Annotated in this window: 59 protein-coding genes and 1 riboswitch (1 of these 60 only partly in view); of the genes, 38 read left to right on the top strand and 21 right to left on the bottom strand. The window is 38.3% G+C overall.

The genetic code is table 11. The annotated features are described in order from the left end of the window. On the bottom strand, positions 1–1,246 hold the 5' portion of the coding sequence (locus ACFQZ9_RS26695) for a fatty acid--CoA ligase family protein (protein WP_498946410.1). It extends 317 nt beyond the left edge of the window; the window shows 1,246 of its 1,563 coding nt (coding positions 1–1,246); the start codon lies at positions 1,244–1,246; the stop codon falls past the left edge of the window. Positions 1,247–1,574: 328 nt separating this feature from the next. On the opposite strand from ACFQZ9_RS26695, the gene ACFQZ9_RS26690 reads away from it, so the two are divergent. Next, on the top strand, positions 1,575–2,849 hold the full coding sequence (locus ACFQZ9_RS26690) for a M48 family metallopeptidase (protein WP_498946408.1): 1,275 nt from the start codon (positions 1,575–1,577) through the stop codon (positions 2,847–2,849). A 90-nt stretch (positions 2,850–2,939) separates the two neighbouring features. Here ACFQZ9_RS26690 and ACFQZ9_RS26685 read toward each other — a convergent pair whose 3' ends face one another. Beyond that, a complete protein-coding gene (locus ACFQZ9_RS26685; protein ID WP_498946407.1) occupies positions 2,940–3,173 on the bottom strand; it encodes an IDEAL domain-containing protein in 234 nt (77 codons plus the stop codon). 191 nt (positions 3,174–3,364) lie between these two features. Here ACFQZ9_RS26685 and ACFQZ9_RS26680 point away from each other — a divergent pair, with 191 nt between their 5' ends. Continuing rightward, on the top strand, positions 3,365–3,934 hold the full coding sequence (locus ACFQZ9_RS26680; RefSeq protein WP_498946406.1) for a competence protein ComK: 570 nt from the start codon (positions 3,365–3,367) through the stop codon (positions 3,932–3,934). A gap of 13 nt (positions 3,935–3,947) precedes the next feature. Here ACFQZ9_RS26680 and ACFQZ9_RS26675 read toward each other — a convergent pair whose 3' ends face one another. Then, positions 3,948–4,313, bottom strand: a complete 366-nt coding sequence (locus ACFQZ9_RS26675) for a YhjD family protein (protein WP_026574473.1) — start codon at positions 4,311–4,313, stop codon at positions 3,948–3,950. 266 nt (positions 4,314–4,579) lie between these two features. On the opposite strand from ACFQZ9_RS26675, the gene ACFQZ9_RS26670 reads away from it, so the two are divergent. The 5 genes from ACFQZ9_RS26670 to addA all read left to right on the top strand — a co-directional run bounded on the left by ACFQZ9_RS26670 (position 4,580) and on the right by addA (position 14,164). Beyond that, positions 4,580–5,512 (top strand): LCP family protein, encoded by a 933-nt coding sequence (locus ACFQZ9_RS26670; RefSeq protein ID WP_198312446.1) that lies wholly within the window; start codon positions 4,580–4,582, stop codon positions 5,510–5,512. A gap of 32 nt (positions 5,513–5,544) precedes the next feature. Then, on the top strand, positions 5,545–6,201 hold the full coding sequence (locus tag ACFQZ9_RS26665; protein ID WP_498946405.1) for a TVP38/TMEM64 family protein: 657 nt from the start codon (positions 5,545–5,547) through the stop codon (positions 6,199–6,201). Beyond that, entirely contained in the window at positions 6,191–6,745 is a 555-nt protein-coding gene (gene lepB, locus ACFQZ9_RS26660; RefSeq protein ID WP_498946404.1) for a S26 family signal peptidase, read from the top strand. The genes ACFQZ9_RS26665 and lepB overlap by 11 nt, the downstream gene beginning before the upstream one ends. 154 nt (positions 6,746–6,899) lie before the next feature. After that, complete coding sequence (addB, locus tag ACFQZ9_RS26655; protein ID WP_498946403.1) at positions 6,900–10,382, top strand: helicase-exonuclease AddAB subunit AddB; 3,483 nt, start codon at positions 6,900–6,902, stop codon at positions 10,380–10,382. Next, positions 10,379–14,164: a helicase-exonuclease AddAB subunit AddA gene (gene addA, locus ACFQZ9_RS26650; RefSeq protein ID WP_498946402.1), complete on the top strand. Its 3,786-nt coding sequence runs from the start codon at positions 10,379–10,381 to the stop codon at positions 14,162–14,164. Before addB ends, addA begins: the two co-directional genes overlap by 4 nt. A gap of 43 nt (positions 14,165–14,207) precedes the next feature. Here the strand turns inward: addA and ACFQZ9_RS26645 are convergent, their stop codons facing one another. From ACFQZ9_RS26645 to ACFQZ9_RS26620, 6 genes are all read right to left on the bottom strand, one after another. Then, positions 14,208–14,426, bottom strand: a complete 219-nt coding sequence (locus ACFQZ9_RS26645; protein ID WP_198312440.1) for a spore germination protein — start codon at positions 14,424–14,426, stop codon at positions 14,208–14,210. A 45-nt stretch (positions 14,427–14,471) separates the two neighbouring features. Beyond that, the gene (locus ACFQZ9_RS26640) at positions 14,472–14,861 is read right to left on the bottom strand and encodes a spore germination protein GerPE (RefSeq protein WP_498946401.1); all 390 of its coding nucleotides are present in this window, start codon (positions 14,859–14,861) and stop codon (positions 14,472–14,474) included. Beyond that, complete coding sequence (locus tag ACFQZ9_RS26635; RefSeq protein ID WP_498946400.1) at positions 14,842–15,048, bottom strand: spore germination protein GerPD; 207 nt, start codon at positions 15,046–15,048, stop codon at positions 14,842–14,844. The genes ACFQZ9_RS26640 and ACFQZ9_RS26635 overlap by 20 nt, the downstream gene beginning before the upstream one ends. Beyond that, complete coding sequence (gerPC, locus tag ACFQZ9_RS26630; protein WP_498946399.1) at positions 15,045–15,662, bottom strand: spore germination protein GerPC; 618 nt, start codon at positions 15,660–15,662, stop codon at positions 15,045–15,047. Before gerPC ends, ACFQZ9_RS26635 begins: the two co-directional genes overlap by 4 nt. A gap of 93 nt (positions 15,663–15,755) precedes the next feature. Continuing rightward, positions 15,756–16,001, bottom strand: coding sequence for a spore germination protein GerPB (locus ACFQZ9_RS26625; protein ID WP_498946398.1), 246 nt, complete (start codon positions 15,999–16,001; stop codon positions 15,756–15,758). Positions 16,002–16,018: 17 nt separating this feature from the next. Next, the gene (locus ACFQZ9_RS26620) at positions 16,019–16,240 is read right to left on the bottom strand and encodes a spore germination protein (protein WP_026574484.1); all 222 of its coding nucleotides are present in this window, start codon (positions 16,238–16,240) and stop codon (positions 16,019–16,021) included. 188 nt (positions 16,241–16,428) lie between these two features. Between ACFQZ9_RS26620 and ACFQZ9_RS26615 the strand changes: the two genes are divergently transcribed. From ACFQZ9_RS26615 to ACFQZ9_RS26605, 3 genes are all read left to right on the top strand, one after another. Further along, on the top strand, positions 16,429–16,824 hold the full coding sequence (locus ACFQZ9_RS26615) for a globin domain-containing protein (protein ID WP_498946397.1): 396 nt from the start codon (positions 16,429–16,431) through the stop codon (positions 16,822–16,824). 245 nt (positions 16,825–17,069) lie between these two features. After that, a riboswitch (cyclic di-GMP riboswitch) is annotated at positions 17,070–17,155 on the top strand. Positions 17,156–17,283: 128 nt separating this feature from the next. Then, entirely contained in the window at positions 17,284–18,375 is a 1,092-nt protein-coding gene (locus ACFQZ9_RS26610; RefSeq protein WP_498946396.1) for a TadA family conjugal transfer-associated ATPase, read from the top strand. Positions 18,376–18,464: 89 nt separating this feature from the next. After that, a complete protein-coding gene (locus ACFQZ9_RS26605) occupies positions 18,465–18,824 on the top strand; it encodes a YisL family protein (RefSeq protein ID WP_198312433.1) in 360 nt (119 codons plus the stop codon). A 27-nt stretch (positions 18,825–18,851) separates the two neighbouring features. Here ACFQZ9_RS26605 and ACFQZ9_RS26600 read toward each other — a convergent pair whose 3' ends face one another. Continuing rightward, positions 18,852–19,415 (bottom strand): DUF2777 domain-containing protein, encoded by a 564-nt coding sequence (locus ACFQZ9_RS26600; protein WP_498946395.1) that lies wholly within the window; start codon positions 19,413–19,415, stop codon positions 18,852–18,854. 168 nt (positions 19,416–19,583) lie between these two features. Here ACFQZ9_RS26600 and asnB point away from each other — a divergent pair, with 168 nt between their 5' ends. After that, a complete protein-coding gene (asnB, locus tag ACFQZ9_RS26595) occupies positions 19,584–21,431 on the top strand; it encodes an asparagine synthetase B family protein (RefSeq protein ID WP_498946394.1) in 1,848 nt (615 codons plus the stop codon). 89 nt (positions 21,432–21,520) lie between these two features. Beyond that, positions 21,521–23,053, top strand: coding sequence for an alpha-amylase family glycosyl hydrolase (locus ACFQZ9_RS26590; protein ID WP_498946393.1), 1,533 nt, complete (start codon positions 21,521–21,523; stop codon positions 23,051–23,053). Positions 23,054–23,140: 87 nt separating this feature from the next. On the opposite strand, the gene ACFQZ9_RS26585 is transcribed toward ACFQZ9_RS26590, so the two are convergent. Both ACFQZ9_RS26585 and ACFQZ9_RS26580 read right to left on the bottom strand, forming a co-directional pair. Then, complete coding sequence (locus tag ACFQZ9_RS26585; RefSeq protein ID WP_498946392.1) at positions 23,141–24,010, bottom strand: Rossmann-fold NAD(P)-binding domain-containing protein; 870 nt, start codon at positions 24,008–24,010, stop codon at positions 23,141–23,143. A gap of 98 nt (positions 24,011–24,108) precedes the next feature. Continuing rightward, the gene (locus ACFQZ9_RS26580) at positions 24,109–24,600 is read right to left on the bottom strand and encodes a YajQ family cyclic di-GMP-binding protein (protein WP_198312428.1); all 492 of its coding nucleotides are present in this window, start codon (positions 24,598–24,600) and stop codon (positions 24,109–24,111) included. 120 nt (positions 24,601–24,720) lie between these two features. Here ACFQZ9_RS26580 and ACFQZ9_RS26575 point away from each other — a divergent pair, with 120 nt between their 5' ends. After that, positions 24,721–25,584: a CvfB family protein gene (locus ACFQZ9_RS26575; RefSeq protein WP_498946391.1), complete on the top strand. Its 864-nt coding sequence runs from the start codon at positions 24,721–24,723 to the stop codon at positions 25,582–25,584. Positions 25,585–25,654: 70 nt separating this feature from the next. Beyond that, positions 25,655–25,786, top strand: coding sequence for a DUF3941 domain-containing protein (locus ACFQZ9_RS26570; protein ID WP_081810752.1), 132 nt, complete (start codon positions 25,655–25,657; stop codon positions 25,784–25,786). Between the two features lie 1,232 nt (positions 25,787–27,018). On the opposite strand, the gene ACFQZ9_RS26565 is transcribed toward ACFQZ9_RS26570, so the two are convergent. Then, positions 27,019–27,876 (bottom strand): DegV family protein, encoded by an 858-nt coding sequence (locus tag ACFQZ9_RS26565; RefSeq protein ID WP_498946389.1) that lies wholly within the window; start codon positions 27,874–27,876, stop codon positions 27,019–27,021. Positions 27,877–28,004: 128 nt separating this feature from the next. Here ACFQZ9_RS26565 and ACFQZ9_RS26560 point away from each other — a divergent pair, with 128 nt between their 5' ends. Together ACFQZ9_RS26560 and ACFQZ9_RS26555 are read left to right on the top strand one after the other, a co-directional pair. Beyond that, a complete protein-coding gene (locus ACFQZ9_RS26560; protein ID WP_198312425.1) occupies positions 28,005–28,847 on the top strand; it encodes a YitT family protein in 843 nt (280 codons plus the stop codon). An 11-nt stretch (positions 28,848–28,858) separates the two neighbouring features. After that, positions 28,859–29,638 (top strand): BsuPI-related putative proteinase inhibitor, encoded by a 780-nt coding sequence (locus ACFQZ9_RS26555; protein ID WP_498946388.1) that lies wholly within the window; start codon positions 28,859–28,861, stop codon positions 29,636–29,638. Positions 29,639–29,675: 37 nt separating this feature from the next. Here the strand turns inward: ACFQZ9_RS26555 and ACFQZ9_RS26550 are convergent, their stop codons facing one another. The 3 genes from ACFQZ9_RS26550 to ACFQZ9_RS26540 all read right to left on the bottom strand — a co-directional run bounded on the left by ACFQZ9_RS26550 (position 29,676) and on the right by ACFQZ9_RS26540 (position 30,932). Further along, a complete protein-coding gene (locus ACFQZ9_RS26550) occupies positions 29,676–29,855 on the bottom strand; it encodes a DUF3813 domain-containing protein (RefSeq protein ID WP_026574504.1) in 180 nt (59 codons plus the stop codon). A gap of 2 nt (positions 29,856–29,857) precedes the next feature. Then, positions 29,858–30,010 (bottom strand): hypothetical protein, encoded by a 153-nt coding sequence (locus ACFQZ9_RS26545; protein WP_165976391.1) that lies wholly within the window; start codon positions 30,008–30,010, stop codon positions 29,858–29,860. A gap of 109 nt (positions 30,011–30,119) precedes the next feature. Then, positions 30,120–30,932 carry a Cof-type HAD-IIB family hydrolase gene (locus ACFQZ9_RS26540; protein ID WP_498946387.1) on the bottom strand — a complete coding sequence of 271 codons (813 nt, stop codon included), beginning with the start codon at positions 30,930–30,932 and terminating at the stop codon, positions 30,120–30,122. 234 nt (positions 30,933–31,166) lie between these two features. On the opposite strand from ACFQZ9_RS26540, the gene ACFQZ9_RS26535 reads away from it, so the two are divergent. From ACFQZ9_RS26535 to ACFQZ9_RS26525, 3 genes are all read left to right on the top strand, one after another. After that, on the top strand, positions 31,167–31,934 hold the full coding sequence (locus ACFQZ9_RS26535; protein ID WP_498946386.1) for an alpha/beta hydrolase family protein: 768 nt from the start codon (positions 31,167–31,169) through the stop codon (positions 31,932–31,934). A 31-nt stretch (positions 31,935–31,965) separates the two neighbouring features. After that, complete coding sequence (locus ACFQZ9_RS26530) at positions 31,966–32,274, top strand: metal-sulfur cluster assembly factor (protein ID WP_198312421.1); 309 nt, start codon at positions 31,966–31,968, stop codon at positions 32,272–32,274. 177 nt (positions 32,275–32,451) lie between these two features. Then, positions 32,452–33,576: a radical SAM/SPASM domain-containing protein gene (locus ACFQZ9_RS26525; protein WP_498946385.1), complete on the top strand. Its 1,125-nt coding sequence runs from the start codon at positions 32,452–32,454 to the stop codon at positions 33,574–33,576. A 67-nt stretch (positions 33,577–33,643) separates the two neighbouring features. On the opposite strand, the gene ACFQZ9_RS26520 is transcribed toward ACFQZ9_RS26525, so the two are convergent. Next, complete coding sequence (locus ACFQZ9_RS26520) at positions 33,644–34,342, bottom strand: Crp/Fnr family transcriptional regulator (RefSeq protein WP_198312419.1); 699 nt, start codon at positions 34,340–34,342, stop codon at positions 33,644–33,646. 303 nt (positions 34,343–34,645) lie between these two features. Between ACFQZ9_RS26520 and moaA the strand changes: the two genes are divergently transcribed. Continuing rightward, on the top strand, positions 34,646–35,662 hold the full coding sequence (gene moaA, locus ACFQZ9_RS26515; RefSeq protein ID WP_498946384.1) for a GTP 3',8-cyclase MoaA: 1,017 nt from the start codon (positions 34,646–34,648) through the stop codon (positions 35,660–35,662). Positions 35,663–35,705: 43 nt separating this feature from the next. Here moaA and ric read toward each other — a convergent pair whose 3' ends face one another. Further along, complete coding sequence (gene ric / locus ACFQZ9_RS26510; RefSeq protein ID WP_498946383.1) at positions 35,706–36,404, bottom strand: iron-sulfur cluster repair di-iron protein; 699 nt, start codon at positions 36,402–36,404, stop codon at positions 35,706–35,708. A gap of 233 nt (positions 36,405–36,637) precedes the next feature. On the opposite strand from ric, the gene ACFQZ9_RS26505 reads away from it, so the two are divergent. From ACFQZ9_RS26505 to ACFQZ9_RS26495, 3 genes are all read left to right on the top strand, one after another. Beyond that, positions 36,638–37,903, top strand: coding sequence for a molybdopterin molybdotransferase MoeA (locus tag ACFQZ9_RS26505; protein WP_198312416.1), 1,266 nt, complete (start codon positions 36,638–36,640; stop codon positions 37,901–37,903). Beyond that, on the top strand, positions 37,891–38,421 hold the full coding sequence (gene mobB / locus ACFQZ9_RS26500) for a P-loop NTPase family protein (protein ID WP_498946382.1): 531 nt from the start codon (positions 37,891–37,893) through the stop codon (positions 38,419–38,421). The genes ACFQZ9_RS26505 and mobB overlap by 13 nt, the downstream gene beginning before the upstream one ends. A gap of 214 nt (positions 38,422–38,635) precedes the next feature. Beyond that, the gene (locus ACFQZ9_RS26495; RefSeq protein WP_498946381.1) at positions 38,636–39,361 is read left to right on the top strand and encodes a YwiC-like family protein; all 726 of its coding nucleotides are present in this window, start codon (positions 38,636–38,638) and stop codon (positions 39,359–39,361) included. 25 nt (positions 39,362–39,386) lie between these two features. Here ACFQZ9_RS26495 and ACFQZ9_RS26490 read toward each other — a convergent pair whose 3' ends face one another. Then, a complete protein-coding gene (locus tag ACFQZ9_RS26490; protein WP_498946457.1) occupies positions 39,387–40,052 on the bottom strand; it encodes a Crp/Fnr family transcriptional regulator in 666 nt (221 codons plus the stop codon). A gap of 268 nt (positions 40,053–40,320) precedes the next feature. Between ACFQZ9_RS26490 and ACFQZ9_RS26485 the strand changes: the two genes are divergently transcribed. Both ACFQZ9_RS26485 and clpB read left to right on the top strand, forming a co-directional pair. Further along, on the top strand, positions 40,321–40,500 hold the full coding sequence (locus ACFQZ9_RS26485; RefSeq protein WP_198312412.1) for a YjzC family protein: 180 nt from the start codon (positions 40,321–40,323) through the stop codon (positions 40,498–40,500). 115 nt (positions 40,501–40,615) lie between these two features. Beyond that, positions 40,616–43,210, top strand: a complete 2,595-nt coding sequence (gene clpB, locus ACFQZ9_RS26480) for an ATP-dependent Clp protease ATP-binding subunit (RefSeq protein ID WP_498946379.1) — start codon at positions 40,616–40,618, stop codon at positions 43,208–43,210. A gap of 61 nt (positions 43,211–43,271) precedes the next feature. On the opposite strand, the gene ACFQZ9_RS26475 is transcribed toward clpB, so the two are convergent. Continuing rightward, positions 43,272–43,454, bottom strand: a complete 183-nt coding sequence (locus ACFQZ9_RS26475) for a YjzD family protein (protein WP_198312410.1) — start codon at positions 43,452–43,454, stop codon at positions 43,272–43,274. A gap of 195 nt (positions 43,455–43,649) precedes the next feature. Here ACFQZ9_RS26475 and ACFQZ9_RS26470 point away from each other — a divergent pair, with 195 nt between their 5' ends. The 4 genes from ACFQZ9_RS26470 (at position 43,650) to ACFQZ9_RS26455 (ending at position 46,607) form a co-directional block, all read left to right on the top strand. Further along, positions 43,650–44,372, top strand: coding sequence for a lipase family protein (locus tag ACFQZ9_RS26470; RefSeq protein WP_198312409.1), 723 nt, complete (start codon positions 43,650–43,652; stop codon positions 44,370–44,372). 78 nt (positions 44,373–44,450) lie between these two features. Further along, complete coding sequence (locus tag ACFQZ9_RS26465) at positions 44,451–45,299, top strand: hypothetical protein (protein ID WP_498946378.1); 849 nt, start codon at positions 44,451–44,453, stop codon at positions 45,297–45,299. 149 nt (positions 45,300–45,448) lie between these two features. After that, positions 45,449–46,414, top strand: a complete 966-nt coding sequence (locus ACFQZ9_RS26460) for a BMP family ABC transporter substrate-binding protein (RefSeq protein WP_198312407.1) — start codon at positions 45,449–45,451, stop codon at positions 46,412–46,414. After that, complete coding sequence (locus ACFQZ9_RS26455; protein ID WP_197031442.1) at positions 46,410–46,607, top strand: ComZ family protein; 198 nt, start codon at positions 46,410–46,412, stop codon at positions 46,605–46,607. Before ACFQZ9_RS26460 ends, ACFQZ9_RS26455 begins: the two co-directional genes overlap by 5 nt. A 25-nt stretch (positions 46,608–46,632) precedes the next feature. Here ACFQZ9_RS26455 and ACFQZ9_RS26450 read toward each other — a convergent pair whose 3' ends face one another. Further along, positions 46,633–46,875 (bottom strand): hypothetical protein, encoded by a 243-nt coding sequence (locus tag ACFQZ9_RS26450; RefSeq protein WP_198312406.1) that lies wholly within the window; start codon positions 46,873–46,875, stop codon positions 46,633–46,635. A gap of 198 nt (positions 46,876–47,073) precedes the next feature. Between ACFQZ9_RS26450 and ACFQZ9_RS26445 the strand changes: the two genes are divergently transcribed. The 9 genes from ACFQZ9_RS26445 to ACFQZ9_RS26405 all read left to right on the top strand — a co-directional run bounded on the left by ACFQZ9_RS26445 (position 47,074) and on the right by ACFQZ9_RS26405 (position 57,215). Continuing rightward, on the top strand, positions 47,074–48,006 hold the full coding sequence (locus ACFQZ9_RS26445; RefSeq protein WP_198312405.1) for a beta-ketoacyl-ACP synthase III: 933 nt from the start codon (positions 47,074–47,076) through the stop codon (positions 48,004–48,006). Between the two features lie 82 nt (positions 48,007–48,088). Then, positions 48,089–49,327: a beta-ketoacyl-ACP synthase II gene (fabF, locus tag ACFQZ9_RS26440; RefSeq protein WP_198312404.1), complete on the top strand. Its 1,239-nt coding sequence runs from the start codon at positions 48,089–48,091 to the stop codon at positions 49,325–49,327. A gap of 301 nt (positions 49,328–49,628) precedes the next feature. Further along, positions 49,629–50,399: a DUF2268 domain-containing putative Zn-dependent protease gene (locus tag ACFQZ9_RS26435; protein ID WP_498946377.1), complete on the top strand. Its 771-nt coding sequence runs from the start codon at positions 49,629–49,631 to the stop codon at positions 50,397–50,399. 208 nt (positions 50,400–50,607) lie between these two features. Next, positions 50,608–51,630: an ABC transporter ATP-binding protein gene (locus tag ACFQZ9_RS26430; protein ID WP_498946376.1), complete on the top strand. Its 1,023-nt coding sequence runs from the start codon at positions 50,608–50,610 to the stop codon at positions 51,628–51,630. Further along, entirely contained in the window at positions 51,617–52,543 is a 927-nt protein-coding gene (locus tag ACFQZ9_RS26425; protein ID WP_198312401.1) for an ABC transporter ATP-binding protein, read from the top strand. Before ACFQZ9_RS26430 ends, ACFQZ9_RS26425 begins: the two co-directional genes overlap by 14 nt. Positions 52,544–52,559: 16 nt before the next feature. Further along, the gene (opp4B, locus tag ACFQZ9_RS26420; RefSeq protein WP_198312400.1) at positions 52,560–53,528 is read left to right on the top strand and encodes an oligopeptide ABC transporter permease; all 969 of its coding nucleotides are present in this window, start codon (positions 52,560–52,562) and stop codon (positions 53,526–53,528) included. A 16-nt stretch (positions 53,529–53,544) separates the two neighbouring features. Next, positions 53,545–54,453: an ABC transporter permease gene (locus tag ACFQZ9_RS26415; RefSeq protein WP_198312399.1), complete on the top strand. Its 909-nt coding sequence runs from the start codon at positions 53,545–53,547 to the stop codon at positions 54,451–54,453. An 18-nt stretch (positions 54,454–54,471) separates the two neighbouring features. After that, on the top strand, positions 54,472–56,271 hold the full coding sequence (opp4A, locus tag ACFQZ9_RS26410; RefSeq protein ID WP_498946375.1) for an oligopeptide ABC transporter substrate-binding protein: 1,800 nt from the start codon (positions 54,472–54,474) through the stop codon (positions 56,269–56,271). A 197-nt stretch (positions 56,272–56,468) separates the two neighbouring features. Next, positions 56,469–57,215 carry a YjbA family protein gene (locus tag ACFQZ9_RS26405; RefSeq protein ID WP_498946374.1) on the top strand — a complete coding sequence of 249 codons (747 nt, stop codon included), beginning with the start codon at positions 56,469–56,471 and terminating at the stop codon, positions 57,213–57,215. Positions 57,216–57,318: the final 103 nt, after the last annotated feature.

Genomic DNA, 57,318 nt, shown 5'->3' with positions numbered 1-57,318 from the left:
TTTTTCGGTCTACGATATAAAAATAGCCTTCTTCATCTGTCCGCGCTAAATCACCCGTATAAAGCCAGCCATTTCGAATGGATGCTTGAGTCTCTTCAGGCATTTTATAATAGCCCTTCATTACATTTGGACCTTGGACAATCAGTTCTCCTACTTCACCGGCAGGAGCCTCTTCACCAAGTTCATTGACCACTTTATTTTGTACATTCAGGATGGAGGTGCCGATCGATCCGGGCTTTCGCGGACGGTCAAGCGGGTTGAAACATGTGACCGGCGATGCCTCTGATAAACCATATCCTTCTGAGACTATCACATTAAATTTCTTTTCGAAATTTTTAAGAAGCGCAACTGGCATGGAAGCTCCCCCGGAAATACATAATCGGAAGGTTTGAAGATCCTCAGGATTTCCTTCATGATATTGAAAAAGGAAATTATACATGGTTGGAACTCCGGCAAAGACAGTCGCTTTATATTCTTTGGTAAGACGGAAGACTTCCTTTGGGCTGAATTTTGGAACAATCAGCATGGTTGCCCCGCTTAATAATGGAGCATTTAAAGCCACTGTTAAACAGAATACATGGAACATTGGCAATGCTGTAATGACACGGTCATTATTACTCATCTTTAAATAATCACCGACATCCTTTGCATTGCTGTACAAATTCTTATGGGTCAACATCGCCCCTTTTGGTCTTCCGGTTGTTCCCGAGGTGTAGAGAATCAAGGCAACCTCGTCATCATCAAGTTTGGGATCTTGAAAGCCAAGGTCACCAGAGGCTACTACATTTGTAAACGATTTCAATTTTGAAAATACTGAGAGGTTTTCTAAATTTGTTTGTTCAAAGTCACTTAATCCTGTTTCACAAAATACATAATGCTCAACCTTTGGAAGATGCGTGTGCATTTCCTCTGCTAAAGGAATTGCCAGGTCTAGCGCGATCACTGTTTTCACATCACCATTGGTTAGAATATAGCCAATTTCATCTGCGGTATAAATTGGGTTAATGGGGATGACCGTTGCGCCTAGTCGTAATGCACCGTATAAGCTGATGACAAAATGCGGTGAGTTCCCAAGCAATAGGGCAATATGATCACCTTTTTTAACCCCTAATTTTTCAAGACCTGATGCAAACCTTGTAATCGCTCCATCCAGTTCGGCATATGTAGTGACCTTGTCTAAAAAATAATAGGCAGGTTTGTTGGCCGAAGCTTTTGCAGTTTCATGAAGCTGTGACGATAAATTCATTTAGTTCCCTCCTTTTATGAATGAATACTCATTCATTTAATTCTTTTAATTTTCTAAATATATTATATTGCTAGAAATTTAAGTATTCAAGTAGAATGTAAAAAAATTAAACTGGGGTCCAATGACGATGGAAACAGCCCCAGGTTTCCTTGCAGCTTTTTGGGGGCGCGAACGTCATAATTGTTGAACTAGAGTCGATTGTCGTTTAGGCAGTATGCTCCTACCTCATGTAATAGGCAAAAACAGGCTTTTTTTAATGTTCAGTTCTAAAACAGCGCTTTTTAACTAAACTAAGTATAGAGAGGTTGTACAAAAAGGAGGACAATTCATGGTACGGAAAATGGGGATTTATGCGGTTCTGGCCTATGTGATATATGGGTTGTTTTTTTATTGGTACTTATTCTATTTTGCCGATACAAAACTGCCCTTTGAATATCAAGGGTCAAAAGCCGACCCTGCCACTTTCCTAAATGGAAGGGAACTAATGCTGAGTGAAGAGTATTCGAAGATAAGAAATCTTTTATTTTTCTTATCCACCCCATTCGAATGGCTTTTCTACTTTGTCATTTTATTATTTGGCTTTTCAAGGGCCTTCAAACGCTGGGCGGAAAGCTCTTCTAAGTACAAACTGCTTCAAACGGCGATTTATCTCATTTGGTTATCATTTTTTGCTTATGTGGCAACCTTCCCGTTAAGCTATATAAGCTATTCCTTATCAAAAACCTATCACATCTCGACACAAACCTTCCCATCGTGGATGAAGGATGAATTAATTGATTTTTGGATTAATTATGGGACATGGCTGATTATTGTTCCAGTCATTTATTGGCTGATGAAAAAAAGCAAGCGCTGGTGGTTCCATGCATGGCTGTTATCGATTCCTTTTACATTATTTATGATGTTCTTGCAGCCGGTTGTGATTGACCCATTGTATAATGACTTCTATCCCTTAAAAAATAAGGAACTTGAAACAAAAATATTAATGATGGCTGATAAAGCACATATACCGGCAAAACATGTTTTTGAAGTGAATATGGCGGAAAAAACAAATTCAATGAATGCATATGTAACGGGGATTGGTTCTAATGCAAGGATTGTCCTTTGGGATACAACCTTAAATCAACTGTCGGATCGGCAAATTTTATTTATCATGGCACATGAAATGTGCCACTATGTGGAGAAACATATTTATTTTGGAATAGCAGGCTATTTGCTGCTTTCACTGCTTGGATTGTATTTAGCCAATCGAATAATGGATTGGGCGATTAAACGTTGGGGAACTGAACTGAAGATACCGGAAAAGAGGGATATACGCTCATTGCCGTTGTTTTTAATGATTATATCATTCCTGATGTTTGCGGCAAGCCCATTTACAAACCTTATCTCCCGTTATGAAGAGTCACGTGCCGACAATTATGCAATCCATATGACCAAAGATCCGGAGGACGCCATTACCTCATTCCAGGAATTAACCAAGTCAGGCTTAAGCCAGGTAAATCCACCGCTCTTGGTTAAAATATTCCGCTATGATCATCCGTCCATGCTAGATCGGATTTCAATGCTCGAAGAATATGAAATCAAACATCGGAATCAGATAAAATGAAAAATTGGTTAAGGACTGATGTGTTTCATCAGTCCTTTTCGTTCTTGGAACAAAAAAGAGCCGTCCATTTTTGGACGGCTCTTAAAAAGTTTAAGTTCCAAATCGCTTATTAAGCTCTCTGAGTTGGCCGGATAATAAGAAAAACGCTTTTTTGTCCCGATGATCAATGGCACTGTCAATTTTTTTTAACAGTTTTTCCTTTTCAATGTTTAATTGGACTTCTGCTAGGAGCATTTCAATGTACAAATCCTGAACGTAATTTTCTGTCTTTTGACGTTTCATGGCACCAATTTTCATTAATTCCGTGTAGGATTTTTCATTCAAGAAAATCACCCCTGATGCTTTTTTTTATTATATGGATTTTTTTAGATAAAATCAAACAAATATTTATAATTTTCAGAAATAATTTCCTTGACATCAATTGTGACCAATTTGGTAACGATTCGGAAAAATCAAGATATTGGCAAATGAACATGATATGATGGAAAAAATAGAATAATGGGGAGTTGGCGGTATTGAAGCAAAATCAGATTGAAGAATATGAAATTAATTCTGGTACCATGTTTATTCGACCTGTAGAGTATGGCAGTAAAATATATTCACAAATTTTTGAGGAAGAGGATGAGTTTCTTTCTCCATTTAAGCCTTTGGATATAATCAAAAAAAGCTGTGATTATTTTGGCTGTGATTACGAAAGCCGGAAGAAAGGGACAAGACAACTCATTGGGATTACGCATAAAATTCCAATCGCGATTGAACCGTCCAACCGCCTCTATTTTTTCCCAACCACATCACCGACCCGCTCTGAATGTATTTGGATTTCACATGATCATGTAAAGGAACATCGCCGTATTTCCAATCAGCAAACACTTATTACCTTTCGCAATAAACAGGCACACTTATTTCCAGTTCCTTATAGCACGATTGACAATCAATTATTAAGAACATCTTTTTTAAGAACAAAGTTAATGCAAAGAATTGAATTTAATGAAAGAAAATCATTTTATTTGATGCAAAAGCCAGTTTCGATGGAGGCCTCAGAAAACACCCGTAAATATGGTGAAGATCTTTTTACAAAAAATTAAACATAGCGCAAATCTAACGGGCCGAGTGCTTTTTTAAAAAATAGAGCTCGATTAACTCTTGAACTTTATTTCGGATTCTTGGATTAAAGTAACTATGGCTTTCTTCATAGCCCTTATATAAGAACAGATACATCGTAAAGGCATCGTCCCGTTTTGTTTCGGTTACTTGGAGTTTATTCTTTTTCATATAATGTTTAGCCTCTGCCAATTCTCTTTGAACCTCTTTCATCGTTTCCTCAATCAATCCCAAATAAGGTTTTTTTAATTTAAAAGGACTCTTTTCCACTACGCTTAAATCCCGGTTTAAGATAATTAAAACCATTGGTAAGTAAATGGCTTTCTCCATAATATTACGATCTTCTTCAGGAATTCTTGTCATTTGATTTAAGCTCCTTCCTGTTACTTAATTCGAACGTTTGTTCTTATATTTTATAAAAAAAGATATGAAAAGGCAATAGGTTCTCTTAGGATGTATGTCCTTATAACCGCTTCGTTTTCATATGTGGTTTTTGGCGTTAGGAAATCTTTAAGAAAGTTTTTTATAGAAGCGTATCGAGTAGGGGAAAATGAGGATAGAAGAAACTTGTGTTTTGGTGCAAGCGTCTATATAGGCGGGGAAATTTAACTTGGAAGGGTGATGGATGAATGAGATATGAACAAAATCAGAAAAAGAAAAAGGGAAAATGGCGTTCTGTTCTGATGGTAATCCTTGTATTGCTGATAGCCGGTACAGGCTATTCTTATTATCAATATAAACAAGGAGTGAACCAATCATTAAAAAAAGTAAGCAAAACAGATAAAGTTGTTTATACCTTTGATGGGAAAAAGGACCAATACGGGGATACAAACATTCTCCTGCTGGGCAGTGATGCAAGAGGGAATGAAGTATCAAGAGCTGATACCATCATGATTGCCCATTATAATGAAAATAAAGGAACATATAAACTTACTTCCATTATGAGGGATAGTTATGTAGATATTCCCGGTTATGGTAAGCATAAAATTAACTCTGCGTTTGCCCGTGGAGGCCCTGATTTAATGAGGAAAACGATAAAAGAAAATTTCGATATTGACCTACAATATTATGCCATCGTCCACTTTCAAGGGTTTGTTCAGTTAATTGATGAGGCATTTCCAAACGGTGTAAAGATTGATGTTGAAAAGGCAATGTCAAAAAATATTGGGGTATCGCTTAAACCGGGGGTTCAAAGGCTAAACGGAAAGGAAATGCTGGGCTATGTTCGTTTTCGGCACGATGCGATTGGGGATTTTGGACGTGTAAGACGACAGCAGCAAGCAGTGAAAGCAATTGGAGATCAGCTGACAAGCATAAACACAATTCCGAAAATACCAAAATTAATTGGTGTAATTACACCATATATCAATACAAACATGAAAACATCCGATATAATATTTATGTCAACCAATTATTTCTCCAAAAGGGAAGGTCCTGTTGAGACCTTAAGGATTCCTGTGGATAATAGTTATACCAATCAACGGATTTATGGAGAAGGAGCGGTATTAGCCATTGATGTTGCTAAAAATAGGGAGGCCCTTCACCAATTTATTACGAAATAAAATGAGCAAGGTCGGCAAAGAGGAGAGGTATGATGGATTTTGAGATGATGAAGGAGTCGATTTCACTCGATAATATCATGGATTTAATAAAGCAATATCGTTCACTTGGCCCGCTGCCGGGGATATTGCTTCCAATGCTTGAAGCCTTTTTGCCGTTCTTGCCGCTTTTTTTATTTGTGATGGCCAATGCAAGTGCTTTTGGATTATGGTGGGGATTTTTATTTTCTTGGCTTGGTGCTTGTGTGGGTGCATTACTGCTTTTTTTCGTTATCAGAAGGTTTGGGCAAAGGCGTTTATTATCTTTTCTCCCAAAACATCCAAAAGTTCGCAAATTAATGGATTGGGTAGACCGTCACGGATTTGGCCCGCTATTTATACTTCTTTGTTTCCCCTTTACGCCATCGGCCATAGTAAATATTGTTGCCGGTCTTTCTAAAATAAGTATGTATCAATATATGCTAGCCGTTTTTATTGGGAAAATGGTGATGATTTTTACCATTAGTTTTGTTGGCTATGATCTCCATTCACTCATTACGAAGCCTTACCGAACGATTATGGTTGTGGGCATAATTTTCATCCTTTGGTATGTTGGAAAAAGAATTGAAGTAAGATTGAATAGAAGGATTGAAAATGACCATAATGGGGAAAAAGAGGGATTGGATAGATGGAGGAGTTTTAATGAAGATTGAATGGAAAAAGGAAGGCGTGGAATGGATTAAGGCTTTTGCAATTGGAATCATTATTTTTGCTTTTATTCGGACATTTTTCTTTTCAAACTACATAGTTGAAGGGGAATCAATGATGCCAACTCTTCAAGACGGGAACAAACTTGTCGTGAATAAGCTTGGTTACCAGATTGGCGATTTAAATCGATTTGATGTGATCGTTTTTCATGCCAATCAAAAGGAAGATTTCGTCAAACGCATCATTGGGTTGCCAGGGGATAAAATTGTTTATCGTGATGATCATTTATATGTAAATGGAAAAAAGTATAAGGAGTCATTTTTGGATATTTATAAACAAAAAACCCCGGGTGTAAAATTAACAGGTGATTTTACATTAAAAGAAATTACCGGGGTAAATACAGTGCCTGCCGGTAAGCTATTCGTTCTTGGCGATAATCGATTAGGCAGCTGGGACAGCCGCCATTTTGGTTTCATCTCAGTGGACCAAGTAGTTGGCAAGGTCGATCTACGCTACTGGCCATTAAACGAAATGGATGTCCATTTTTAAAATAAACTTTAAGCAGGGAGCATGTTAGCATGCTCTTTTTTTGCTGCGAATTTTTTACCATTTTTGGTTGCATAAAACGGACGTAATTCCAAACGTTTGTGCCCATTTCATGATAAAATGAAAAACAGAGAGATTAGGGAATGGGGGTCCATACATGTCAGTAAGAATGATCATCGGGCGGTCTGGAAGCGGAAAAACATCGCTGTGTTTAAACGAAATACGGGATCGCCTAATGGAATATCCAATGGGTAAACCAATTATTTACATTGTTCCCGAGCAAATGACGTTTTTATCAGAGTATCATTTAGCAAGAGATCCGCAAATTGGCGGCACGATTCGAGCCCAGGTTTATAGTTTTCCACGGCTGGCATGGAGAATTTTACAAGAAACGGGCGGAATCAGCCGATACCATTTAAGCAATGTCGGTATGAGTATGCTGATTCGTAAAATCATTGAAGAACAAAAGGAACAATTAACTTTGTTCGAGCGTGCTGCAGATAAACAAGGCTTTATTCAACAATTAGAGCAAATGATAATTGAATTTAAGCGGTATTGTATTCGACCTGAAGAACTAATCGAAGGGTCAGTAAAACTCGGCAATGAATCCGCTAAGGCACTTCAAGATAAATTACATGATTTGGAAATTATCTATAAACATTTTGAAGATGAGGTTTTTGGAAAATACATTGACTCTGAAGACTATTTTTACCTCCTTTCAGAAAAAGTGGCATCTTCCCGATATCTAAAGGAAGCAGAAATCTATATTGATGGATTTTACAGCTTTACACCACAGGAATATCTTGTCATAAAGGAACTCATGAAGAATTGCCGGAGCGTTACCATTGCGATGACAACAGATCAGGTATCTGTTCATGGAGCACCTGATGAACTTGATTTATTCAGGCTGTCTTCTGATGCTTGTCACACTATTTTTGAAATGGCGAGAGCGGAAGGGATAGAGGTGGAAGAGCCGATTCTGCTAAAAAACCAACAAAAGTGGAATCATCCTTCTTTACGCCATCTTGAGGAAATGTTCGATGAGAGGCCTGTTGTGCCTTTTGAAGGGCCAACTGCGATTCATATTGGTCAAGCAGTCAGCAGGCGAGCCGAAATAGAAGGGATTGCGAGAGAAATACGTGAATTGGTCCGGACGAAAGGGTACCGCTACCGCGATATAGCCTTACTGATCCGTAACGGAGGGGATTATCATGATCTTTTGGTCCCAGTCTTTGATGACCATCAAATTCCTTATTTTATCGACCAAAAAAGAACGATGTTAAACCATCCTCTTATCGAATTCCTTCGTTCCAGCCTGGAGGTTATTCAAACGTATTGGCGCTATGAGCCAATATTTAGGGTAATTAAAACGGAATTGCTTTACCCGCTTCAGGAGAATCCCGGTAAAATGCGTGAAAAAATGGACCGACTCGAAAACTATTGCCTAGCTTACGGTATAAAAGGAAGTAAGTGGACGAAAAAAGAGCGGTGGAGTTACCGCCGTTCCTACGGTTTGGAGTTAGGGACAGTTCAAACGGATGCTGAAAAGGAAATTGAACAGGAATTAAATGAATTGAAACTTATGGTATCTGCCCCTATCTTACGATTATCTAGACGTTTGAAAAAAGCAGATACTGGACGGAAGCTTTGTGAAGCCATTTACTTATATTTAGAAGAATTAGAGGTACCTGCAAAGCTTGAAAAGTGGAAATTGGCTGAAGAGGAGCAAGGCAATCTTGTTAAAATGCGGGAACATGAACAGGTCTGGAATGCAGTGATAGACCTTTTAGACCAATACGTAGAAATCCTAGGGGACGAACCGATTTCATTAAAAGCGTATACGGCTATTTTAGAAGCAGGATTTGACTCCCTGCGTTTTTCTCTTATTCCTCCGGCAATTGACCAAGTTTTAATTGGAGACTTGGAGAAATCAAGATTAACAGAAATCAAGGTCGCATTCGTGGTCGGTGTTAATGAAGGGGTATTGCCTGCAAAACTAACGGATGAAGGGATACTGGCAGATGATGACCGAGAAATGCTGATGATTGCCGGTATCAAGGTTGCACCAAGCAGCAGGACACGCCTTCTTGATGAAAACTTTTTAGCCTATAAAGCACTGACAATCCCGTCAGATTTGCTTTATGTTACCTATCCGCTTGCTAATAATGAGGGAAAAGCACTCATTCCTTCCTCTTATATTAAAAGAATAAAAGATATGTTCCCAGGATTAGTTGAACATGTATTTGTAAACGACCCAGCGGAGCTGGTGGAGGAAGATCAGCTCAGCTTTGTTTCAAATCCAACATCAACACTGTCTTATTTAACAGCTCAGCTTCAATTAATGAAGAGAAATTATCCGATTTCGCCTCTTTGGTGGAACGTATATAACTTTTATATGGAAGGCGTGGGCAAAGCCCAGGCTGAAAAAGTTTTATCCAGCCTTTTTTACACGAACCAAACGGTAAACCTTTCAAAGGATGTAGCAGATGAATTATACGGAGAGACCATTCAGGCAAGTGTTTCGAGAATGGAATTATTCAATGGCTGTGCTTTTTCTCATTTTGCCCAGCACGGTCTCAAACTAAGGGAACGACAAATTTTCCGGTTAGAAGCACCTGATATAGGGGAATTATTCCATGCGGCATTAAAGCATATATCAGATACTGTAAATGAACAAAAGATTTCTTGGAGTAATTTAACAAGGCAGCAATGTGAGGTTTTATCAAAGGAAGCGGTTAATACTCTAGCTCCTAAACTGCAAAATGAAATTTTACTGAGCTCTGAACGCCATCATTATATTAAAAGAAAATTGGAGCAAATTATTACCCGTGCCTCGCTAGTTTTAAGTGAACATGCCAAGGTTAGCGGCTTTTCACCGATTGGCTTAGAGTTAGGGTTTGGCTCAAAAGGAGAACTTCCTCCATTAAGTTTTTCTTTGAAAAATGGAAAGAAAATGGAGTTGGCAGGCCGGATTGACCGTGTGGATCAAGCAAAAGATGAAAACGGAAGTGTCTTTTTGCGGGTAATTGACTACAAATCAAGTGAAAAAGATGTTAATTTAGGCGAAGTTTATTATGGGCTTGCATTGCAAATGCTGACCTATCTCGATATCGTTATTACCCATTCAAAAGAGCTGGTAGAAATGGAAGCGACTCCTGCGGGTGTTCTTTATTTCCATGTTCACAACCCGTTTATTAGTACGAAAAAAATGTTAACCATCGATGAAATCGAACAGGAAATTATGAAAAAGTTTAAAATGAACGGGTTAATGCTGAGTGATCAAAATGTCATTCGTTTGATGGACCAAACACTTGAATCCGGTGATTCACAAATTATTTCTGCGGGAATCAAAAAGGACGGAAATTTATCTAAAAAGTCCAAAGTAGCCAGCATAAATGAATTTGAGAATTTACGGCATTACGTTCGAAATCTCTATCAAAAAACGGGAAATTCGATTATCGATGGGGCGGTTCAGATCGCACCATATAAGCTAAAAGATAAAACACCCTGTACATTTTGTGCCTTTAAATCAGTTTGTCAATTTGACGAAGCAATTGAAGATAACAGGTACCGGATTCTAGCTCCGCACTCGAAAGAGGATGTTCTTGAGTTGATTGGAAAGGAGAGTAACTCAGAATGAGTAAATTGATGATCCCGCCTATGCCGGAAGGTGCAACCTGGACAGAAGATCAATGGAAGGCGATCATGGCGAAAAATAAGGATATACTCGTTGCAGCAGCAGCAGGTTCGGGGAAAACGGCTGTCCTTGTGGAGCGAATCATTCAAAAAATCCTTTCGACAGAAGACCCAATCGATGTGGATGAATTGCTGGTGGTTACCTTCACAAATGCTTCAGCGGCAGAAATGCGCCATCGTATTGGTGAAGCATTAGAGAAGGCTATTGACCATGATCCGGAATCAAGACATTTAAGAAAACAGCTTAGTTTATTAAATAAAGCGTCAATATCTACACTTCACTCCTTTTGTATGGAAGTAATCCGCAAGTACTATTATTTAATCGATGTTGACCCAGGGTTCCGGATCGCGGATGAGACTGAAGCTCAATTAATTAGGGATGAAGTCATGGATGAATTGTTTGAAGAACAATACGGAAAGCCGAATAATGAGGCATTTTTTACCCTGGTTGATTCGTTTACAAACGACCGGAACGACGCGGCATTAATGGATATTGTCCGCTCCATTTATGATTTTGCCCGTTCGAACCCGGAACCGGAGAAGTATTTGGAATCGATTCTTAAAATGTACGATGTCACTTCGATATCGACAATTGAAAATTTACCATTTATTAGGGCGCTTCTTTATGATATTGAATTGCAGCTGGAGGCTGCAAAGGAAATGATTATGAGTTGTTTGGAAATCGCAAAACAGCCAGGCGGTCCACACCCTAGGTCAGAAAACTTCTTAGAGGATTTAAACGTTATTGGTACGCTTATATCAGCGAAGCAAGATTCATGGCAAACGCTTTACAACGCTATGCAGGCCTGGTCTTTTTCCAGAGCTAAGCCAGTTAAAGGGGACGAATATAATAAAGATTTAACCGAAAAGGCCCAAAAACTGCGGGACAAAGCGAAGAAAAAGCTGACTGATTTAAAGGATGAACTTTTTTCCAGAAAGCCTGAAAGCTTCTTGCGTGATATGGAGGAAATGTATCCGCTGATTGAGACACTTGTTCATTTGGTAAGCGATTTTTCAGAACGCTTCGAGAAAGCGAAAAAGGAAAAAGGACTCGTAGATTATGCCGATTTAGAACATAATTGTCTGCGAATTCTCACTGGGGATATTACTGATGAAGGAGAATTTCTTCCGTCAAGTGCCGCTTTAGCCTATAAAAAGCATTTTAAAGAAATTTTTGTTGATGAATACCAGGATACGAATATGGTTCAGGAAACAATCTTAAAGCTGGTGGCTAATGAAAATGAAATAAACGGCAATTTGTTTATGGTTGGGGATGTCAAACAGTCTATCTACCGTTTTCGTCTTGCGGAACCCAATTTATTCTTAGGTAAATACAATCGTTTTCGCCATGATGGAGAATTATCGGGTCTTAAAATCGATCTAGCCCGTAATTTCAGGAGCCGAAAAGAGGTTTTAGATGGAACGAATTTTTTATTCAAACAAATCATGGGAATTAAGGTTGGGGAAATTGAATATGATGAAGCAGCTGAACTCCGTAATGGTGCCCCTTATCCTGAGGAGGATCCTTATCCGTTAGAGCTATTGCTCGTAGATTTAAATAAGGAGCAGAAAGGAACGCAGGGGGCAGAGGAAGAAGGAGATACACCGGAGGCTGAGTTTGATGCAGTTGATTTAGAAAAATCACAGCTTGAAGCAAGAGTGATGGCAGCGAAAATTAAGGAATTAATCTCGGGAGGAAAGCCAGTTTACAATACAAAAACTAAAACGAGCCGGCCTCTTATGTATCGGGATATTGTCATCTTGCTCAGGTCGATGACATGGGCGCCGCAAATTCTTGAAGAGTTCAAGCAGCAGGGAATACCCATCTATGCAAATTTATCAACAGGTTATTTTGAAGCAACCGAAATTGCGATCATGCTGTCATTGCTTCGTGTAATCGACAATCCCTATCAGGATATCCCTTTGGCGTCTGTTCTTCGTTCTCCCATTGTCGGGCTAAATGAAGAAGAGCTTGCCAAAATTCGAATTCATAAAAAAAGAGGGTCTTTTTGGGATGCAGTTCATGCGTTTTCAAGGAGTACGGAGGCCGAAAATACCGAAGTGTTTTTTGAAAAAGTCCGTCGTTTTTCTGAGTTATTAAAAGAATGGCGGGCGACAGCTAGAAAAGGAGCACTTTCAGAACTAATCTGGCAGCTTTACCGAGATACCCATTTTTATGACTTTGTAGGAGGATTACCAGGCGGCAAACAGCGTCAGGCGAACTTGAACGCTTTATATGATCGGGCTCGGCAATACGAACAAACCTCCTTCAGAGGGTTATTCAGGTTTTTGCGTTTTATCGAAAGGATGATTGAACGCGGAGATGACCTGGGGGCGGCAAGAGCGCTTGGAGAGCAGGAAGATGTTGTTCGGGTTATGACCATCCATAGCAGTAAAGGTCTTGAATTTCCGGTTGTATTTGTTGCAGGGATGTCCCGCAATTTTAATATGTCGGATATTCGAAATTCGTATATGCTTGATAAGGAGTATGGATTTGCTGCCAAATATGTAAATGTAGAAAAAAGAATTACCTTCCCGTCCTTGCCGCAAATGGCTTTTAAGCGAAAAAAGAAAATGGAAATGCTTGCGGAGGAAATGCGAGTACTGTATGTTGCTTTAACGCGGGCAAAGGAAAAACTATATTTACTTGGTACAGTAAATGATGCCGGAAAAAAAATAGATCAATGGAATGATGGGGTGGCAAATCAGGAATGGCTCTTAAAGGACTATGAAAGGGCATCTGCCCCCTGTTATATGGATTGGATTGGCCCAGCACTGGTTCGGCATCAGGATTGTGCAGATTTAAGGATCTCAGAAAATAAGGACTTGCAAACTTCCAGTGAAATTATGTGCCATCCTTCGGCATGGGAGATTTCCATTTTGACGAGTGAAAATCTTAAAAATCAAGAAATAGGCGATGAGGGTGAGCAAGATGACAATTTAGATTTAGTAAGATTGTCCAAGTCTGTATTGGTTGATTCACCCTATGCAGGAGAAATACAGGATCGATTGACATGGGAATATATCCACCGGGATGCTGTGGCAAATCGTTCGAAACAATCCGTTTCAGAAATGAAACGGCAAAGGGAAATTTCGGATGAGCAGAGTGGTACCGACCTTATTCGAAGGATTAACAAACCGATTTTAAAGCGGCCGAAGTTTATGCAAGAAAAACAATTGACCCCTGCGGAGCGTGGTACAGCTCTTCACATGGTAATGCAGCATATTGATTTAACAAAACAAGTCAGTGTTGATTCGATCCAATCACAAATAAACAATATGGTCGTTAATGAATTATTAACCGCTGAACAAGCTCAGGTAATCGATGCCAAGTTAATTGTTCAATTCTTTACATCTGAATTGGGGAAAAGGCTGTGCGCTGCTAAAGAGGTTAACCGTGAAGTTCCTTTTACCATATCACTCCCTGCTGAAGAGGTATACATGAATTGGAAAGACGAGACAGAATCAATCTTTGTTCAAGGGATTATTGATTGTATATTCGAAGATGACCAAGGGCTTGTATTGATTGATTATAAATCAGATGGAATAACGGACCGATATAAAGGCGGGTTTGAGCAGGCAAAACCGATCCTACATGAACGTTATAAAGTGCAAATTGATTTATATACAAAGGCAATTGAGCAAATTTGGAAAAGAAAAGTGAATGAACGCTATTTGTTTTTCTTCGATGGTGCCCATATTCTAAATTTGGATAATAGGCGATAAACTAAAAAACGACATAAACCAGTTCATAGGTTTATGTCGTTTTTTAATTGTTTCCAACTATAGGTTGATCAATAAGGTCAGTATCAAGCACATTTGTTCCGCTGATACCATTGTTCGCAACGATGATTCCTCCTGTATTAAATCCTCCGGAGCCACCGTAAGCCTTTGCAGTGCTCTTTGGTGAAATATAAACTGTATCACCAAATTGAACAATTCCTCCACTCACTGTAACAATTTGTACAGGGCCAATAATTGCTGGCATCAAAAACATCCTTTACCATAAAAATGTCTAAGGTAACATATGCGGCTATGGCATATCCTGTTCATGCCCAAAGGGGAGTTCTTGCCGGATATGTTTTACTCTAGCCTCCATTGAAATATTTCTACTGTTTCCTACATGTAAAATCGAGGATGATGAAATACCGATAATATCAATTTTTTTTACTTTAATCATTGGTTTTGGATTGTGAGGTAAAAATGAAATGGCTTCATTGATAGGTGGTAATGGAATAGGTTTTTTAAAAACTGTATAGGTTGGAAAATTCCCCTCATTTCCGTAGAATCTTTCTGCTTCTCTTTGAACAGCAATGGCGCGGGAAAATCCATTAATGATGCAGGAATCCCCAAGCTGAATGATCGAGGAGTAGGATAGGACCATTACATTTAATTGGTCAACATTAGATGTTCGTTGTAGCATAACCAGGGGTCACATCCGGTTCTAGCGGAACAAATGGTCCGATAATCAATGATTCAGCAGGAGTGTCGAAAGCTGATGCCAATTGAATTGTTTGGGTATCACCCACAAGAACTAAGGAAGAACTGGCAACACCAGTAATTTGAAGGTTTCCTACAACGAGTTCGCGGTTATAAACTTCTAAGTTCATTCGATATTCATTCCTTTCACATTATCTGGTAAATTATTAAAAAAGGTATAAACACCATTCTGAATTTCCTGTTTCAGTAATTCTATAATCCGGTTTTCCACTAATGTTTTATTTTCATCTGATTGCTCATTTACAGGAATGGATTTTAAATGATACTCAATTCTATTGGGAAGCTGTTTGACTATGTCCTGTTTTATGAAAGCTAAATAAGACTCATTTGGCTGGATTCTTAATTGTCTTTCGGTATCCTCTATGACTTGAGGTAAATCTGTTTCCAAATAACGATAAATCGCCTCTTCTATTTTCATTGACCGCTGCATTTGGTCCTTTGGAGATATTGGGGTATTCAATGATTGACCTTGTATCGCAAAATCTTCAATTCCGGATAAATCATTAGGATTAAGGCCAATCGAAAGCGTGCCTTCAAGGGTTTCAACCTTCAACTGATCAAATTTATATTCAATTGTACCTACATGAATTGTTGGTTTTTCCCCTATTTGCTTTAGATCATTCTGCATTTTTTGCAATGCTTGTTCTAATGCTGCGATCCTTTTTTCCTGTGTTTGAATGCTTGATACCAACCATTGAAGATATTGGTATAAATCCTGATACATTTAAAATCACCCCGTCTAGTCGTCTCCCTACCCTAAATAAATATATATGCGGAACGACTCGAGACATGCTAATTACTTTTGATAACGGGGAATTTATTCATCCATTCTTACCGGTGCCTGCAATGGAACAGCTGGTGCTAGTATTTGTGAGGACTGTGGTATCGGGGTTTCACCGGGCTTGATAGCTTGCGGTGCCGGTCCTGTAAACCCACCAGTATTATACAAATAAGCTGCCGGTTTAATAATACCGGCACTGCCAATTTGCAGGACAGAGGAATTGGTAATCCCGCCAATTTTGATAAAATTAATTTGAATGGACTGCTGGATGTAAAAATTCATTCTAGATCACCCATTCATTACATATTAAAGGCATTCGCTTGATCAATCATGTCTGGATCCGTTGTATTAGTGGAGCTTAAATTGTTATGGACGTTTAAACGTTCCCCAGTGTTAAAAGAACCTGCTCCAGAGAATGTTTTTGCAGCGGCAAAAGGCATAATTTTATAAACATCTCCAATGTGGAAAACTGAACTGTTCCCCAGTGTAATAACCTGAGCAACTCCAACAATCGCTGGCATAATCAACACCCTTTGTTATAGGTTTCTTTACTTATCATATGTATAGGCGGATATAATGTGATTCATTCGCCCAAAAAAAGTGGATGCTAAAATAGTACAAGTCATTTTGGTGTGATATGTATCACAAAGCTATTCCTATTTTAAGTTTATAATAATAAAAATAGGAAAAATTAAAGTGGGTGAAGAAAATGAATTATCAATTTAAGACGCTTTATAATGAAATCGGCGGGCAAGAAACAATCGACCAGCTTGTCAATGCCTTTTATCCACGTGTATATGCTGATAAAGAATTAAGGCCTTTATTTGAGGGCGATATGAAAGAAATTATGAGAAAACAGCGTATGTTTTTGCCACAGTTCTTAGGCGGACCTGCGCTTTACAGCCAGGAATTTGGACCACCGGCGATGCGCGATCGACATCTGCCCTTTGAAGTGACACCTAAAAGGGCAAGGGCTTGGCTGCATTGTATGTGGGAAGCATTTCAGGAAATTGGTCTTGATCAAAATCCGGCGGGATTAGCCTTTTATGACCGTTTGACACAAGTTGCCGGAATCATGGTTAACAGTCCGGATATCGACGAATAATAAAGCCTCCAAATATAGGTTCAAAATCCTCTTGCTGATTTCCAGGCAGGAGGATTTTTCTCTAGCGATATAGTACGAAAGTCCATTTACCTATAATTATGATTAATATTTACGGGATAAAAAAGAAAAATAGTTCAAAAGAACTATCGATTTTAGGAGTAAATAAGAAAAAGGTAGGGTATTCTCCTAGAAAAAAACGTTCTATGATGGGATTAAGAGATCAGTCGAAATTATAAAGACACTGAACTCGATAAAGGCAAAACTGGTGAAAATCAGTGACGCAAAGCTATAGGGGCTAAGGTGCAACGCACTACGCCTGCCAGTTACCGAAGGATCAGGGTGTTTTATCACAAATATTTTTAGAAAGCATAGACATTCTATGTTCTAAAGATTATTGTGTCTACAACCCCCCTTTAGATAAAGGCGGGGTTATTTTTTTGGGAAAGGCAGGGTGTATGAATGGGTTTAATCAATCAAAATAAAAGAAACCAAAGTGGCGGTGAGGCAGCTAAAAAGGCATCTTTTGTTAAACTAAACTCATCCTCTCCCAATCATGTGAATAATAAAGTAAATTGTAATCAAGAATTACTATTCGATTTTGCGGAGTACTGCCAGATTAAGCAACTTCTTTTTGATAAGGACGTTTCGGAAGTAATGGTAAATGGACCAAATCAGGTTTACTGCGAACGGAAAGGGAAACTGATCTTAACACCCATCCAATTTCATGATAATAAACATGTTATAAGATTAATTGAAAAAATGATTGCCCCGCTTGGGCGAAGAATTAACGAGAGTTCACCAATGGTGGATGCTACGCTTCCGGATGGGTCACATGTGAATGCAATCATTCCCCCATTAGCATTTAATGGACCGGCTATTACGATTCGAAAGATTTCGAAGGAATCTTATAAAATGAATGAATTAATTAGCTTTGGTACAGTAACAGAGGATATTGCAGTTTTCCTGAATGCATGCGTAAAGGCTAGGCTCAATCTGTTTCTTAGCGGTGGGACAGGTTCCGGTAAATCGACTACTATCAGTGCTCTAAAGAATTTTATTCCGAATGGTGAACGCTTGATAGCTATTGAGGAAGAAGAAAAGGTAGCGACTGACCATATTGTGATTGATGAGATTCGTGCTGAGGAAGCATTTGATTTACTTCAAGCTCTGAATACAGGTAACACGGGGGCTCTGGCCGCAGGACATTCCAATTGCCCAAGGGATATGATTACCCGTTTGGAAACGATGGTGCATATAGCAAGGGTGGATTTAGAGGCAAGGGCTACTCGAAACCTAATCGCAAAAGCAATTGATGTGATTATTCATCAGACCCGTTTAACGGATGGATCTAGAAAAATAATCAGTATAGCAGAGGTTTTAGGGGTGGAAGGAGATAGAATCTTATTACAGGAGATTTTTACCTTTAAACAAGAAGGGATCAATCGGGAAGGGAAAATTATCGGTCGTTTGGTAGCAACTGGCGTGAGGCCGAAGTTTTATAAGGAGCTTGAAGCAACAGGTATATCCATGCCGCCTTCTTTATTTAGTTAACAATTGTCATCATTTAAGCCTTATTTTTTAGTATTTTTATTTTGCCTGTGATATGATAGTTTGGACTATACATAAGGAGGCAAAATGAAATGATTCACGCACATATTACGACATGGATTGTAGCACTTATTTTATTTTTTGTTGCGCTTTCTTTAAATAAAAGCGGCAAAACAAAAGGTGCGAAAATTGTCCAAATGATTTTAAGATTATTTTACCTTTTGATTATTGCTACGGGTGTTGGTTTGCTCTCGCAGGTATCTAATATTGACTGGAAATATATTTTAAAAGCAGTTGCTGGCTTATGGGTAATCGGAACCTTTGAAATGATTTTATCTCGCGTTAAAAACGATCGAAGGACCTCCGTTTTTTGGATTCAGTTTGTGGTTGCTTTCGCCCTTGCTTTATACCTAGGATTTGCCGTACTGCCAATGTCTTTCCTTACCCCATAAAAAAGCTGCCATTATCGGCAGTTTTTTTTATGAAATCATTTTCTCAATGATTAACCTTTTCCCTGTATTCAATGTAAATTCAAATCGATCATTGACCTTTTCAAAATAGAAAAAATGGTGCTGCACATTGCAAATTTGTTCCTGATTATCAAAAACAATAAAATTTACCCCATCCTTTCGCTGTTCCTCTGATAGGAAAGATAAATGGTTATAGCAATAGATACAATCATAAATAGAAAAACCTAATGAGTTTAGGGTAGTGACAAATTGAAAAAAGGCATCATCATTAATCCCTTCAAGTAATCTCTCCAGGGAATACACCAAATGCTTCTTAATTCTTACCTGATCATGGTCGCGAAGCATAATGACTTCGTTTCCCAAACGGATTTTTCCTGACTCAAATAAAATTCCTCTCCTCCAGCGGTTCATCCGAAAGATTTCTATTTCTTGCTGGAGAAAATCATCAATCATATTTGCTTCTTCTGTTTCCTCATCAAAAAAGATCCATTGATCATTAATTTGTTCAACAGTTCCCTCATTAAAAGCTCTCTGTTGATTATCATAAAGTTTATTTCGCTGCTGTCGATTCATGTTTAACCTCCGTGCCAAATGCTTTCATCTTCTTTGTTGACATCTTCTTGCAAATTTATAACTTGGTATACCATTTTATTTGGACAATTAACCAATTGCTTTGGGCTGAATACACTACAACATGAAATTGAAATTTGGAGTTTTAGTAGTAGAAAGGAGCCAACTACCGTGTGCGGGATATCTGGATGGGTAGATTTTGAAAAATTATTAAAAAATGAAACAGAAACAATAGCAAAAATGGCCAATACACTTGCAAAAAGAGGCCCTGATGAAACGAACATCTGGACAAATACACATGTTGGTTTTGGACATAAGAGACTCATTGTTGTCGACCCAGAAGGGGGAAGACAGCCAATGTCAAAACAAAAAGAAGGCATTGTGTACACCATTTGCTACAACGGAGAATTATACAATACAGAAGATCTACGTAAAATTCTCCTTACTAAAGGATATTCTTTTAGGGGTCATTCTGATACAGAAGTTCTGTTAACAGCCTATATAGAATGGGCGGAGGAGTGCGTAAATTATTTAAACGGAATTTATGCGTTTGCTGTTTGGGACAGTAAAAGGGAACAGCTTTTTATTGGACGTGACAGATTAGGGGTAAAACCGCTCTTTTTCACGGAACACAAAAAAGGGTTACTTTTTGCATCAGAATTAAAAGCAATCCTCACGCACCCCGAAATCAAAACAGAACTCGACCGTGAAGGGCTGGCCGAGATTCTTGGTACAGGACCATCAAGGTCACCAGGTTCAGGGATTTTTAAGGGAATGAAAGAGCTACGGCCGGCACATGCATTGACCTTTTCAAAAAATGGCCTAAAAACTTGGCGTTATTGGAACGTGAAAAGTGAAGAACATAAAGATTCGGTGGAGGAAACAGCAGAAAAGGTACGTTTTCTAGTGACAGATGCAGTGACGAGACAACTTGTTTCAGATGTTCCTTTATCAACATTTTTATCAGGCGGACTTGACTCAAGCATCATAACTGCGATTGCTGCAAAAGGCTTTCAAGACCAAGGGAAAGGGCAGCTCCATACGTACTCAATTGACTATGAGGGTAATGATCTCCATTTTGCAGCTAATGAATTCCAGCCGGATGCAGACAGCCGATATATTAAAATGGTTACAGATCGATTTAATACCTTACATCATAACAAAACAATATCGCAGAAAAAACTCGCAGACGCTCTTATCGAAGCTGTTCATGTCAGAGACTGCCCAGGAATGGCAGATGTGGACTCCTCCTTACTTTGGTTCTGCAAGGAAATCAAAAAGGACTTCGTCGTTAGTCTTTCAGGCGAATGTGCAGATGAAATTTTTGGCGGCTACCCTTGGTTTCATCGGAAACAAGACCTTGAACGTGCCGGGTTTCCATGGATGCGTTCCGTTTTTGAACGGGAAAATTTATTGAGCCAAGACTGGCGGGAAAAATTAAAGCTATCAGAATATGTGATGGAAAAGTATCAGCAAGCAGTGAAGGAAACACCGAGATTACCGGGAGAAAGCTTGGAAGAGTCGAAAAGGCGGGAACTATTTTATATCAATATGACTTGGTTCATGACCACCTTGCTTGACCGCAAGGATCGAATGAGTATGGGGGCCAGCCTTGAGGTCAGAGTTCCTTTTGCCGACCATCGTCTTGTTGAATATGTCTGGAATATTCCATGGGATGTTAAGATGTACCGAGGAAGAGAAAAAGGGATTCTTCGTAAGGCATTTGAAGGGATATTACCCGAAGAAGTTCTTTATCGGAAGAAAAGTCCTTATCCAAAAACACATAATCCGGAATATACCGCTATGATCCAAAAACGTTTGGTAGAGATTTTAAAGGATAAATCATCAGCTCTCCATGAATTTTTTGATAAGACCTCATTACAAAGTATTGTTGATTCCGGGGGAGAATCTTTTAAAGAACCATGGTTTGGTCAGCTGATGACAGGACCGCAGCTGTTAGCCTATTTTGTTCAATTACACACATGGTTTAAGGACTATAATATTAACATAGTAAATTGAGTTAAAATTTGGATTTCAAACCATTATTCGATTAAAATGGGTTTAGGGAAGAGGGAGAGCCTCTTCCCTTTTTAAGGGAGGAACAATATATGAAAAGAATCATACTCATTTTAATTTCAGTTTTTCTGCTGTCTTCCGTTCCTGCAAATGCTGCAGTTAAAAAAGATAAGCGGTTATGGCAGGATGAGTCCATCTATTCAATTATGGTGGATCGCTTTAATGATGGAGACACAAGTATTAATAACGATGTAAATACGAAAGATCCAAATGTCTATAACGGCGGCGATTTTCAAGGAATCATCGATAAACTTGACTACATACATGATATGGGTTTTACCGCTATTCGACTCAATCCGATTTTTGATAATGCCGACAAAGGATATCATGGCTTTTGGGTGAAAGACTTTTATAAAACGGACGAGCATTTTGGCTCGATTAAGACGTTTCAAAAGCTGGTTAACGAAGCTCATAAACGCAAAATGAAAGTATTAATTGATTTTCCTGTAAACAATGTTGCGGCAAATCATATGTGGGTGACTGATCCAAATAAGCAGGATTGGTTTCATAAAAAACGGGATATAAAGGACTGGAACAACGCTCAAGAGGTTGAAAATGGCTGGGCCGATGGGTTGCCGGACCTGAATCAGGATAACCCTAAGGTAAAAAACTATTTAATAAAGGCAGCTAAATGGTGGATTCAGAAAACAGATATTGATGGATATAGTTTACCCGAAGTAAACATGGTGCCTGTCAGCTTTTGGCATGATTTTTCAACTTCAGTTAAAGGTGTGAAGCAAAACTTTTTTCTAATGGGAATACCGGCAGTAAAATCACCAACCAATGGACTAGAGTATGAAAAGGCCGGGATTGATGGTCTTTTTAATGGGCCCGTTAGTGCGGATTTAAGGAACGCCTTTGCCAATACTAACCAATCGATTCAACCTGTTTTTTCTGAATTGGCCAACGGAAAAAAACCATTTGATACGTCAGCCAACATGGTAAATTATTTCGATAATGAATATACAACAAGATTCACACAAGAAATTGTAAAAAATAGACAGTTCCCTGGTTCCCGTTGGAAGACGGCGTTGACCTATTTATATACGATTCCAGGAATACCTGTAATTTATTATGGAACGGAAATTGCTTTGAATGGCGGTGATATTCCGGATAATCGCCGGCAGATGAGCTTCAGAGCAGAAAAAGATTTAATTGATTTTACCACAAAAATCGGAGAGCTTAGAAATCAACTTCCATCTTTAACAAGAGGGAACCTTGAAGTATTATATGAAAAAAATGGCATGGTTATTTATAAGCGCGAATATAAAGGTGAAACCTCGGTCATTGCAATTAATAATACGAGAAAATCACAAAGTATCACGTTAAAGGGGAAGCAATTACAAGCGGGAAAAGAGCTTCGCGGTTTACTTAACGGTGATACGGTAAAGAGTGAAGGCGATCGATATACGATTATTCTCGACCGGGATTACTCTGAAATTTATGTGTTGGCGGATAAAACAGGGATGAATATTCCGTTTGTTTCAGCCATTATGATTGTGATCATTTTGGCCTGTTTATTTTTGTTTTTGGTCATCAGGAGAAGTAAAAGAAATATGAATTAAAAGAACGCACCGGAAAGCGTGATATGCTTCCGGTGCGTTCTTTGTCTAGCGCAAGTGCGTCTGATCAAGGCGCTGGAGCTTTTCTATTTATCCATTAATAATCTCCCCGCCGTTTACATGGAACATTTGGCCGCTAATATAGGAAGAATCATCGGATGCTAAAAAAACATAGCTTGGAGCAAGCTCATGCGGCTGCCCTGCTCTTCCTAATGGAGTGGTCGATCCGAATACGGCTACTTGATCATCTGTAAAGGTAGAGGGTATGAGCGGGGTCCATATTGGGCCTGGTGCAACCCCGTTCACTCTTATTCCCTGCGATGCAAGCGATAGGGCAAGCGAGCGAGTGAAAGAAACAATTGCTCCTTTTGTGGCAGAGTAATCCAGCAACTGTTCATTTCCCTTGTAGGCAGTAATGGATGCTGTATTAATAATCGATGCTCCTTTTTTTAAATGTGGCAGGACCATTTTTGACATATGAAAATAGGAAAAAATATTGGTACGAAATGTTTTTTCAAGCTGGGCCGCTGTAATATTCAATAAGCTTTTTTGCGGATGCTGTTCCGCTGCATTGTTTACGAGTATGTCAATCTTTCCAAATTCTTCGATGGTTTTGTTCACGACATCCTTACAATAGTCTTCACTGCCAATATCGCCGGAAAAGAGCAGGCAGCGTCTTCCTTCTTCTTCAATTAACTGTTTTGTTTCTTCCGCATCTTGATGTTCTTCTAAATAGACAATGGCTACATCCGCGCCTTCTTTGGCAAAATAAATGGCCACTGATTTACCAATCCCGCTGTCACCACCGGTAATAATCGCCGTTTTTCCAGATAATTTTCCGCTGGATTTATAATTTGCATCAATCGAAATGGGTCGAGGATTCATTTCACTTTCCACGCCAGGCTGATGATTTTGGTGCTGTGGCGGAAAAATTGCTTTTGGTTGCTTTTGGCTGCTCATATTGTTACCTCCAAGTGTTAATTACACCTGTTAGTCTTCGATAAAAACCTAAGAATATGAAAAAAGGGAAAAGGTTTTTCAACCATTTCCCACGTTGTCTATCGATAATTAATAAACTGAACATCAACAGTAAGGTCTGCTTCTCGAACTAATGAAATGATTTTTTGGAGATCATCCCGGTTCTTGCCGCTGACACGTACCTGGTCGTCCTGCACCTGGCTTTTGACTTTAACACCGCTATTTTTAATGATTGTGTTTATTTTTTTGGCATTTTCTTTATCAATTCCTTGAACAAGTTTCGCCCTTTGCCTTACGGTTCCTCCGGAAGCTTTTTCAATCTTACCATAATCAAGATTTCTGATCGGAATCCCTCGTTTAATCAGTTTGCTTAACAGGACATCCTTCAATTGGTCTAACTTATATTCGTCATCGGAAATAAGGACAAGCTCTTCTTTATCAAGAGATACCTCACTTTTACTGCCTTTAAAATCGTAACGGGTTGAAATTTCTTTCATTGTTTGGGTGATTGCGTTTGTTACCTCAGAAAAGTCTACTTTGGATACAATATCAAACGAACTGTCTTTAGACATAACAAAATCCTCCTGTTTATCATTTCGCCAATTTTTGCATGGTTTCCCTTTATGGGTACATTATAGTAAAATATAGCAGTTCAAACAACTATCTCCAAAGGAAAGAAAAGGGGAATAAACATGTCATTAAAAGAATTGATTGGCCACACTACCAGTTTGGAAGTGGCACGAAAAGCGCCATTTGGCTATTTTTTAACAGATGGAAATGAGGATGTCTTGTTACATATAAATGAAGCCGAGCGTGAATATGAAGAAGGGGAGCGCTTAGAGGTCTTTCTTTTCCATGATTCGCAGGGTAGGATGATTGCTTCAACAAAGATTCCGGAAATTTCTGTTGGCGGGTATGGCTGGGTCAAGGTAACAGATTTTAATCCGGGAATTGGAGTCTTTTTAGATATTGGTCTGCAAAAGGACCTTTTATTAGGTGCAGACGATCTCCCAGCCCATAAATCCGTCTGGCCGAAGCCTGGTGATATGGTTTACATTACATTGAGGGTAAATCGTAATTATCTTTTGTACGCAAAGCTTGCCAGTGACCAGATCATTCAATCGATTTCCGTCAAGGCAACGAGACAGGCATTCAATAAAAATGTCCAGGGCCATATTTACCGTACGGCAAAAGTCGGCAGCTGGGTTTATACAATTGAGGGCTTTAAAGGTTTTATTCATGAGTCACAAAGACAGCAAGAACCCCGTCTTGGACAAAAAATTGAAGGCAGAATCATTGATATAAAAGAAGATGGGACGGTTAATATCTCACTGCTTGCTAGAAAAGAGGAATCACTGGATCAGGATGGAGAAATAATTTATGAATATTTAATGAGCAGAAATGGTGCCATGCCATACGGGGACAAGAGTATGCCTGAGGATATTAAAGAACGATTTGGTCTAAGCAAAGGTTCCTTTAAACGTGCTCTCGGAAAGCTGATGAAAGAAGGCAAGGTTTATCAGGAAAATGGCTGGACCTATGTAAAAAAAGATTAGCAAGTTATTACATACTCCTTTTCGAAATGCTTACACTAATGATTGAACATGAAGGAAAGGAGTTTTGAATTTGCCTCATACATCAGATAATGATAAAAAAGCACAGGACAATAATGCCTTAAGACACGAAAAAAACATGATGCGCGAAAAAAATCGCCAAGCAGGGAAAAATCAATACTCGAAGAAAACAGACCATAAATAAGAAAAGTGAAAGCGTCTTTACCAAGGGCTTATGTCCAGAGCCCCCAGACGCTAGAGCTAGACAACCAAAAGTCTCACTCGAATTGTCAAGAAATGTTATTTTTCTTGGCAATTTTTATTAAATCTAAAATACTGATTTTTTAAAATGATTGTCTATGCTATAGGGCCTGTTGATTTCCGCTCCAGGTGCTTCGCTTTCCGCGGGCGTGCCGGGGAGCCTCCTCGGCGCTTTGGCGCCTGCGGGGTCTCCCCTGCCCCGTACTCCCGCAGGAGTCTTCGCACCTTCCGCTCCAATCAACAGGGAGCAAATCAACCTAATAATTGCCACACACCTTTTAAATTCTGGTTGTAGTCCAGTGGTCTAGTTAACAGAACATTTCCTGCTATTTTTTACGGGACATGAATCTTCATTTATGGTCTTATTTACTAAACCGAATTTCTTGAGTCTCTTTCACTTTCTCCCTTTCATTTAAAGGATTCTTTCCAGTTTTTTATTCTATCTTCTTGAATAGCTTTATTTAATTCCTCATAATATTCGTGAGCCTATACTTCACCTCTTCCTTTGTAAAAATATGCTTATTGGCGTTTCTCTTTACATGAGATGTATCCGTAAATAAATCTCGCCTCCAAACCATTTGTGATTCATTGATTGGAAAATAATTTCATCTAAAATATCTTGAACCATCAGTATCTTTAAAACCGTGTGACGATTTTAATTAATCTTAAAATGATGCGGAACTAAATTATGGGATTTCAAAACCAATTGAAGGCAACGTTCATTTTCTCTTTCTAAATGCCTTTTGGAATGAATACCAAAAAGATACTCTATAAACAACATTTTAAAGTGAATAAGGAGATCAAAGGGGCATCCATTTAACCTCGCGATAAAAGGGGAAAGCTCTTCTAGGAGAAAGGAAAATCTATATTTTTGTCAATCTGGTGAAGATGGTGGCAGCCCAGTAATAATTCATCAATAGAATCAAATTCAAATGCTCTTCCTAGACTCTTTTGGCTAAGCATTAGAATTACAACTTATTTTATTATTTATTGGAGTTGTAGACTTTATTGAATGCACCTGTTGATTGGAGCGAAGTGCCTGGAGCGTAAATCAACTGACCTGTTGACAGACTTTATATTATTAATGCTTTAATAAATTATTGCTGTAAATTATTGAAGAGAATGAAGAAATAATAGGCTATCGAAAGTTCGACAGCCTAAGTGAGGCAAAAGCCACTATGGCAATTGATTTAAGAAGAAAATCGAAATGGTTCCGGCACCGGTATGGGAACCGATTGCTGAGCCAATGGAAGAAATATATACCGCTTTGGGATGTAGTTCCTCTTCAATCATTGATTTCATTTCCAAGGCTGTTTCTTCATTGTCAGCATGACTGATTCCAACGACTTGCTCCTGAATATCGGAACCGCGCTCCTTCATCAATTCAATTAAACGGCGCAACACTTTCTTTTTTCCGCGTATTTTTTCAATCGGAACTAATTTTCCGTCCTCTACATTTAAAACCGGTTTAATATTTAGTAATCCTCCGAGAAAGGCAGATGCTTTCGAAACCCTGCCACCTTTTGCTAAATAGTCTAAGTCTTCGACGGTGAAAAGGTGCTCCATATGCTGACTTCTAAAAATAACATCCTTCAAAATTTCTTCTTTCGGAACATTTTTCGATGAAAGCCTTGCCGCTTCCATCACAATAAGTCCTTGTCCAAGAGAGGCACATTTCGTATCAATAATTGTTAAATCAAAATTTGGATATTTTTCCTTGACTTGGTCAAGAATCATAACAGCGGTTGAATAGGTTCCAGATAGCTGTGAGGAAAAGGCTATATAAATTCCAACTTCATTATTTTCAGCCATGTTTGTAAAGATCTGCTCAAATAATAGAGGAGATGCTTGGGATGTTTTCGGTACACTTCCGTTTCGAATGGCATCATAAACAGTTTTAGGATCAATGGTTTTTACATCCTCATACTCCTGACCATTTACGTGAACCTTTAGCGGAATCAGTGTTACATTGCTTTCAGAATAAAAACCGAGAGGTAAATCACATGCGCTATCCGCCAGAATCTTTATCGGCATGAAGCTCACCTGCTTTCAAGCTAATATGGTTAACTTTAGTTTATCGGTTTAAGGCTTAAAATACAATTCAGAAATGGAAAGAACTGCACAATCAGAACATTGAATTTTACAAATGAAGGGATGATGAAATGCTTTGGCTGCAAACGAAAAAAATAGTAATCGTCGTGGCGGGAGCTTTATTGAATGCGATTGCAATGAACTTATTTTTAATTCCTGCCAATGTCTATTCCAGTGGCTTTACAGGGATTGCCCAATTGCTTTCAAGAGTGTTAAGTGACCATACACCGCTACATGTCTCAATGGGATTTTTATTGCTAGTGTTAAATATTCCTGTTGCAATTCTTGGTTGGATGAAGGTAGGAAAGTCATTTACCATTTACAGCTTTCTCAGTGTAGTTCTTTCTTCTTTATTCTTATCCATTATCCCTATTACTAAGGTCTCTCATGACATCTTGTTAAATGCCGTGTTTGGCGGTGTAATTTTGGCTGTTGGGGTGGGAATCACTTTAAAATGGGGAGCATCAACAGGTGGATTGGATATCATTGCAATGGTTCTCTCAAGGATGAAAGACAAGCCGGTTGGGACGTATATGTTTATTTTAAATGGATTTATCATTGCAACTGCCGGGCTTCTTTACGGCTGGGAAAAAGCCCTTTATACACTAGTGACCTTGTACACGTCCACAAGGATTATTGATGCCATTCACACACGACATGAAAAGCTGACTGCGATGATTATTACAAAAAAAGCGGATGAATTAAAAAAGGAAATTCAAAACAAACTGGTTAGAGGGATCACAATGGTTCCGGCAAAGGGGGCTTTTTCTAATGAACCCCGAGATATGTTGATGATTGTGATTACTCGCTATGAGCTTTTTGATTTAGAAAGAATTATTAAAGAGGTAGACCCAAAAGCATTTACAAATATCATTGAAACAGCGGGAATTTACGGTTTCTTTCGAAAAGATTAACAGGAGGCATTATGAAAAATCTACTTTGTATCTTTCTACTATTTTTTTCTTTTCATACGAATACGTTTGCAAATGGAATCGAGAGGAATGTAAGTGATTCTGCGTTTACATTTAATGTAGTCCCTTCAGCAGGGCCGGAAGCTGTGGAATTTGAATTTCTTCTTAAGAATGAAGGAGAAATACCGCTTAACTTGGAATTCCCAACTTCTCAACTTTTTGACATTATCGTCACAGATAAAAGCGGCAATGAAGTATATCGCTATTCCAAAGGACGCTATTTTTTACAGGCCTTTCAAACAATAAAGATTGAGCCAAAAACCTCTTATAAAAGAATTGCTGTCTGGGATTATATGGTGGACGGAAAAAGGGCTCCTGCTGGTGAATACAATGCTCAAATCACATTAAAACCTGTAAATTTGAATGACAAACCTATATCAAATAGAGAGAAATTAACGATTCATAAAAAAATGATTATCCCTGAAGAGAATCCAGTCTTCCGACATGTGAAGGTGGAAGGAAACCGAGGGAAATACAAAATAATGGGTGAAACAAAACCATCAAAAGGGAATTTTTATTATACAGTGGAAGATGGACACAGGGAGTTTGTTAAAGAAACACAAATAAGTATGGGACGGAAAACAGAAGAGTGGAAACCGTTTACGATTCAAGTTCAAATTTCTGAAACAAAGCTTCCTGAGCATGGTTCCTTCATTTTATTTTTATATGAACGAGACCATGAAAATAAAATAACCCATTCCTTCCCAGTTATTTTAGAAAAATTTTATCAGTAGGAAAGAAAAAGGAAAGCGCCAGGCGCTTTCCTTTTTCTTATTGCTCAAGCTCATTTTGCATTTGTTGGAGCTGACGTTGTTCGGCAAATGTAGAATTAGCAAATGCGGAACTTAAAGCATTTTTGGCTTTTTCCACAGCCGAATCACGTTCAGCAGGGCTGGCAGACTTCGCCATCTCCACAAATCTTCGTGCTTCCTGGAATAATTGGTTACCCATTTTTATATTCCTCCCAGCGAGGAGTCTTGCACATTGGACATTTTCTGAGCTTCCGCTTCAGCATAGGTCATGTGATAGGGGATACGTTCGGCATGCTTAGAGACCGTATCTTTTCCTTGCTGGACAAAGCGTTTTGATTTGTTTCGTTTACCCATTCGAATCCCTCCAATGTTTGAGCTTCGATTGAAACAGCAAGTGCTGCCTCAAAAATTAGTATGCTCCGAATTGACGTTTTCATTTAGGTAAACAATGGCGAAAAAAGCACTATTTTAAATTCAATAAATCAGCTATATATTCCCCAACACCATCTTCTTCATTCGTAAGGGTAACATCATTTGCAATATTTTTTAACTGATCGATTGCATTGCCCATCGCAATCCCATGCCCGGCATATTCAATCATTTCAAGGTCATTATCCTCGTCCCCAAAAGCAACCACTCTTTCAGCAGGAATATTGAAAAAATCCGCAGCCTTTTTCAAGCCAACCGCTTTATTTATACCCGATTTAATAATTTCAATCACATGCCATGGTGCAGCCCAACTGCGTTGTTCAATCACTTCCGCATGGATTTCAGATAAATGCTGGCGAATTAGCCGTAATTCATCCTCTTCTGTATGAATTAATAAGCTTGTTGGTGAATCCTTTAAAAAATTACTTAAATCCCCGGTGGTCACCTTTGGTTTGCCCATTCCAAAAATATCAAGAAGCTTTTCATCGTGGTAATGAAAATAAACATCATCCATCACTTCTGCGATAATATTATGAAATTGGAAGGATCTGCAGGCATCAACAATTTCCTTTGCCACTTTAACATCCAATGGTTCATGAAATAATCCCCAGCCAGAGTTTCGTGGATGATGCATAAATGCTCCGTTGAAATTAACAATAGGAGTATCCAAGTCCAATTCACGATAATACATTTCACTAGAGCGGTACGGTCTCCCTGTTGCAATCATAACGATATGTCCCGCGTCTCGGGCTTTTTTCAAAATATCCTTTGTTTTTAATGAAATAGTTTTGTCGTCTTTTAATAATGTCCCATCTAGATCTAACGCAATTAAGTGTCTTTCTGCCATATGGATATGGACTCCTTCTCTATTTTTATTTTGGAAGCGATAAAAGCTTTATTTTAGGAAAATGATTGTTTACATGATACACTACAATTGTGATTTTCTTACATACAATTGGAAGCAGGTTTAAAACTTGTATAAATACTATGTTAACAATTTTATACCTAACCTGTAAAAAAATTCACATCATACCATGTAAATTATCGATATACTTATATATAGCTTCAGGAGGATTCTGTAGTGGTCATCATCGAAAGAGAGTACATTAAGGATATACCTGCACTAGAAGTTGTTAAAAAAGATATACATCAAGAATCACTGCCAACCATTATTTTTATTCATGGTATTACAAGTGCAAAGGAACATAACCTGCACTATGCCTATTTATTAGCAGAAAAAGGTTTTCGGGTGATTTTGCCTGATACCATCCACCATGGTGAACGTCAGAAAGAATTAGAGGAGAAGGAGTTAGTAACCGAATTTTGGAACATCGTCATCAAAACCATTACTGAACTTAAGACGCTAAAAGAACATTTCGTTCAACATGGATTGACTGATCCAAATCGAATCGGCCTTGTTGGAACTTCAATGGGTGGAATTATAACACTCGGTGCAATCACCCAGTTCCCATGGATGAAAGCGGCAGTAAGCTTAATGGGGATGCCGGCATACGAGCAATTTTCTCTCTGGCAGCTTGACCATTTAAAAAGCCAAGGAATGGAAATTCCTTTTACTGAGGAAGAAATTGCGGATCAGCTCATGATTCTTAGGGATTATGATTTAAGTCTATATCCGGAGAAACTAGGACAAAGACCGTTATTGTTTTGGCATGGAAAAAAAGACCCGATTGTTCCGTATTCCTTAACGCATCAATTTTATGAAAACATTAAGTCAAGCTATAGCCAAGACCCTGAAAGGTTGGCTTTTATAACAGATGAACATGCCGGTCATAAGGTTAGCAGGGAAGGCTTATTAGCAACGGTTGATTGGTTTGTAAAATACTTGTAAAGCAAATAGAAAATGAACAGGAGTGAACATAATGAATGAGGAATTAAAAGAAAATATAATGGGTGCCCTTGAGCTAGTAGTCGATCCTGAATTAGGTGTTGATATCGTTAATTTAGGTTTAGTTTATAATGTGGAAATGGATGATCAAGGCAAAGTTGATATTACGATGACGTTAACTTCGATGGGATGTCCGCTCGCAGGAACAATTGTGGATCAGGTGAAAAGATCATTAGCAGATATTCCGGAAATCAAAGATGTAGAGGTTAATATCGTTTGGAATCCGCCATGGAATAAAGAAATGATGTCACGCTATGCTAAAATTGCCCTTGGAATTCGCTAATATTTTGTTTTTTTAAACAGCAGAGTCGAACTCTTGCTGTTTTTTTTGTCTTCACAAAACAGACATATTTAATCGCTCTTTAGTGAGTTACTTCACATTTTTCAAATATAAACAACTTTATAATACAGTTATTAAAGCTGTTTGATTTGAAATAGCTGATGTAGGAGGCGTTTCATCATGGCTATTAGCCGAGATTTTAATAAAGATCCATTTATCGTTATCTGGGAACTTACACGTGCTTGTCAATTAAAGTGTCTGCATTGCCGTGCCGATGCCCAATATGCAAGGGATCCGCGTGAATTAACCTTTGAAGAAGGCAAAAATCTTATTGATCAAATATATGAAATGAATAATCCTATGCTAGTCTTTACAGGCGGAGATCCGCTTATGAGGGAAGATATCTTTGATATTGCTAAATATGCAGTCGAAAAAGGCGTCCGAGTTTCGATGACACCAAGTGCAACTCCAAATGTTACGAAGGAAGCCATTCAAAAGGCGAAGGAAGTTGGTCTTTCCCGCTGGGCATTTAGTATTGATGGACCAAATGCAGAAGTCCACGACCATTTCCGCGGTACTGCAGGGTCCTTTGATTTGACGATGGAAAGAATAAATTACTTGCATGAGGTAGGACTGCCGATTCAAATTAATACGGTAATTTCAAAATATAATGTTGAATATCTAGATGAAATGGCGAAAATGGTCGAGGATTTAAACTGTGTACTTTGGAGTGTCTTTTTCCTTGTCCCGACCGGAAGAGGCCAGGCTTCAGATATGATCTCTCCAGTTGAACATGAAAGAGTTCTAAGATGGCTTTATGATTTAAGTAAACGAGTATCCTTTGATATTAAAACAACAGAAGCAATGCATTACCGCCGTGTGGTCATCCAGCAAAAAATGCGTGAAGCCAAACAACAAACCGATGAAATTGACTATTTAACTGCTCTAACGGAAAAAGGACTAACAGGATCAATAGACGGCTTAGGACGTGCACCAAAAGGCGTCAATGACGGAAATGGTTTTGTGTTCATCTCTCATATCGGTGATGTCTATCCTAGTGGACTTTTACCTGTAAAAGCGGGGAATATCCGTGAGACACCACTTGCGGAAATTTACCGTGAGTCTCCAATCTTTAAATCATTGCGAGATCCGGACTCGTTTAAAGGAAAATGCGGTGTATGCGAATTCCGCTATGTCTGTGGGGGATCAAGATCTAGAGCATATGCGATGACAGGGGATTATCTTGAAAGTGAACCATTCTGCGTTTACATTCCAAAAGCATTAAGAGATAAGCAAGTCCAGTAAAAATTTCGGGGAAGTAATTCAACCCGAGTGCTTCCCCGATCCAAATAAAAAAGGATGGTTTCCCATCCTATTCGATATTGCAATAAACAGCTGGACAATTCTCGCAGCCGATTTCATCTTTTAAATATTGAAGATCCAATATCGAAATTTTGCCTTTTTTAACTGAAATAATATTGTCCTTCTTTAATTCACTTAAAATACGATTCGTACTTTCACGGGAGGTGCCGCAGAAATTGGCAAGCTCTTGATTTGTAAGGGGTAAATCAATTAATATTTCACGGTCTTTATGAATACCATAGCTATTAGACATTCGAATAAGCGTTGAAAAAAGTGCACCGCGTTTACCATTTAAGACAAGGTCACGAAATTTTGTTTGGGTTTTGCGGAAATGATCACTCATCCATTTCATGAATTCATAAGCAAGTTTGCTGTCTTGGAAAATTTCGCTTTCAATCACATCTTTTTTAATAGCGACAATTTCCCCTTCTTCTAGGACCTTGGCACTGAGTAAAAATTTTGGATTATCCGTGAACAGTGTCAATTCTCCACAAATATCATTTTCCCCACAGATTCTTAAGGAAAGCTCTCGTCCATCTGAGGTAATTTTACTAATTTGGATTTTGCCGGAAAGGATGATATAGAGCTCCTCAGCAGCCATTCCTTCTTGGAATAAAAATTTTCCTCTCTCACTTCTGAACTTACGGTCAGCGAATTTAAGTAATTCTTTTATTTCTAATGAATGGGTTGGTTTCATTTTCGTCATCATTCAGTTCTCACCCCGTCTATAGTTAAAAACTAGTTATATTTTACTAGGTCATTTTTGTATTGTTATAAACATTTTACCTCAGGTTTTTGTAAAAAAAAGAAGTAAACAATGACAATATAGTGAAAACTGATTATCGCTTTTTTGACAAGTGTTTTGAAATATTTTGCAATGAATATTTCCAAAAACAATCGTTTGTACCAAATCCATCTTCTGTTATGATAAATAGTAAGTTAACTAGTGAAAAAGTGATTCATTAAAACAAAATAAATGAGTGGTTTTTTTAAAATAATGGAGTTGATTAGAATGGAAAATACCATTATTAAAGATAAATTTAATCGGCCATTACATGATCTGCGGATTTCTGTAATTGACCGCTGTAATTTCCGCTGCCAGTATTGCATGCCAGCCGATCAATTTGGACCCGATTTTGTCTTTTTACCAAAAAGCGCTTTATTAACCTATGAAGAAATTGAGCGGCTAGCAAAGATCTTTGTTCAATTAGGAGTTGAAAAAATTCGATTAACAGGTGGAGAGCCGCTGTTAAGAAGAGACTTACCTGTTTTGGTTAGTAAACTCTCTAAAATAGAAGGTCTTAAAGATATTGGTTTAACAACAAACGGTGTAATGCTGAAGAAATTTGCTGAAAAACTAAAACAGGCGGGACTTAAACGGGTTAATGTCAGCCTTGACAGCCTGAATGATGAGTTGTTCGGAAAAATAAACGGACGAAATATCGGAACCAAACCCGTTCTAGAAGGAATCGAAGCAGCAAAACAAGCAGGATTAGGCGTAAAAATCAATATGGTAGTAAAAAAAGGGCTAAACGATACTGAAATTGTCCCGATGGCGGATTTTTGCAAGAAAAATGGTCTTGAGCTCCGGTATATTGAATTTATGGATGTCGGCTCAACGAACGGCTGGAAAATGGATGATGTCATTACGAAAAAGCAGATTTATGAAATGCTAAAAGAAAATTATGAGTTGGAGCCGGTGAACCCAGCTTATTTTGGTGAGGTGGCTAAACTTTACCGTTATAAAGATACGAATGTAAACGTTGGGTTTATTTCATCCGTGTCTGAGTCTTTTTGTTCAAGCTGTACCCGTGCACGCTTATCGGCAAATGGCCAAATATTTACCTGTTTGTTTAATGGAAACGGTCATGACCTTCGTAATATCATGAGAAATGGTGCGACGGACGAGGAACTTACTAAGCGGATTTCAGAAATTTGGAATGGCCGCGATGATCGCTACTCTGACGAAAGAATGGCTGAATCCAATAAGAAGCGGAAAAAAATTGAAATGTCTTATATCGGTGGATAATAAAAAACAGCCTGCTTTCACTTCAAGCAGGCTGTTTTTTTTATTAATCTATATGGCGAGGGAATAAAATGTTATTTTCAAGGTGTACGTGCATGAAGGTTAATCCTTCAAGATCCTCCAACCGCTTGTAAACTAATCGATAAGTTCCGCAGGCATCTAGTGGAAGTTCAAAATCAGCTGTTACCGCGCGAATTTGTCTTAAAATTTCCCCGGCATGGTCATGTTCTTTTTCAAGCTCGACAATCATTGCAATGGCCTCTTCACGATTTGGGGCAGTATTATTTGCAAGCTGTCTAATTAATGGGAAAACAATTTCTTCTTCTTTTGCCATGTGTTCAATCATTTCTTTTTTAAATTCATAAAATAGTTCATTTACTTTTAACAGCTCTGGATGGTTGTCACCATGTACACGTGATACCTTTGTCACATAGGGGCTAAGTTGTGTTAACTCATCTTCTGTAACACGGTGATACCCCGCAATAACATGATCGATAATCGTATTGGAATCAGAATTAGTCCATACTTCTAAATCTGTATCTGCAGGTTCACTTTTTTCATAAACCTCTTTTAATTCTTCGATTAAATTGTCCATATTTAGGTTGTTTTGTGCAGCAGCTTGAGATAGTGGTATATTACCGCCACAGCAAAAATCAATCCGGTTCTTTTTAAAAACATCACTTGTTTTAGGTAATTCGTTTACAATATCTTTAACTAATGTATCTGAAGTAAATGGAATGGACATTTTTGTTTCCTCCTAAAATTGAAAAGTATTTTTTATTTCTTACTATAAGCATAATCGAAATCGAAAAAAAAACAGGTGACCTGAATCACACGATTCATATGAATTTTTTGTTTAAAATAAAAGTATGTCGTCACTTTGATAGTTGCGATGTTCATACCGTTTCGATAGTCTTATAATAAAATTGACTATCATGACTTAAGAATTTGACTGATTAAAGGCAGGAGCTGATTGCTTTGTTAGAAAGAAGAAATCCGATACCAGTAGGGGATGCGGTAAAAAAAATAATGGAAAACCAACTAGCTGGTGTGACTGAATATGTACCTATTGAAGAGAGTTATGGTCGTATATTAGCGGAAAATATTAATGCCACGAATGATGTCCCGCACTTTGACAGGTCACCATATGATGGCTTCGCAGTGCGTTCAATTGATACAAAGGATGCCTCGCTTGACCACTCTGTTGATTTTGAAGTCATTGACCATATTGGAGCAGGACATGTATCCAGTCAAACCGTGAATGAATTTCAAGCAGTCAGGATTATGACCGGTGCAATGATGCCGAATGGGGCTGATGCAGTTGTTATGCTTGAGCTGACAAATAGCTTCGAAAAGAATGGTAAACCTTTTATGTCCATTAAGCGCAAGCTTAATAAGGGGGATAATGTGTCATTTCGAGGTGAAGACACAAAAGCCGGGGAAACCCTAGTAAAAAAAGGTACATATATTAATCCTGGTGTACAAGCCATCCTTGCAACCTTTGGTTATAGTGAGGTTCCGGTCGCAAAAAAACCTGTTATTGGGTTATTTGCAACTGGAACGGAGCTTTTGGAGGTAAATGAACCGTTGGAACCGGGAAAAATCCGCAACAGCAATTCCCATATGATTGTTGCCCAAATTGAAAGAGCCGGAGGAATAGCTCATTATTATGGCAAGCTTCCTGATGATTTTGATACATGCTTTAATGCAGTGAAAAATGCTTTAGAAAAGGTCGATTTACTCATCACAACTGGTGGAGTGTCGGTTGGTGATTTTGATTATCTTCCGGAAATCTATCAAAAGTTGGGAGCCGAGGTTTTATTTAATAAGGTGGCAATGAGGCCAGGGAGTGTGACAACCGTTGCTAAATTTCAAGGTAAAATTCTTTTTGGTCTCTCGGGAAATCCTTCAGCTTGTTATGTAGGCTTTGAATTATTTACGAGGCCGATTATTCGTAGGATGTTGTTTTCAACTCAACCGCATCTAAGAAAAGAAAAGGCTGAACTCCTGGCAAATTTTCCAAAACCAAATCCATTTACCCGTTTTGTTCGAAGCACTGTGCAAATTAATGAAGGCAGGCTGACAGTATCGCCTAGCGGGACAGATAAGTCCAATATCGTGACAAGTCTTGCTGGTGCAAATTCTTTAATGGTGCTGCCTGGTGGCACAAGGGGTTTTGAGGCGGGCAATGTGGTCGATGTCCTTATATTAGAAGATCAAACCGGAAGTGAGTGGCCTTGGTAACGCCAGTTATTTTTCAAATCGTTGGCTTTCAAAATAGTGGGAAAACGACTTTAATTCTTCAGCTTATTGAAGCTTTAACATTACGAAACCGCAAAACCGTTACGATTAAACATCATGGCCATGGTGGAAAGCCGACTGTATTATCCGGAAAAGATTCTTCTAGGCATATTGATGCTGGAGCAGCTGCTTCCATTGTCGAAGGAGAGGGGAGATTGCTGCTTCAAGTGGAAAACACAGTAACACCACTTGAAAAGCAAATTGAACTTTTAAAAAATTTACAGCCAGATGTCATCTTAATTGAGGGGCATAAATATCAGCATTATCCAAAGCTTTTGATTATAAGAGATAAAGCGGATCTCTCATTGTTAGAAATGGTGCAAAATGTAAAAATTGTTCTATATTGGGATGGAACAATAAAACCAATTTTAGATCAACAAGAAGATATGATTCACTTTTCTATTCACGATAAAACAGCTGTAAATAAAATTGCAGAATTACTAATAAAAAAGGAGGCCTAGGCCTTCTTTTTGTCTCTCTTTTATCAAAAGTGTTGATTTCCGCTCCAGGCGCAAGCGGTTCGTGGGCGTTCCGGGGAGCCTCCTCGTCGCTTTACGATGGGTAAAAGTGAATTTTTTTTCACAATTTTCTCGGTAGATCTGTGATTTGTTTCACATATTTTCTGGTTCTTCTATCTTATATTTAGGATAAGCCAAGGGAATAGGAGTGAATGAAATGAAGCTATTTTTACCAAAACAGCATGGTGCGTGGGCGATGGCCATCATTCCATTTTGGCTAGGAGTGATAAATGGGGGATTTTTATGGCAGGACATTCCCTTTTTTATTGGCTGGATTTTATTATATCTAGGGACCTATCCGATGTTGCTTTTATTTAAAAAGAAGAAGCTTTCTTTTTATACAAAATGGACCCTTTTTTACATGATTCCTGCTATTTTATTCTTGCTGTTTCCACTTCTTAAACGACTTTCCATCGTTCATTTCGGTCTTTTAATGGTTCCGTTTTTTATCATTAATGCCATTTTTTCAACGAAGAATAAAGACCGGGCTTTAATGAATGATTTTAGTGCTATTTTTGCTTTTTCCATTGCCGGTTTAGCTACCAGTTATCTAGGGCTTGGGGTGATAACGGCTCATTCCGTCTTGCTCTTCTTATCCTCTGTTTTGTTTTTTATCGGTTGTACGTTTTATGTAAAAACAATGATTCGGGAAAAACGAAATATGCATTTTAAATGGATATCATGGGTTTATCATATCCTAATACCTGCGGTTTGGGTCATATCCGGTTTTTGGATTACGGCAATAGCCTATATACCGAGCCTTATTCGCTCGATTCTTTTTTATGGAAAATCATTATCACCAAAACAAATCGGTATTTATGAAATCATTAATTCGGCAATCTTTTTTATGGTCATGACTATACAATTGATGATCCTAAAATAAAAAATCGGTCTACTCGACCGATTTTTTAGTCTATTTTACATATGTCTATCGGACAATCCTCACAATCAATTTCAGTCTTTAAATAATTAAGGTCATGGACAGTAATCGACCCTTTATTCACCGAAATAATCCCATTTTTTCGCAGTTCGCTAAGTAAACGATTCACCACTTCACGGGATGTACCACAAAAATTGGCGAGATCCTGATTCGTTAACGGTAATTCAATTAAAATTCCGTTACTCGTTTTAATTCCATAACTATTCGTAATTCTTATAAGAGTAGAATATAATGCACCTTTTTTACCGTGAAGGACGAGATCACGGAATTTTGTCTGCGTTTTTCGATATTGCTTACTCATCCATTTCATAAATTCTAAGGAAAGCGGAAGATTTGTCGAAAGTTTTTCTTCCAGAACATCCTTCATAATTACCGCCACCTCTCCGCTCTCTACCACGCGGGAACTTAATAGATAGGACGGGGATGGGGTAAATAAATCAAGTTCTCCAACCAATTCTCCTCTCGAACACATTCTTAAGGTAAGTTCACGTCCATCAGGGATTATTTTCGTTAATTGTACTATTCCGCTTTGGATCATATATAGTTCATTGGCCGTAGAACCTTCTTGGAAAAGAAAAGAGCCCTTTTCCATTTTACGAGTATGATGGAACAATTTTGAAAGTTCATCTAGCATAAAGGGAATGTCATTTAATGACTTCATATCCATAACCACCTTAAAGGGGGCGAATCGAATCGCAAGTTTATACTATAATTATATTGATTACAAAGAAAATTTAGCAATAACTGTAGAATAAATTCATACAATCGTCATAAACTAAAAAAAATGCCGAATATTACTTGGGAAATAATGTCGGAAAATGGAAAGTGTATGAAGGAAATTCCTCTAATGGTTACGTTATATTTGGAAACAATAATACTGTACTCGATAAGGAGGGATTTGGATGGGACAAAATCGCCAATTTAAATCAGGACAAAAGGCGCCAAACAATGGAGTATATCTTGAGGTAGGCGAAACGGGAGATAATGTTGTAAATCCCAAAAAGATTAAGTTAAAAGCAGGAGATGCATTCCCTGAAACGTCAAATGATAACCGCCATTGGACCTATCAGCGGAAACCATAAAACAATGAAAAAGTCATCCAAAAAGGATGGCTTTTCTCATGTGCAAAATTTGTAATTAATCAGGAATCGGATATAATATAATTAAAGGTCAAAAAAGGTCAAATGAGGTGGGAGTATGGATTTAAATCAAATGACAGAACGTTTGCAAACTGGTTTACTCAATGCGCAAACAATTGCCATAAAACATCATCATCAAGAGGTGGATGAACCTCATTTATTTATATCACTAATGAGCCAGGAAGATAGTCTGGTCGTTACTATAATGGAAAAAATCGGATTGTTGCCGCAGCAGGTGGAAGAAAAATTTATGCAAGAGCTTGCAAAAAAACCGCAGGTTACCGGGGGAGGGGCAGAACAAGGAAAACTTTTCATCACGCGATTGCTGCAAAGGCTATTTGCAGAGGCGGATGATTTTGCTTCAAAATTTTCAGATGAATATTTATCAGTTGAACATGTATTGCTCGCTGCTGCCTATTCAAATGAAAGCAACTTAAAAAAAATGATAAAAGCATTAGGTAAAACACCAGAAGATATTATGGAGGCAATTAAAGAAATAAGGGGGAACCAACGAGTGACTTCACAAAATCCTGAGGCAGGGTACGATGCTTTAAAAAAATACGGCAGAGACTTAGTAGCGGAGGTAAAAGCTGGCAAAATGGACCCGGTAATTGGCAGGGATGCAGAAATTCGTAATGTTATTCGAATTTTATCAAGAAAAACGAAAAATAATCCGGTTTTAATTGGTGAGCCCGGAGTAGGAAAAACGGCGATCGTTGAAGGGCTGGCGCAAAGGATTGTAAGAAAGGATGTTCCTGAAGGTCTAAAAGATAAAACGATTTTCTCATTGGATATGAGTGCTTTAATTGCCGGTGCAAAATTCAGGGGAGAATTTGAGGAAAGACTGAAAGCAGTTTTAAATGAAGTAAAAAAAAGTGAAGGACAAATTCTCTTGTTTATTGATGAAATTCATACAATTGTCGGCGCTGGTAAAACGGAAGGAGCAATGGATGCGGGGAATATGTTAAAACCAATGCTAGCACGTGGAGAACTGCATTGTATTGGTGCGACTACACTTGATGAACATCGAAAGTATATTGAAAAAGACCCTGCTCTTGAAAGAAGATTTCAACAGGTTCTTGTTCAGGAGCCAGATGTGGAAGATACCATCTCGATATTAAGAGGGTTAAAAGAACGTTTTGAGGTTCATCATGGTGTGAAAATCCATGACCATGCACTGGTTGCAGCCGCAACCTTATCAGATCGCTATATAACGGACCGATTTTTACCTGATAAGGCGATTGATTTGGTAGATGAGGCATGTGCACTGATTCGAACGGAAATCGACTCGATGCCAACAGAACTGGATGAGGTTACACGCAGGGTCATGCAGTTAGAAATTGAAGAGGCTGCTTTAAGAAAGGAACAGGATGAAGCAAGTAAACAAAGACTGGAAATTCTTTTAAAAGAGCTAGCGGAACTTAAGGAACAGGCAGATGCCATGAAAGCAAAATGGCTTCTTGAAAAGCAAAGCATCCAAAAGCTCCAAGAGAAGCGGGAGCAAATTGAAAAACTTCGCCGTGAACTTCAGCAGGCAGAGGACCGTTATGATTTAAACAAAGCTGCAGAACTTCGCCATGGACTTATTCCATCAGCCGAAAAGGAACTAAAGGGGTTGGAAACCGCAGCTGAAAAGAGTGATAAGCTTCTAAGGGAAGAGGTAACAGGGGAGGAGATTTCAAATATTGTTTCGAGATGGACAGGAATCCCATTATCAAAACTGGTAGAAGGAGAAAGGGAAAAACTATTAAAGCTCGAATCCTTATTACATGAGCGAGTCATAGGTCAAGATGAGGCAGTACAATTGGTTTCAGATGCTGTACTTCGTGCTCGTGCTGGGATTAAAGATCCAAACCGTCCAATTGGCTCTTTCCTATTTTTAGGCCCAACCGGTGTCGGGAAAACGGAATTAGCCAAAGCCTTAGCTGAGGCTCTCTTTGATAGTGAGGAGCAAATCATTCGAATTGATATGTCGGAATATATGGAGAAGTTTTCTGTTTCAAGGCTAATTGGTGCACCTCCTGGTTATGTGGGGTATGAAGAAGGCGGCCAGTTGACGGAAGCTGTTCGAAGAAGGCCTTATTCCGTCATCTTGCTTGATGAAATTGAAAAAGCACATCCGGAGGTTTTTAATATCTTATTACAAGCCCTTGATGACGGGCGAATTACTGATTCGCAAGGAAGGACTGTAGATTTTAAAAATACAGTCATGATTATGACATCCAATCTGGGATCACAGTATTTACTTGAGGGCAGTGAAAATGAGAGTGAAATAAGTGAAACTACTAGAGATAAAGTATTTAATCAATTAAGAACTCATTTTAGACCGGAGTTTTTGAATCGAATTGATGAAACCATTCTGTTTAAACCATTATCATTAAGTGAAATCAAAACGATTGTAGTGAAAATGATGAATGAACTAGAGAATCGTTTAAAGGATCAACATATTGAAATTTCTGTTAGTGATGAGGCAAAAGAGTTTATCGCTGAAAATGGGTTTGATCCTGTTTTTGGAGCAAGACCATTAAAGCGGTATATTCAGAGAAGTATTGAGACAAAGCTGGCTAGGGCGATCATTGCGGGAAAAGTACGCGATCACTCGAAAGTATTTGTGGATTGTGATAATAGGGAAATAGAAATATCCGTTCAATAAAGCATAGAGTACGTAAAGAAAAAAGGTCATCCTAAAAAGAAGGATGACCTTTTGCTACCGTTTAATGTTTTTGAGCCGGTTCGTTCGGAATCACTGCAGAAATAACATAAACTAAAATGGTTACGATTACTCCTAAGATTGCACCGAGTTGAAAATTAAAAGCAGATCCAGTCATCGAGCTGACAACATACGTTAACATCTCAGCTAATAAAAATGCCCAGAAAAAAGTCCAAAAATATCGCACAAAAATTCACCTCTAAAAGTTTTTCATCTCGTTTAATATTACCATAGCATATTAAATTAATAAACGCTATTTTCGCTTTTTCCATTATGGGCTAAAAAATACGTTGAATACCTTGCTAATTGGGCAAACCCCCCTTTCAACTTATGTGAAGCAACATACAATATGGTGAGGGTTTATGTAAAAGGGGATATAACGATGGAGAACCGGAATTTTCAGTTGGATACCGAGTGGAATATTATCCATTACCCTGAAAGGCCTACAGGTTTCGGGATTTTAGTAATCGGTGATGAAAGGCATTTTGTGGATGAAAGCAAAAGCTTCTGGGTTCAGAATGAAGGAAAGCTTACGATTATCAACCAATTAAAAGAATCTGGGTACACCATTTTTTCCTCAAATCTGTATGGCCGAAATTGGGGCAGTGAAGAAGCGGTGGAACTAGCCGAAAGATTATATCAATATGTGATTCGCAATGAAATCTTGAATGACAAGATTCATATTTTAGCAGAAGGTATGGGGGCTCTTGTGGCAATAAAGTTAATGGAGAAAATGAAGGACCATCTCAGGTCAGTGGCTCTCCTAAATCCGATTCTTTCCTTAAAGCATCATCTTGAACAAGAGAAGGAACATAAATTTTTCTATAAAAAATTGATGAAAGAATTAGAGGCAGCTTATAAAAAGGATCATAAAATTCTTGAAGGTGAGCTTCTCCAATCGGATGGTGTGATTAAACTTGACTTTGGCATACCTGTAAAAATCATTCATGTAATGTCAGGTGGGAAATCCTATCATCAATCGAAGCTTATTCAGCAAATTGTCAGCCAAACGGAAATTAGCCCTAGTTATGTTGTTCCTGAAAAAAAACAACAGCTGGGTAAAATGTTTATAAAGTTTTTCAAGCGATATGAAATATTCCTTTAATTCACCTCCTCCCTAAATGAAATAATTCCTTATTATCTGCATAGGATTCAATAAGGTAATTTTAGGGAGGAAGATTTTATGGACAAGGCAGTTATTTTTAATGTATTCGATTTCGTTAGCTTTCATTTCTGCAAGGCATTGTTGAATAATGGGGTAGAAGTGAATGGGGTTGTATTGGATAAGAGTCAAAAGGAACCCTATCTTGATGAGAAAAGACTGGAAGTTGGCAGAAATGCTAACTTTAATGAGTATTTATTAACAGATTGGGCAGTACGAAATGACGAGCCTATCTCAAAAACGAATGTTATTATTTCTCTTTATGACCTCTATATGCTTCATAAAGAGAATCTTTTGGAAAGTAAATCTGTAACAAAGCCCATTCTTCGATACGTGAATGAAAGGGAAGGAAAAGATTTAATTGTTTTACTTCTGCCGAGCCAATTGGCTGCAAGCTCAAAATTCTCAAATACGTTAAACATCTTTAATGACTTTCTTACGAAAATGAATATACCGGCGGACGAAACACAATTCTTTTATTTACCTACTATTTATGGTCCGTGGCAGCCTGAAACCTTTCTCTTCCAAAGAAAAATTTTAACTAATCTGAATAGAAGTGTTCAGGGTCAAGGTGAGCGGGAAGATCGGGCAGACGCATTGTTTATTGATGATGCTCTTGATGCTATGTTGGAAATCATCGAGAGCAAAAAGCCCGGAAGTTATTTCTTTGAAAGCGGTAAAAAGAATTATTGGAAATTGTGTGCAGAGTATTTACAAATCGAAGGGAAACCACTCGATTCAGATTTAAGTGGAAATATTGTGGGTAATCGAAAGATTGTCAGGGTGCCTGTCAAAAGTGTTACGGCTATCGATGACTCCTTTTCAAAACAGATCGACCATATTCAACAGTTATATTCAAATATACTGTAAACCAAGGCAAAGGATTATTGATTTACAGATAATGGATACAGAGGAAATTTATCTTTTCATTTTATTTCATAGGGGTTAGAATATAATTGGTTAAAATGGTGTTGTGTAACGTGTTATGGGTCTGGCGCTGTAAGAAGGAGATGCATTTAATGCTAAACCGTTTCGGGATCATTCTTTTATGCTTTTTTTTACTTAGTGCTTGTGGAGAAACAAAGTCCACCGGCAAATTACAGAAAGTTGGGCTGTTAGTTCCCGAAACAGTCAATGATCAAGTATGGGGGACAAAAGGCTTTAAAGGGATGCTCCGAATTCAATCCAAGTTTAATGCGGATGTTTATTATAAAGAAGGGATGAATTCAGAACCAGTTGTGAAACGAGCTGTTAAAGAATTTAGCCAAAAAGGGGTTAACTTAATTTTTGGACATGGTTCTGAATATGCCGAATACTTTAATGATATTTCCAAAGACTATCCCAAGATTCATTTTGTCAGCTTTAATGGTGATGCAAAAAACAAGAATACAACCAGCTTGAATTTTAAAGGGCATGCAATGGGTTTTTTTGGCGGGATGGTTGCTGCACATATGTCAAAAAGGCATAATGTAGGTATACTGGCTGCTTATGAATGGCAGCCTGAAGTAGAGGGCTTTTATCAGGGGGCTTTGGCTGAAAACAAAAATACAAATGTTGACATTGAATATGTCGGCAATTGGGATGACGAGAAAAAAGCTATCGAGTTGGTTGATCATATGATGAAAAAGGGAGTGGATGTTGTCTATCCGGCTGGAGATGGGTTTAATGTTCCAGTGATTGAAAATGTAAAGGAACACGGATTATATGTAATTGGGTATGTATCGGACCAATCGGATTTAGGTGAAAATACGGTTCTAACCAGCACCATTCAACAAGTGGATAAATTATATGAATTAGTGGCAAAACAATACAATGAAAATCATTTAAAATCGGGTAATCTTTCATTTGACTTTAGAGATAATGTGATTACATTAGGTAAATACAGTCCTCTCGTAAACAAAGATTTTAGACAAAAAATGAACAAGCAAATTGAAAAATATAAACAAACAGGAAAATTACCACAAGAAGGAGATACATATGATTAATCAAGATAAATCTTTACAATTTATGCAAATTGCAATGAAATACTTACCAGAGGCAAAGGACCAATTAGATAAGGCAGGAGTAGAATTATCAATGGATTTGATTCAGCCTTTTATGAACCTATTTACGAAGGTAATGCATGAAGCCTATGAACTTGGTTGGGAAGAAGCTAAGAAGGAATTAGAACACGAATAGAAATCAGCTGCCAACAAAAGGCAGCTTATTTCTTTTTCCAGAATTGTTCAATAAAAGGATAAATCTTTTGAAACAGTGGTTTTAAATTTCTGGTAGACTCTACTAAAGTGTCAAGATGGACGATTAATTCACCATAATCGATATAGTTTGGACTATAATTTGTTTCCGGCGGTTGAAGTTGTTCTTGTCTCCTTTGGCCAGGTCCAAACATGAAATGATCAAACATATTCCCACGGTCCCTAACATCTTCCTGAAGGTTTTCATCCATTTGAAAAAACCCCCTTTAAAATTGTTTATAATCTAGAATATGTTTAAATAAATAAAGGGTATGGACAATAGCGGAGGATGAATGTGTAATTTCCAGTTGATTAAATTGGGGTGTATTTGATAAAATTAGTACCAAGTCATAATATTTGATATTAATTATTATTAAAAAGGGTTTACCTTATAAAAGGAGATGGCTGTGATGAAAGCCGGTATTATTGGAATGGGCAGATATTTGCCTGAAAAAATTGTGACAAATGCTGATTTAGAAAAGGTAATGGATACTTCAGATGAATGGATTCGGACACGGACGGGTATTGAAGAGCGCCGAATTGCCGACGATAATACAGATACATCGGATATGGCTTTTGCCGCAGCACAAAATGCGATTAAGAATGCAGGAATTACATCAATGGACATTGATTTGATTTTAGTTGCAACGGTAACTCCTGATCATCCGTTTCCGTCAGTTGCCTGTGTCCTACAGGAACGATTAGGCGCAAAAAAGGCAGCGGCAATGGATGTAAGTGCAGCCTGCGCCGGCTTTATGTATGGAATCATAACTGGGTCGCAGTTTATTGAGACAGGGGTTTATAAAAATATTCTAGTCGTCGGGGTAGAAAAACTTTCGAAGATTACCGATTGGAATGATCGAAATACAGCAGTTCTATTTGGTGATGGTGCCGGTGCTGCGATTATAGCGCCTGTATCAGATAACCGCGGGATCCTGGCATTTGAATTAGGTGCTGACGGTACTGGTGCAAAGCATCTTTATCAGGATGAATATATCATTATGAACGGACGAGAAGTATTTAAATTTGCTGTACGCCAAATGGGCGAAAGTTGCGTAAATGTGCTGAATAAGGCTGGACTAACCAATGATGATGTGGATCTGCTTATTCCGCACCAAGCAAATATTCGCATCATGGAGGCTTCTAGACAGAGGTTAGAGCTTCCGGTTGAAAAAATGTCAAAAACAGTCCAAAAATATGGAAATACTTCATCAGCGTCGATTCCGATTTCCATTGTTGAGGAATTAGAAGCAGGAAAAATAAAAGATGATGATGTGATTGTAATGGTAGGATTCGGCGGTGGCTTGACATGGGGAGCTATTGCAATCCGCTGGGGAAGATAACCTTTAAGCAATCGGGCTTAGAATGAATATAGAACAAATTAGAATAAATAGGGAAGAATAGTTGGAAAAGGAGCTGTAATTCATGGAAAAGCGTAGGGTTGTGGTTACAGGGGTTGGAGCGGTTACCCCTCTTGGCTTGGATGCTGAAACCACATGGAAAAATATTATTGATGGAAAATCAGGTGTTGGTCCATTAACGAGAGTAAATGCAGATGAATATCCGGCAAAGGTAGCTGCGCAAATCAATGATTTTAATTCTGAAGTCTATATGGATCGAAAAGATGCCAGAAAAATGGACCGTTTTACTCAATATGCAGTTGCTTCTGCTATAATGGCTGTTAAGGATGCTGATTTGACCATCAATGAGGAAAATTCCCATCGAGTGGGTGTTTGGATTGGTTCAGGAATTGGCGGTATGGAAACATTTGAAGATCAATATGAAATTTTTCAAAAAAGAGGTTACCGAAGAGTTAGTCCATTCTTTGTTCCAATGCTGATTCCTGATATGGCTACTGGTCAAGTATCGATTACTCTTGGTGCTAGAGGTTTTAATAACTGTTCTGTAACGGCCTGTGCAACTGGAACTAATTCAATTGGAGATGCTTTTAAAGTAATCCAGCGTGGCGATGCAGATGTCATGGTTTCAGGCGGTGCGGAAGCGCCTATTACGAAAATGTCGGTTGCTGGCTTCTGCGCCAATACTGCACTTTCAACAAATCCGGATCCGCAAACAGCAAGCAGACCTTTTGATAAAAATCGCGACGGTTTTGTTATTGGTGAAGGGGCTGGTATCGTTGTCCTTGAAGAATTAGAACATGCATTGGCACGCGGTGCAAAAATCTATGCTGAAATTATTGGCTATGGTGCTACAGGTGACGCTTACCATATTACTGCTCCAGCTCCTGGTGGCGAGGGTGGAGCGCGGGCAATGAAAATGGCCCTAAACGATGGCGGTCTGAAACCAGAGGATATGGATTACATTAATGCTCATGGAACAAGTACCGAATATAATGATAAGTTTGAAACATTAGCGGTTAAGGAAGTTTTTGGCGAACATGCCTATAAACTGGCAATGAGTTCAACTAAATCCATGACAGGGCATCTTCTTGGTGCGGCTGGTGGTGTTGAGGCAATCTTTACCGTATTAGCAATAAGAGACAGCATACTCCCGCCAACAATTAATTACGAGACTCCTGATCCGGAATGTGATTTGGACTATGTTGTAAATAAAGCCCGTTCACAAGAGATTAATGTGGCAATGAGTAACTCTCTTGGATTTGGCGGTCACAATGCAACGATTGTCTTTAAAAAGTATAAATAATGACGTTTAAAGGACTGGGCATATGCTTAGTCCTTTCTTATTTCTTTGGCTGTTTTAAAGGACATTGTTGATTTTGAACAGCGTTGATTGGAGCGGAAGGCACGAAGACTCCTGTGGGAGTACGGGACAGGGGAGACCCCGCAGGAGCGAAGCGACGAGGAGGTTCCCCGAACCGCCCACGAACCGCTTGTGCCTGGAGAGGAAATCAACAACAGGTTTAACAAAGCCATTTCTTTAGAACCTTTAACTTTACCCGTTCATAAAATGTTTTAGGGAGTTACCTGAAAAATGGAGTGAGGGAATGGGAATTGTACGAACAAATCAATGGCTCGAAGAGGAGTTTGACCGCCCAACGAAGATTTGCGAGAAATTACTGCCCTATTTTAAGGGGTACACTGCGAATGAAATCTACCATCAATTAATCAGCTTTGGAATGTATAAGCCCTCGAGGAGCTCAAAATACATTTTTGACATAATGATAAAAGAAAACATGTGGAATCAAGTGGAGAAACTTTTTCAAGATTACCAAAAAAAATGGTCAGGTCCGGATATTCCGATTTTTCTCTTTCCAATTGCCCAATCAGGAGGGTTTTTCTTTCGGGTGGAGAAAAACAAATCAGGTGTTTCTTATCCGGATAAAATGTTCCTATTTCTATCCCCTTTGGATGACTCGAAGGAATTAGAAGCCCTTTTTGTACACGAATATCACCATGTCTGCAGGCTAAGTAAACTAAACAAGAAAATGACCCAATATACCCTATTGGATTCTATCATTATTGAAGGACTTGCTGAATATGCTGTATTAAAAAATTGTGGGAGAAATTACACAGCAAGCTGGTGTCACATGTATACGGAACAAGAAATAAAGGGTTTTTGGAAAAAGTATTTAAATGATCAGCTTGATCGTAAAAAAAATGAGAGAACTCACGACCAGCTATTATATGGGGGAGGAAGGATTCCTAAACTATTGGGATATGCTGCCGGTTACCAAATTGTGAAGGAATATTACGAAAGTCATCACTATTCTACAAAACAATCTTTTACGATCCCTTCTTCCAAATTCATAGAATAGAAAAAGAGAAAGAGCCTGATAAATCAGGTTTTTTTTATTTTAATATGAGAGAAAAATAACAATTTTCCCAAAAGTGTTGCAATTGAAATAATTCTGTAATAAAATTTTATTAACATACAAAATTAAACAGAATATGTTATTACTTGAAATTATGGTGATTTCAAGATAGGGATTTTTATAGAATGATATAGTTTAGGGGGTCTCAATTTTGGTCAATCATCCACTGTTACAGGTGCAGAACCTTCGAACCACGTTTCGGATTGAAAACGATTATTTCGCTGCTGTAGATAATGTCTCATTGACAGTAAATGAAAATGAAGTATTAGCAATCGTGGGAGAATCGGGATGTGGAAAAAGCGCATTTGCTCTGTCCATCATGGGGTTGCATCCAAAGGATAGAACGAAGCAAGAAGGGAATGTGAATTTTAAAGGAAAAAACCTGCTGTCCCTTCAAACTGCAGAAATGAATAAAATCCGAGGCAAAGAGATTGGAATGATCTTTCAAGATCCACTGACAGCTCTTAATCCACTTATGACCTGCGGAAAACAAATAGAAGAAAGTATGATCTTTCACACTAATTTATCTGGACCAGAAAGACAAAGAAAAGTTATTGAGCTCTTGAAAAAGGTAGGGATCCCTAATCCAGAGCGAACCTACAAACAATATCCTCATGAATTATCCGGCGGAATGCGGCAGCGTGTCGTAATCGCCATTGCCATTGCATGTGACCCGCAGCTAGTGATAGCAGATGAACCGACCACCGCATTAGATGTTACGATACAAGCCCAAATAATGGATTTACTAAAAGAACTGCAAAAGCAGACGAAAGCGGGTATTATTCTTATCACTCATGACCTTGGAGTCGTTGCTGAAATGGCCGATCGTGTTGCAGTTATGTATGCAGGAGAAATTGTTGAAATAGCAGACGTGAATACATTATTTAGAAAGCCCTTACATCCCTACACAAGGTCATTATTTAATTCCATTCCATCCTCTACCACATTCAAGGGAAGATTACATGTTATTCAAGGTATTGTACCGTCCTTGAAAAATTTACCAAGGGCCGGATGTCGGTTTAAAGACCGGATTGAGTGGATTGATGTCCATGAACATGAAGAGAATCCGGTGTTACGAGAAGTTAAACCAAATCATTTTGTGCGATGCACTTGCTATAAAAACTTTCACTTTCCAGAAAAAAACATGGGAGACATGAACTATGTCATTTCTTAAGGTCAATAATCTTAAAGTATATTATCCTATTCGTGGTGGTTTTTTCAAAAGAGTGGTTGGTCATGTAAAGGCTGTGGATGATATTAGCTTTGAACTAAAACAGGGAGAAACATATGGATTGGTGGGTGAATCAGGGTGCGGTAAAACAACAACCGGCAGAACTCTGATCGGACTTATAAAGGCTACTTCAGGGGAAATTCTTTTTGAAAATCAGGATTTAATGAGAATAAGCCGCCGTGATTTTCATCATTATCGGCAAGATATTCAAATGATTTTTCAAGACCCTTATTCCTCCTTAAATCCAAGAAAACGGGTGTTGGATATCGTTGCTGAACCGCTTAGAAATTTTGAAAAGCTTTCGCCAACAGAAGAGAGACAAAAGGTACAGTTTTACATAGAAAAAGTTGGTTTAAATCCGGAAGCCATCTACAAATATCCGCATGAGTTTTCAGGCGGGCAAAGACAGCGGATTGGGATTGCCCGTGCTTTAACTTTAAAGCCAAAGTTAATCATTGCTGATGAACCTGTCTCAGCTCTCGATGTTTCCGTTCAGGCACAGGTCTTAAACTTTATGCAGGATATTCAGAAGGAGTTTAATCTGACCTATTTATTTATTAGCCATGATTTAGGGATTATTCAACATATGTGTGACAGGATTGGTATTATGTATCGCGGCCAATTCGTTGAGGAAGGAACAAGTAGAGATATATATACAAATCCACAGCATATCTATACAAAGAGATTAATTTCAGCGATTCCGGAAATAAATCCGGAAAACAGAGAAAAACAAATTAAGATTCGACAACAGGTAAATAACGAATATAGAGATTCCTATAATAAATATTTTAATGCTGAGGGTAAAGTTTATAATCTTAAATCTATTTCTGAAACCCATTCAGTTGCACTACCATAGGGAGGGGTTTATATAAATGTTGAAATTTATTTTACGCAGAATCTTGGTAATGATCCCTCAGCTAATTATTTTAAGTATACTTATATTTTTGTTGGCGAAAGCAATGCCCGGTGATGCGTTAACAGGCCAATTAGCAAGTAATCCTAAAATGGACGCCGTGACAATACATGAATTAAAACAGAAATTGGGGTTATTCGATCCCTTATATATTCAATATGGAAGATGGATTAAGGGATTGCTTCATGGAGATTTAGGTCTGTCTGTCATCCATCAAACATCGGTAACCCACCTGCTCGCAGGTAAAATGGGAAATACAATCCTTTTAGGTTTTGCCATAATGGTTTTAAGTTATCTTATTTCCATTCCACTTGGAATCATTGGCGGCAGATGGACAGATTCTTTGGCGGATAAAATGATTGTTGGTTACAACTATCTAACATTCGCTACACCACTTTTCATTTTTGCGTTATTAGTATTATATATATTTGGCTTTGTGCTTGGATGGTTCCCTACAAGTGGAAGTGTTGATATCCGTGCGGAAGATGGGACATTTTCCTATTACATGAGTAAATTTAACCATCTCATTTTGCCGGCATTTTCAGGTGCGATTGTAAGTACAACTGTAACGATTCAATATTTACGTAATGAAATCATTGATACAAAAATAAAGGACTTTGTTAAAACGGCGAGAGCAAAAGGGGTTAGTGAATCAAAGGTCTATACCCGCCATATTTTTAGAAATTCACTTCTTCCCATTGCGGCTTTTCTAGGCTATGAAATTGTTTATTTAATAGGCGGTTCAGTCTTTCTGGAATCTATCTATGGATATCCGGGGATTGGACAATTGTTCCTCACCTCCATCATGCAGCGAGATTTCAGTGTCGTCACCGCACTTGTTATGATATCCGGTCTAGCCACCCTAGTTGGAACTTTAGTTTCAGATATCATTTTAAGTGCTGTTGATCCACGAATCAGAATTGAATAAAGGGGAGGGAGCCAATATGAAAGCTGAAATCGTTAATCCTAAGCAGCCAAAGGCGATAAAAAAGCCGAAGAATGGAGTTTTCTCCATTTTATGGCGGGAAATTGTGAAAGATAAACTAGCACTGGGTTCTCTAATCCTATTAGGGCTGATTGTGGTAGGTGTGTACGGTGCATCTCTTCTATTAGACCAAGAAAAAATTGTAACAGTAGATTTGTTATCTATTTATTCTCCTCCGTCTTCAGAGCATTGGTTAGGGACTGATTATGGCGGAAGAGATATATTTGGCCAACTAATTATAGGGGCTAAAAACTCCTTTACAATTGGCTTGTGCATTACATTATTAACAGGATGTATCGGTCTATGTGTCGGATTATGTGCAGGATATTTCGGAGGAAAAGTCGATAATATCCTCATGCGTATTATTGACTTTTTTCTTATCCTTCCAACCTTAATGTTAGTTATTGTTTTTGTTTCCATAGCGCCACAATATAATGTTTTTACTTTTATCCTAATTATGAGTTTGTTTTTATGGACAGGTAAAGCTAGGTTAATAAGGTCAAAAACCCTTGCTGAAAGGGAGCTTGATTATGTAAGTGCCTCAAAAACGCTTGGGACGCCTGATTGGAAAATTATTTTCCGGGAAGTTCTGCCTAATTTAAGTTCTATTATTATCGTAAATTTAACTCTAAATCTTGCAGGAAATATTGGAATTGAATCAGGGTTAACGTATTTAGGATTTGGATTACCGGAAAGTACTCCGAGTTTGGGAACTCTTGTTAGTTATGCAACCAATCCGGATGTTCTCGAAAATAAATGGTGGATATGGTTACCTGCGTCATTACTTATTTTAGTCATGATGTTGAGTATAAATTATATCGGTCAAGCGTTAAAACGTGCAGCCGATGCAAGGCAAAGATTAGGATAAAAAAGGGGGAAAAGAAGGATGAAGAGAAAGCATTTTTTCAAGTTTTTTAGTTTACTGGTTGTCTTGGGTATGCTTCTATCAGCATGTTCCAATTCGACCGGAGGCAAAGACAGTGGAAGTAAAAAGCCAACGTCATCAAGTGACAAGCCAAAAGAAGATATTAGTACATTCCCTTCAGTCATTAAAAGCGACAAGCCTGTGATTGAGGATGGGTCACTAACATATGCATTAGTGTACGATACTCCATTCGAAGGTACATTAAACTATGCATATTATACTGGACAACCAGATGCTGAAGTCCTGCAATTCTTCGACATTCCACTATTCTCAACCAATGCAGACTATGAATTTACAAATGATGGTGCTGCTACCTATGAAATGTCCAATGACAATAAAACCATTACTGTAAAAATTAAGGACAATGTTAATTGGTCCGACGGAAAACCGGTAACATCCCAAGACTATGAATATTCATTCTTGGTAATTGGTAACAAGGATTACACAGGTGTGCGTTATGGTGATGCGATCATCCAAAGTATTGTTGGGATGAAAGAATACCACGCAGGCAAATCCAAAAATATTTCGGGGATCAAAATTATCGATGATAAAACCCTATCGATTACCTTTAAAAACGCAAATCCTTCTTTAATAACAGGTCTATGGCCATATGCGATGCCTAAGCATTATATTGGGGATATTCCAATAAAAGACCTTGCAAAGGCAGATAAAATCCATAAAACTCCAATTGGATTTGGCCCATACAAGATTAAAAAGATGGTTCCAGGTGAATCAGTAGAATTCGAGCGTAACGATGATTATTTTGGTGGAAAACCAAAATTAAAAACGATTATTGCAAAAGTTGTCAATCCAAAAGTTATTTTACAGTCACTTAAAAAGGGTGAAGTCGATGTTGCTGATTTCCCTGTAGATCAATACCCTGCAGCTAAGGGATCTAAGAACTTCCAATTTATCGGTCAAATCGATCTAGCTTATAACTACATTGGCTTTAAATTAGGCCACTGGGATGCTAAAAAAGGCATAAATGTTATGGATAACCCTAAATTCCAAGACAAACGCTTACGACAAGCGATGGCCTATGCTCTCGATCAGAAATCTGTGGGTGAGAAAATTTATAACGGTTTACGTTTCCCGGCTACATCCTTAATTCCGCCGTCCTTCCCAAGCTGGTATAACAAAGATGCAAATGCTATTGGATATGATCCGGAAAAAGCAAAACAACTATTAGATGAAGCAGGCTATAAAGATACTGATAATGACGGTCTTCGTGAAGATCCAAACGGTAAGAAATTCCACATTAATTTCTTATCGATGAGTGGCGGTGACACAGCTGAACCACTTGCAAAATTCTATATACAAAGCTGGAAAAATGTTGGGCTAGATGTTTCCCTTGTAGATGGCCGCTTGGCAGAATTTAACTCTTTCTACAAAATGGTTGAAGAAGATAACAAGAAAGTTGACATTTATGCTGGTGCATGGGGAACAGGGACAGACGTTGACCCATATGGTTTATACGGTAAAGATGTTCCGTTTAACTACTCTCGCTTTGTAAGTGAGAAAAACGATCAATTATTAGCAGACGGTCATTCCGTAAAAGCATTTGACCATGACTATCGTAAAAAAGTTTACGATGAGTGGCAAGCATTTATGAATGATGAAATGCCTGTTATTCCAACACTATTCCGTTCTACGATTTCAGGAGTTAACAATCGTGTAACATCATTAACTGCCAATTATACAGCTGACCCATATGTTTGGGCTAAAGTTGGTGTTACAAGCGAAACCCCTGAAGTAGAATAATAAAGTAAAAAGAGGTAGTCACTTTGGTGATTATCTCTTTTTTTTGTATTGAAATGAAAGCATCACCTGCTGCTTAAAGATTCATCAATATTAGTAATAAAAGTTAATTATGGAGCAAAACATATATAAAGGAATAATTTAACTAAGGTCTGCCCATACTGATTGACAAACAGTTTCTTGAAGTGAGGGGTTGTACAATGTTGTATCTTCATGATGTTTGGGTGAATTGGTTTGAAGGTGAAGAAAACGGGTATAATGTATGCCACTTTCATGAATGGCGCAAGGATGATGGAGTCGAACTTTTGGATCAAGTTCCACTCTTAAAGATTGAACCGATTTTATTTAACTATATTGAGAATGATTTAGCAGAATTACCTCAACAACTCCTAGATGATATTTATCAAAAAGCATATTTACGAAAAAACCATGAGCGAATTCAGCTTGATTATTGCTTTGTTGTAACGGATGGGGTAGGTATTTTAGCAATTGATACGATTGGCTATACCATTCCAATCCGAAAAAGCAGGTTAATTCCAAGGCAAGAACAGCTTGTATATGAGATGATTGAAACGCATGAGGCAAATGTTTATCACTTTTATCAGCCTAGCGAAATGAAAGATCATCATATTTTATCGCCTGAGCCAGAATTAATGCGTGGCCTAACAAGAAAGGAACGCCAATTAAAGCAGTTATTATTTATGGCCCTTGACCAATTACACTCTTCAAATAATGAAGCAGAAGTTCGTTATTGGTATACCGAATGGTGTCCGGAACGATACGCCGCCATCCAGGAAATGAATGTTGAGGATGTTTGGGAGCAATTATTTGAGGAAACAAAATACGGATGGGGCAAGAGGCATGTAACATTTTGTGAGAATATAATTAAAGGGCAGCCATTTTTTGAAAAGTTATGGGAAATGGAGCATGGTCCAAAGGTAAATTAAAAGCCTGACCCAAAAGGTAGTGAAATGCCCCCTAAATGTTAGACACCATTCTAACGTTTAGGGGTTTTTTTATGGCCAAATTTACAGCTGAAGAAAGAATACA

Source organism: Neobacillus sp. GCM10027624 (assembly GCF_042675345.1).
GTDB classification, from domain to species: domain Bacteria; phylum Bacillota; class Bacilli; order Bacillales; family Cytobacillaceae; genus Neobacillus; species Neobacillus cucumis_D.
Note: the sequence above shows the minus strand (reverse complement) of the source record. Positions and strands in the feature narration are given on the sequence as shown.

What these genes read in the sequence shown, in the direction of transcription:
- ACFQZ9_RS26610 (WP_498946396.1), top strand. Translation starts at nt 17,284, where the DNA reads ATGGGTTTAATCAATCAAAATAAAAGAAACCAAAGTGGCGGTGAGGCA.
- ACFQZ9_RS26495 (WP_498946381.1), top strand. Translation starts at nt 38,636, where the DNA reads ATGAAGCTATTTTTACCAAAACAGCATGGTGCGTGGGCGATGGCCATC.
- ACFQZ9_RS26465 (WP_498946378.1), top strand. Translation starts at nt 44,451, where the DNA reads ATGGACAAGGCAGTTATTTTTAATGTATTCGATTTCGTTAGCTTTCAT.
- ACFQZ9_RS26665 (WP_498946405.1), top strand. Translation starts at nt 5,545, where the DNA reads ATGGATTTTGAGATGATGAAGGAGTCGATTTCACTCGATAATATCATG.
- ACFQZ9_RS26520 (WP_198312419.1), bottom strand. Translation starts at nt 34,342, where the DNA reads ATGATGACGAAAATGAAACCAACCCATTCATTAGAAATAAAAGAATTA.
- ACFQZ9_RS26445 (WP_198312405.1), top strand. Translation starts at nt 47,074, where the DNA reads ATGAAAGCCGGTATTATTGGAATGGGCAGATATTTGCCTGAAAAAATT.
- clpB (WP_498946379.1), top strand. Translation starts at nt 40,616, where the DNA reads ATGGATTTAAATCAAATGACAGAACGTTTGCAAACTGGTTTACTCAAT.
- ACFQZ9_RS26540 (WP_498946387.1), bottom strand. Translation starts at nt 30,932, where the DNA reads ATGGCAGAAAGACACTTAATTGCGTTAGATCTAGATGGGACATTATTA.
- ACFQZ9_RS26600 (WP_498946395.1), bottom strand. Translation starts at nt 19,415, where the DNA reads ATGAATCGACAGCAGCGAAATAAACTTTATGATAATCAACAGAGAGCT.
- ACFQZ9_RS26615 (WP_498946397.1), top strand. Translation starts at nt 16,429, where the DNA reads ATGAATTATCAATTTAAGACGCTTTATAATGAAATCGGCGGGCAAGAA.
- addB (WP_498946403.1), top strand. Translation starts at nt 6,900, where the DNA reads ATGTCAGTAAGAATGATCATCGGGCGGTCTGGAAGCGGAAAAACATCG.
- opp4B (WP_198312400.1), top strand. Translation starts at nt 52,560, where the DNA reads ATGTTGAAATTTATTTTACGCAGAATCTTGGTAATGATCCCTCAGCTA.
- ACFQZ9_RS26525 (WP_498946385.1), top strand. Translation starts at nt 32,452, where the DNA reads ATGGCTATTAGCCGAGATTTTAATAAAGATCCATTTATCGTTATCTGG.
- ACFQZ9_RS26550 (WP_026574504.1), bottom strand. Translation starts at nt 29,855, where the DNA reads ATGGGTAACCAATTATTCCAGGAAGCACGAAGATTTGTGGAGATGGCG.
- ric (WP_498946383.1), bottom strand. Translation starts at nt 36,404, where the DNA reads ATGTCCATTCCATTTACTTCAGATACATTAGTTAAAGATATTGTAAAC.
- ACFQZ9_RS26670 (WP_198312446.1), top strand. Translation starts at nt 4,580, where the DNA reads ATGAGATATGAACAAAATCAGAAAAAGAAAAAGGGAAAATGGCGTTCT.
- ACFQZ9_RS26605 (WP_198312433.1), top strand. Translation starts at nt 18,465, where the DNA reads ATGATTCACGCACATATTACGACATGGATTGTAGCACTTATTTTATTT.
- ACFQZ9_RS26460 (WP_198312407.1), top strand. Translation starts at nt 45,449, where the DNA reads ATGCTAAACCGTTTCGGGATCATTCTTTTATGCTTTTTTTTACTTAGT.
- ACFQZ9_RS26435 (WP_498946377.1), top strand. Translation starts at nt 49,629, where the DNA reads ATGGGAATTGTACGAACAAATCAATGGCTCGAAGAGGAGTTTGACCGC.
- ACFQZ9_RS26485 (WP_198312412.1), top strand. Translation starts at nt 40,321, where the DNA reads ATGGGACAAAATCGCCAATTTAAATCAGGACAAAAGGCGCCAAACAAT.
- ACFQZ9_RS26415 (WP_198312399.1), top strand. Translation starts at nt 53,545, where the DNA reads ATGAAAGCTGAAATCGTTAATCCTAAGCAGCCAAAGGCGATAAAAAAG.
- ACFQZ9_RS26640 (WP_498946401.1), bottom strand. Translation starts at nt 14,861, where the DNA reads ATGCTACAACGAACATCTAATGTTGACCAATTAAATGTAATGGTCCTA.
- ACFQZ9_RS26635 (WP_498946400.1), bottom strand. Translation starts at nt 15,048, where the DNA reads ATGAACTTAGAAGTTTATAACCGCGAACTCGTTGTAGGAAACCTTCAA.
- ACFQZ9_RS26470 (WP_198312409.1), top strand. Translation starts at nt 43,650, where the DNA reads ATGGAGAACCGGAATTTTCAGTTGGATACCGAGTGGAATATTATCCAT.
- ACFQZ9_RS26690 (WP_498946408.1), top strand. Translation starts at nt 1,575, where the DNA reads ATGGTACGGAAAATGGGGATTTATGCGGTTCTGGCCTATGTGATATAT.
- ACFQZ9_RS26560 (WP_198312425.1), top strand. Translation starts at nt 28,005, where the DNA reads ATGCTTTGGCTGCAAACGAAAAAAATAGTAATCGTCGTGGCGGGAGCT.
- addA (WP_498946402.1), top strand. Translation starts at nt 10,379, where the DNA reads ATGAGTAAATTGATGATCCCGCCTATGCCGGAAGGTGCAACCTGGACA.
- ACFQZ9_RS26675 (WP_026574473.1), bottom strand. Translation starts at nt 4,313, where the DNA reads ATGACAAGAATTCCTGAAGAAGATCGTAATATTATGGAGAAAGCCATT.
- ACFQZ9_RS26580 (WP_198312428.1), bottom strand. Translation starts at nt 24,600, where the DNA reads ATGTCTAAAGACAGTTCGTTTGATATTGTATCCAAAGTAGACTTTTCT.
- ACFQZ9_RS26575 (WP_498946391.1), top strand. Translation starts at nt 24,721, where the DNA reads ATGTCATTAAAAGAATTGATTGGCCACACTACCAGTTTGGAAGTGGCA.
- ACFQZ9_RS26585 (WP_498946392.1), bottom strand. Translation starts at nt 24,010, where the DNA reads ATGAGCAGCCAAAAGCAACCAAAAGCAATTTTTCCGCCACAGCACCAA.
- ACFQZ9_RS26450 (WP_198312406.1), bottom strand. Translation starts at nt 46,875, where the DNA reads ATGGATGAAAACCTTCAGGAAGATGTTAGGGACCGTGGGAATATGTTT.
- ACFQZ9_RS26405 (WP_498946374.1), top strand. Translation starts at nt 56,469, where the DNA reads ATGTTGTATCTTCATGATGTTTGGGTGAATTGGTTTGAAGGTGAAGAA.
- lepB (WP_498946404.1), top strand. Translation starts at nt 6,191, where the DNA reads ATGAAGATTGAATGGAAAAAGGAAGGCGTGGAATGGATTAAGGCTTTT.
- ACFQZ9_RS26620 (WP_026574484.1), bottom strand. Translation starts at nt 16,240, where the DNA reads ATGCCAGCGATTGTTGGAGTTGCTCAGGTTATTACACTGGGGAACAGT.
- ACFQZ9_RS26490 (WP_498946457.1), bottom strand. Translation starts at nt 40,052, where the DNA reads ATGCTAGATGAACTTTCAAAATTGTTCCATCATACTCGTAAAATGGAA.
- ACFQZ9_RS26565 (WP_498946389.1), bottom strand. Translation starts at nt 27,876, where the DNA reads ATGCCGATAAAGATTCTGGCGGATAGCGCATGTGATTTACCTCTCGGT.
- ACFQZ9_RS26645 (WP_198312440.1), bottom strand. Translation starts at nt 14,426, where the DNA reads ATGCCAGCAATTATTGGCCCTGTACAAATTGTTACAGTGAGTGGAGGA.
- ACFQZ9_RS26590 (WP_498946393.1), top strand. Translation starts at nt 21,521, where the DNA reads ATGAAAAGAATCATACTCATTTTAATTTCAGTTTTTCTGCTGTCTTCC.
- ACFQZ9_RS26530 (WP_198312421.1), top strand. Translation starts at nt 31,966, where the DNA reads ATGAATGAGGAATTAAAAGAAAATATAATGGGTGCCCTTGAGCTAGTA.
- gerPC (WP_498946399.1), bottom strand. Translation starts at nt 15,662, where the DNA reads ATGTATCAGGATTTATACCAATATCTTCAATGGTTGGTATCAAGCATT.
- ACFQZ9_RS26625 (WP_498946398.1), bottom strand. Translation starts at nt 16,001, where the DNA reads ATGAATTTTTACATCCAGCAGTCCATTCAAATTAATTTTATCAAAATT.
- moaA (WP_498946384.1), top strand. Translation starts at nt 34,646, where the DNA reads ATGGAAAATACCATTATTAAAGATAAATTTAATCGGCCATTACATGAT.
- ACFQZ9_RS26555 (WP_498946388.1), top strand. Translation starts at nt 28,859, where the DNA reads ATGAAAAATCTACTTTGTATCTTTCTACTATTTTTTTCTTTTCATACG.
- opp4A (WP_498946375.1), top strand. Translation starts at nt 54,472, where the DNA reads ATGAAGAGAAAGCATTTTTTCAAGTTTTTTAGTTTACTGGTTGTCTTG.
- ACFQZ9_RS26545 (WP_165976391.1), bottom strand. Translation starts at nt 30,010, where the DNA reads ATGGGTAAACGAAACAAATCAAAACGCTTTGTCCAGCAAGGAAAAGAT.
- fabF (WP_198312404.1), top strand. Translation starts at nt 48,089, where the DNA reads ATGGAAAAGCGTAGGGTTGTGGTTACAGGGGTTGGAGCGGTTACCCCT.
- ACFQZ9_RS26425 (WP_198312401.1), top strand. Translation starts at nt 51,617, where the DNA reads ATGTCATTTCTTAAGGTCAATAATCTTAAAGTATATTATCCTATTCGT.